Raw genomic sequence first — 43,599 nt, 5'->3', positions numbered from 1 at the left:
AGAGAAGCTGCGCTTCGCCATCCGTGAAGGCGGCCGCACCGTCGGTGCCGGCATCGTCGTCACCATCAAAGAGTAATTTGGACTTAAACCGATCTGTCGCGGGCGCTGCCCGCGCCGCGCCAGAACAAGGAAGTGACGCATGAACGGACAGAATATCCGCATCCGCCTGAAGGCGTTTGATCACCGGGTGCTTGACGCCTCGACGCGGGAAATCGTGTCGACGGCCAAGCGCACCGGCGCCAACGTCCGCGGCCCCATTCCGCTGCCGACGCGGATCGAAAAGTTCACGGTCAACCGGTCGCCTCACGTCGACAAGAAGAGCCGCGAGCAGTTCGAGATGCGCACGCACAAGCGTCTGCTCGACATCGTCGATCCGACCCCGCAGACGGTCGACGCTTTGATGAAGCTCGATCTTGCCGCCGGTGTCGACGTCGAGATCAAGCTCTAAGGGAACCAGAGCGGCGGGGCGACCCGGAACTCTGAAGGAACAAGAGGCGTGGAGGGGCGACAGCCCCGACAGGGAACTCTGAAGGAACAAGAGGCGTGGAGGGGCGAAAGCCCCGACAGGGAACTCTAAAGGAATGAACCGATGCGTTCAGGTGTGATTGCAAAGAAGGTGGGAATGACCCGCATCTACAACGATGCCGGGGAACATGTTCCCGTCACCGTTCTCCAGATGGAGAACTGTCAGGTCGTGGCGCAGCGCACGCAGGAGAAGAACGGCTATACCGCCGTCCAGCTCGGCGTTGGCCTTGCCAAGGTGAAGAACACGTCGAAGGCGATGCGCGGCCATTTCGCGACCGCTTCCGTCGAGCCGAAGGCCAAGGTTGCCGAGTTCCGCGTCTCCGCTGACAACATGATCGATGTCGGCGCCGAGATCACCGTCGATCATTTCGTCGTCGGCCAGAAGGTTGATGTGACGGGAACCACGATCGGCAAGGGTTTCCAGGGCGTCATCAAGCGGCACCACATGGGCGGCGGCCGCGCGACTCACGGCAACTCGGTCTCGCACCGTACGCACGGCTCGACCGGCCAGCGCCAGGACCCGGGCAAGGTGTTCAAGGGCAAGCATATGGCCGGCCACATGGGTGACACCCGCGTCACCACGCAGAATGTCGAGGTCGTCTCGACCGATGCCGATCGCGGTCTGATCCTGATCCGCGGCGCGGTTCCCGGTTCGAAGGGCGCCTGGATCCTGGTCCGTGACGCGGCCAAGGTTGCGCTGCCGGCCAATGCGCCGAAGCCCGCCGCAATCCGCGCCATTGCAACCAATGATGGCGCCAAGAACGATGCCCCGGCCACAGCAGATGCCCCGGCCACAGAGGGAGCGGAATAATGGACATCAAGATCACAACGCTTGGCGGCAAGGACGCCGGCAAGGTGAAACTCTCCGAGGAGATTTTCGGCCTTGATCCGCGCGAGGACATCCTGCAGCGCGTCGTGCGCTGGCAGCTTGCCAAGAAGCAGCAGGGCACGCACAAGACCAAGGGTCGCGCCGAGATCGCCCGCACCGGCGCCAAGATGTACAAGCAGAAGGGTACGGGCCGCGCCCGTCACCATTCGGCACGCGCTCCGCAGTTCCGCGGCGGCGGCAAGGCCCACGGCCCGGTCGTGCGCAGCCACGAGCACGATTTGCCGAAGAAGGTGCGCGCGCTGGGCCTCAAGCATGCGCTCTCGGCCAAGGCCAAGAGCGCCTCGCTCATCATCATTGATGAGCTGATGCTGACTGAGGCCAAGACCAAGGCGCTGATCGCGAATTTCGCGACGCTGGGCCTGTCCAACGCCCTGCTGATCGGCGGCGCCGAGCTCGACAAGAATTTCAAGCTGGCGGCGACGAACATCCCGAACATCGACGTGCTGCCCATCCAGGGCATCAACGTCTACGACATTCTGCGCCGCGGCACGCTGGTCCTATCGAAGGCCGCCGTCGAGGCTCTCGAGGAGCGCTTCAAATGACCGACCTTCGTCACTACGACGTGATCGTCTCGCCGGCGATCACCGAAAAGTCGACCATGGCTTCCGAGCAGAACCAGGTCGTCTTCAACGTCGCCAAGAAGGCGTCGAAGCCGGAAATCAAGGCTGCCGTCGAAGCGCTGTTCGGCGTCAAGGTGATGGCCGTGAACACGCTTGTCCGCAAGGGCAAGATCAAGCGCTTCCGCGGCACGATCGGCCGCCAGAGCGACGTCAAAAAGGCGATTGTGACGCTGGCCGACGGCCAGTCGATCGACGTCGCGACGGGTCTCTGAGCAAGACCGCGAGGACAACAGACATGGCACTGAAAAAATTCAACCCGATAACGCCGAGCACCCGCCAGCTGGTCATCGTCGACCGCTCGGGCCTCTACAAGGGCAAGCCCGTCAAGGGCCTGACCCAGGGCCTGACCAAATCGGGCGGCCGCAACAATTACGGCCGCATCACCGCCCGCTTCATCGGCGGCGGTCACAAGCGTACGTACCGCATCATCGACTTCAAGCGCCGCAAGTTCGACATTGTCGGCACGGTCGAGCGTATCGAATACGATCCGAACCGCAGCGCCTTCATCGCGCTGATCAAGTATGACGATGGCGAGCTGTCCTACATCATCGCTCCGCAGCGCATTGCTGCCGGCGACAAGATTGTGGCCGGCGAAGCGGTCGACGTGAAGCCGGGCAATGCAATGCCGCTGGCCTCGATGCCGGTCGGCACGATCGTCCACAACATCGAGCTGAAGCCGGGCAAGGGCGCCCAGGTTGCCCGTTCGGCTGGCGGTTATGCCCAGCTCGTCGGCCGCGACCAGGGCATGGCGATCCTGCGCCTGAACTCCGGCGAGCAGCGTGTCGTCCACGGCTCGTGCATGGCCACTGTCGGCGCCGTGTCCAACCCGGACCACGGCAACATCAATGACGGCAAGGCAGGCCGCACGGTGTGGCGGGGAAAACGTCCGCACAACCGCGGCGTGACCATGAACCCGGTCGACCATCCGCACGGCGGCGGCGAAGGCCGCACCTCGGGTGGCCGCCATCCGGTTTCGCCTTGGGGCAAGCCGACCAAGGGCAAGAAGACGCGGTCCAATAAGGCGACCGACAAGTTCATCCTGCGCTCGCGCCATCAGCGCAAGAGCTAAGAAGAGGTAACGCCAAGTGACTCGTTCGATTTGGAAAGGCCCCTTCATTGACGGCTACCTTCTCAAGAAGGTGGACAAGGTTCGTGAAGGTGGTCGCAATGAGGTGATCAAGATGTGGAGCCGTCGCTCCACCATCCTGCCGCAGTTCGTCGGCTTCACCTTCGGTGTCTACAACGGCCAGAAGCACGTTCCCGTTTCGGTGAACGAGGACATGGTCGGCCACAAGTTCGGTGAATTCGCTCCGACCCGGACCTATTACGGTCACGGCGCGGATAAGAAGGCGAAGAGGAAATAATCATGGGCAAGGCCAAAGCTCCGCGCAGGCTTGCTGACAACGAAGCGCGCGCCGTGTTGCGCACGATCCGTATCAGCCCGCAGAAGCTGAACCTGGTTGCTGCGCTGATCCGCGGCAAGAAGGTCGCGACAGCGCTCTCCGATCTCGAATTCTCGGCCAAGCGGATTTCCGGCACGGTCAAGAAGACGCTGGAATCGGCGATCGCCAACGCGGAAAACAACCACGACCTCGACGTCGATGCGCTGATCGTGGCGGAAGCCTATGTCGGCAAGTCGATCGTCATGAAGCGGTTCCATGCCCGTGGCCGTGGCCGCGCCAGCCGTATCGAGAAGCCGTTCTCGCACCTCACGATCGTCGTTCGTGAAGTCGAAGAAAAAGTGGAGGCCGCATAATGGGCCAGAAAATCAATCCGATCGGTCTGCGTCTCGGCATCAACCGCACCTGGGATTCGCGCTGGTTCGCCAACACCGGCGAGTACGGCAAGCTGCTGCACGAGGACATCAAGATCCGCAACTATCTTGAGAAGGAACTCAAGCAGGCTGCGATTTCGAAGGTCGTGATCGAGCGTCCGCACAAGAAGTGCCGCGTCACCATCCATGCGGCGCGTCCGGGCCTGATCATCGGCAAGAAGGGCGCCGACATCGAGAAGCTTCGCAGGAAGCTGATGGAAATGACGAAGTCCGAGACGCATTTGAACATCGTCGAAGTGCGCAAACCGGAGATCGACGCGACGCTGGTCGCCCAGTCGATCGCCCAGCAGCTCGAGCGCCGTATCGCGTTCCGCCGCGCCATGAAGCGCGCCGTGCAGTCGGCGATGCGCCTTGGTGCCGAAGGCATCCGCATCAACTGCGCCGGCCGTCTCGGCGGCGCCGAGATCGCGCGCATGGAATGGTATCGCGAAGGTCGCGTGCCGCTGCATACGCTGCGCGCCGATGTCGACTACGGCACGGCCGAAGCACACACCGCCTACGGCATCTGCGGCGTCAAGGTCTGGGTGTTCAAGGGCGAAATCCTCGAGCACGACCCGATGGCTTCGGAGCGCCGCGCCACCGAGGGCGATCATGCGCATGGCGGTGGTGGTGAGCGCGAACGCGGTCGCCGTCGCGAAAACGCCTGAGACAGTTGAGAATTTGGAGTTAGAACGATGCTGCAGCCAAAGCGCACAAAGTTCCGCAAGCAGTTCAAGGGTCGTATCCATGGTGCCGCCAAGGGTGGCACCAATCTGGATTTCGGCGGTTTCGGGCTGAAGGCGCTTGAGCCGAACCGCGTCACCGCGCGTGAGATCGAGGCGGCCCGCCGCGCGATCACCCGCGAGATGAAGCGCGCCGGCCGTGTCTGGATCCGTATCTTTCCGGACGTGCCGGTGACGTCGAAGCCGACCGAAGTCCGCATGGGCAAGGGCAAGGGCGCGGTCGATTACTGGGCGGCGCGCGTCAAGCCTGGCCGGATCATGTTCGAGATCGACGGCGTCAATGAGGAAACCGCCCGTGAGGCGCTGCGTCTCGGCGCGGCCAAGCTCTCGGTCAGGACGCGCTTCGTACAGCGCATCGCAGAATAAGGACGGGCTGATCATGAAAGCCGAAGACATCCGGACCAAGACCCAGGACCAGCTGACCGACGAATTGGCCAGCCTGAAGAAGGAGCAGTTCAACCTGCGCTTCCAGAAGGCCACCGGCCAGCTCGAGAAGACCGCGCGCGTGAGGCAGGTCCGCAAGGACATTGCGCGTATCAAGACCATCGCTGCGGAAAAGTCCGCGGCTAAGAAGGCTTAAGGACGAAAACCATGCCAAAGCGCATTCTGCAGGGCACCGTCGTCAGCGACAAAAACGAGAAGACGGTTGTCGTCAAGGTCGAACGGCGCTTCACGCATCCCGTGATGAAGAAGACCGTGCGCATGACCAAGAAGTACAAGGCGCACGACGAGAACAACGCCCACAAGGTCGGCGATCAGGTGTTCATCCAGGAATCGAAGCCGATTTCAAAGGACAAACGCTGGACCGTCGTGTCTTCGGACCAGGCGTAAACAACGAATTTTGGACAGACCGGGGAGGGGCTTTGCGCCCGTCCCGTTAGAAGAGAAGAAGGCGGCCAGTCATGATTCAGATGCAAACAAACCTCGACGTCGCGGATAATTCCGGCGCCCGTCGTGTCATGTGCATCAAGGTGCTGGGCGGTTCGAAGCGGAAATACGCTTCCGTGGGCGACATCATCGTGGTGTCGATCAAGGAAGCCATCCCGCGCGGCCGCGTCAAGAAGGGCGATGTGATGAAGGCGGTCGTGGTTCGCACGGCCAAGGACATCCGCCGCCCGGACGGCAGCGTGATCCGTTTCGACAAGAACGCGGCCGTTCTCGTCGACAACAAGAAAGAGCCGATCGGCACGCGTATCTTCGGACCGGTTCCGCGCGAACTCCGCGCCAAGAACCACATGAAGATCATCTCGCTCGCGCCTGAAGTGCTGTAAGGAGCCGGACCAATGCAGAAGATTAGAAAAGGCGACAAGGTCGTCGTGCTGGCCGGCAAGGACAAGGGCCGTTCGGGCGAAGTCCTCTCGGTACAGCCGAAGGAAGACACCGCGCTGGTGCGCGGCGTCAACATGATCCGTCGTCACCAGAAGCAGTCCCAGTCCCAAGAGGGCGGGATCATCACCAAGGAAGCGCCGATCCAGCTGTCGAACATCGCGCTGGCCGACCCCAAGGATGGCAAGCCGACCCGTGTCGGCTTCATCTTCCAGAAGGACGGCAAGAAGGTGCGCGTCGCCAAGCGCTCGGGAGAAGTCATCAATGGCTAAGGCTCAAACCAAGCAGGCGACTGCCCAGAACACGCCGCGCCTCAAGCAGGTCTACAACGAGATCATCCGCAAGGCGCTGCAGGAGCAGTTCGGCTACGAGAACGAGATGCAGGTTCCGCGCATCGACAAGATCGTGCTGAACATGGGCGTCGGCGAAGCGACCGGCGATTCGAAGAAGCCTTCGATCGCGGCGGAAGATCTTGCGCTGATCGCCGGCCAGAAGGCCGTCGTCACCCATGCGCGCAACTCGATCGCTGGCTTCAAGGTCCGCGAAAAGATGCCGATCGGCGCCAAGGTCACGCTGCGCAAGGAACGCATGTACGAGTTCCTCGACCGCCTCGTGAACATCGCGCTGCCGCGCGTCCGCGATTTCCGCGGACTCAATCCGAAGAGCTTCGATGGCCGTGGCAACTATGCCATGGGCATCAAGGAACACATCGTGTTCCCGGAGATCAACTACGACAAGGTTGATCAGATCTGGGGCATGGACGTCATCGTTTGTACGACTGCGAAGACGGACGACGAAGCCAGGGCATTGCTCAAGGCCTTCAACTTCCCCTTCCGCCAGTAACGGCAGCGAGAAAAGGAAAAATCTGAAATGGCAAAGACCAGCTCAGTCGAGAAGAACAACAGGCGCCGCAAGCTTGTGGACCAGTACGCTGCCAAGCGTAAGGTCCTCAAGGCGATCATCATGGATCAGTCCAAGCCGATGGAAGAACGCTTCCGCGCTCAGCTGAAGCTTGCGGCACTGCCGCGCAACTCGGCCAAGATCCGCATCCGCAACCGCTGCGAAGTCACCGGACGTCCGCGTGCCTACTATCGCAAGCTCAAAGTATCGCGCATCGCGCTTCGTGATCTCGGCAACAACGGCCAGATCCCGGGCCTGGTCAAGTCGAGCTGGTAAGGAGGACATAACATGTCATTGAGCGATCCTCTCGGCGATATGCTGACCCGCATCCGCAACGCCTATGGCCGCAAGAAGTCGAGCGTTTCGACGCCGGCCTCGCGCCTGCGCACCCGCGTCCTCGACGTGCTGAAGGCGGAAGGCTATATCCGCGACTACAGCCAGACCGACTTCGACAATGGCAAGTCCGAAATCGAGATCGAGCTGAAGTATTTCGACGGTGCGCCGGTGGTGCGCGAAATCGCCCGCGTCTCGAAGCCGGGCCGTCGCGTTTACGTTTCGGCGAAGTCGATCCCGCACGTCGCCAACGGCCTCGGCATCGCCATCCTTTCGACGCCGAAGGGCGTGATGGCCGACCACGAAGCGCGTGAACAGAATGTCGGCGGGGAAATCCTCTGCCAGATCTTCTGATCTGGAGCGCGATCCCGAACCGAACCACGCTGTGAAAAGTGGAACCCGGATTCGGACAAGATCACGCTCGAAACAGAGACCTGAAACAAGAGAAGTGACGAGGACAACAAAATGTCTCGTATTGGAAAGAAACCCGTTTCGCTGCCGCAGGGCGTGACCGCGATCGTCGACGGCCAGACCGTCACGGCGAAGGGCCCCAAGGGTGAGCTGAAGTTCGTGGTCAACGACGAAGTGCTGGTCAAGATGGAAGGCAGCGAGATCGCTGTCCAGCCACGCGACCAGACCAAGACCGCCCGTTCCAAATGGGGCATGTCGCGCACGCAGATCGTCAACATCCTGCAGGGCGTCAAGGACGGTTTCGAAAAGAAGCTCGAGATCACCGGCGTCGGCTATCGCGCCGCCATGCAGGGCAAGAACCTGCAGCTGGCGCTCGGCTTCAGCCACGACGTCGTCTACGAAACGCCGCAGGACATCACGATCACCGTGCCGAAGCCGACGGAAATCACCGTGACCGGCATCGACAAGCAGAAGGTCGGTCAGGTTGCTGCCGAGATCCGCGAATATCGCGGTCCTGAGCCGTACAAGGGCAAGGGCGTTCGTTACGCTGGCGAGAAGATCGTCCGCAAGGAAGGCAAGAAGAAGTAATTTCGTCAATGGTGAACGGTGAATGGTAAATGGCAGCACCATTTTTTCCATTCACCATTCACTGCAAATCAACGCCGCGGGGAGCGGTCGCGGGAGGCTTGTCCTGCCGCACAGGGTTGCCCCCGTTTTTTGAAGGCAAGGAACTGATATCATGGGCTCGAAAGACTCCACCCAACGCCGCGCTCAGCGCGTCCGCCGCCAGATCAAGAAGGTCGCCGGCGAGCGTCCGCGTCTGTCGGTCCACCGCACGTCGAAGAACATCTACGTCCAGGTCATCGACGACGCCAAGGGCCACACCATCGCTGCCGCCTCGACGCTGGAGAAGGACCTGAAGGGGTCGCTCAAGACCGGTGCCGACACTGCCGCCGCTGTGGCAATCGGCAAGCTGATTGCCGAGCGCGCCTCGAAGGCCGGCGTCAAGGAAGTCGTCTTCGACCGCGGACCGTACATCTATCACGGCCGCGTCAAGGCGCTGGCCGAGGCTGCCCGTGAAGGCGGCTTGAGTTTCTAAAGCATGATCCCGAACCGGAGGTTTGCGCAGCAAAAAGTTGCAGACTTTTCGGATAAGATCATGCGAAGGGAAAAATGAGTTTCGCCCCCGGCAACCCACAGAGGGAACCGGATATCATCATCAACCGTGCTTCCGGAAAAAAACAAGGAACAGGATATGGCACAGGAACGTAGGGATGGCGGCCGCGGCCGTGATCGCGAAGAGCGCGACGACGGCATGGTGGACAAGCTCGTCCACATCAACCGCGTCGCCAAGGTCGTCAAGGGCGGCCGGCGCTTCGGCTTTGCAGCACTTGTCGTCGTCGGCGACCAGAAGGGCCGCGTCGGCTTCGGTCACGGCAAGGCGCGCGAAGTGCCAGAGGCGATCCGCAAGGCGACCGAATCGGCCAAGCGCGACATGATCTTCGTGCCGCTGCGCTCGGGCCGTACGCTGCATCACGACGTCGAAGGACGCTGGGGTGCCGGACGCGTTCTGCTGCGCGCTGCCAAGCAGGGTACCGGCATCATCGCCGGCGGCCCGATGCGCGCCGTCTTCGAGACGCTCGGCATGCATGACGTGGTCGCCAAGTCGATGGGTTCGTCGAACCCCTACAACATGGTTCGCGCCACCTTCGACGCGCTGAAGAGCCAGATGCATCCCAAGGATGTGGCTGCCGCGCGTGGCATCAAGTATTCGACCCTTCAGGCCCGCCGCGGCACCGCCGTTGCGGCCGAAGAATAGTCGACGCTGACCAGGGATATTGACCATGGCCAAGAAAGCAACCAAGACCATCACCGTCGAGCAGATCGGTTCGCCGATCCGCCGGCCGAAGGAGCAGCGCGCGACGCTGGTCGGCCTCGGCCTCAACAAGATGCACAAGCAGCGCACGCTGGAGGACACCCCCTCAGTGCGCGGCATGATCGCTGCCGTCCAGCATCTCGTCCGCGTCGTGGACGAGGGCTGAACCAGAGCGCAGGAGAACTCAGATGAAACTCAACGATCTGCGTGACAAGGACGGCGCGACGCATTCCAGGAAGCGTCTCGGCCGCGGCATCGGTTCCGGCTCGGGCAAGACCGCCGGTCGCGGCGTCAAGGGCCAGAAGGCGCGCTCCGGCGTCGCCGTCAACGGCTTCGAGGGTGGCCAGATGCCGCTCTACCGGCGCTTGCCGAAGCGTGGCTTCAACAACATCTTCGCCAAGAGCTTTACCGTCGTGTCGCTGGCCCGCATTCAGGCCGCGCTCGATGCCAAGAAGCTCGACGCCAAGACGACCGTGACCGCCGAAGCGCTGGTCGCGGCCGGCGTCATCCGCCGCGTCAAGGACGGCGTGCGCATCCTCTCCGACGGCGAGATCAAGTTGAAGCTTGCCTTCGACGTGGCCGGCGCCTCCAAGGCTGCCATCGAGAAGATCGAAAAGGCCGGCGGGTCGGTGAAGCTGCCGGAAAAGGCAGCAGCCGAGTAACGGCGATTTGAAGCGCGATCGGCAAGAGTGGGACACGTTTCGCTTTTGATTGCGCTTTGATCTGCTCAATATGGCGGCCGCGTCAACGCGGCCGCTTGCATGTTTGCAGTCCGGAGCTTATCTCGTGAGCTTCGGTGACACGCGCCGCCTGAGTTGCGGGCCATCGAGCGTGACCAAGCGGAGAATCAGGCATGGCTTCGGCTGCTGAACAACTAGCCTCGAATCTGAATTTCTCGGCCTTCGCCAAGGCGGAGGATCTGAAGAAGCGCATCTGGTTCACCGTTGGCGCGCTGCTCGTCTACCGCCTCGGCACCTATATCCCGCTGCCCGGCATCAATCCCGACGCTTTCGCCCAGGCCTTCTCGTCGCAGAGCAAGGGCGTGCTTGGCATGTTCAACATGTTCGCCGGTGGCGCCGTCGAGCGCATGGCGATCTTTGCCCTCGGCATCATGCCCTATATTTCCGCTTCCATCATCATGCAGCTGATGACCTCCGTCATCCCGTCACTGGAGGCGCTGAAGAAGGAAGGCGAGCAGGGCCGCAAGGTCATCAACCAGTATACCCGCTACGGCACCGTGCTTTTGGCGCTGGTCCAGGCCTACGGCATTGCGGTCGGGCTGGAAGGCGGCAACGGCATCGTCAGCGATCCCGGCATGTTCTTCCGCATCTCGACCGTCATCACGCTGGTCGGCGGCACCATGTTCCTGATGTGGCTCGGTGAGCAGATCACCGCCCGCGGCATCGGCAACGGCATTTCGCTGATCATCTTTGCCGGCATCGTCGCCGGCCTGCCGCAAGCCATCTCCGGTACGCTGGAACTTGGCCGCACCGGCGCGCTGTCGACCGGCCTGATCCTGGCGATCATCGTTCTTGCCGTCGTCGTCATCGCGCTGATCGTGTTCTTCGAGCGCGCCCAGCGGCGCTTGCTGATCCAGTATCCAAAGCGCCAGGTCGGCAACCGCATGTTCCAGGGCGACACCTCGCACCTGCCGCTCAAGCTCAACACCGCCGGCGTCATTCCGCCGATCTTCGCCTCTTCGCTGCTGTTGCTGCCGGCGACGGTCGCCGGCTTCTCGCAGACGACCAACATGCCAGCCTGGGCCAGCACCGTCCTGGCGGCACTCGGCCATGGGCAGCCGCTCTACATGGCGTTCTATGCGGCGATGATCGTGTTTTTCGCCTTCTTCTATACGGCGATCGTCTTCAACCCGAAGGACACCGCCGACCAGCTCAAGAAGCATTCGGGTTTCATTCCGGGCTACCGTCCGGGCGAGCGCACCGCCGATTACATCGACTATGTCCTTACCCGCATAACTGTCGTCGGCGCCATTTATCTGGTGCTGGTGTGTCTGCTGCCCGAGTTCCTGATTTCAGCGACTGGCGTACCATTCTACCTCGGTGGCACATCGCTTCTGATCGTGGTCAGTGTAACGCTCGACACGGTGGCGCAGATTCAGGGTCACCTGATCGCGCACCAGTATGAGGGCCTGATCAAGAAGTCGAAGCTGCGCGGGGGGAAGAAGGCCAGATGAGGTTGATATTGCTTGGGCCGCCAGGGGCGGGCAAGGGGACACAAGCACAAAGACTGGTAGAAAAATACGGCATTCCCCAACTCTCGACGGGCGATATGCTGCGCGCTGCTGTCCAGGCCGGCACTGAAGTCGGCAAACGGGCCAAGGCGGTGATGGACGCTGGCGAACTGGTTTCCGACGCCATCGTCAACGCCATCGTCGCTGAGCGCATCGATCAGGCCGATTGTGCCGGGGGATTCATCCTTGACGGATATCCGCGAACCCTGGTGCAGGCGGACGCGGTTGAATCGATGCTCTCGGCTCGCGGCCTCACTCTCGACGCCGTCATCGAGCTTGTCGTCGACGACAAGGCGCTGGTTGGTCGAATCGGCAAGCGCGCCGAAGAGGCCAAGGCAGCGGGTCTGCCGGTGCGCAAGGACGACAATCCGGCGGTGTTCGAAGAGCGCCTGAAGGAGTACTACAAAAAAACGTCGCCGCTGATCGGCTACTACTATGCCAAGGGCAAGCTCAGAGGTGTCGACGGCATGGCCGATATCGATGCGGTGACGCGGCAGATCGAAGCGGTGCTCACGGCTGCGACCCCAGCGGCGGCCCAACGGTCTGCGAACGGAAAATAAACGATTGCGCTTGACTGGAGCGGTTCGCTGGGGTATGGCGGCCCGTCTTCCTATCAGGCATGAGGCTTGCTTGCCCGCAAGGGCAAGGCAGCCGCTTTGAACTGGAAACTCCCGCATGGGCCGGCCTCCACCGGACGCGGGGCAATTTTGATAGCGCCGGCTTGTCCGGCCCACATGGAGAAGAGAAGAACATGGCTCGTATAGCCGGCGTCAACATTCCGACCAACAAGCGCGTCGTCATTGCGCTTCAGTACATTCACGGCATTGGCAAGAGCTTCGCCCAGGAGATCGTCGACAAGGTCGGCATCCCGGCCGAGCGCCGCGTCAACCAGCTGACCGACGCGGAAGTGCTGCAGATCCGCGAGACGATCGACCGTGACTACCAGGTCGAGGGCGATCTGCGCCGCGAAGTGTCGATGAACATCAAGCGGCTCATGGACCTCGGCTGCTACCGCGGCCTGCGTCATCGCCGCTCGCTGCCGGTTCGCGGCCAGCGCACGCATACCAATGCGCGCACCCGCAAGGGTCCGGCCAAGTCGATCGCCGGCAAAAAGAAGTAATTTAGGGGAATAAGGGAGTAGGGGAGTAAGGCCAGTAGGGAACAGCCGCCAATTGGATTGCGCGTTTCCCTACTCCCTTACTGCCCTATTTCCCTACTCCCTTACGAAGGTGGAGCCGCTGGCATTACGGCGGTGTAGAGATCAACTGAAAGGACCCATCATGGCCAAGGAAGCCACACGTGTTCGCCGTCGCGAACGCAAGAATATCTCGTCGGGCGTTGCCCACGTCAACTCGACCTTCAACAACACGATGATCACCATCACCGACGCGCAGGGCAATTCGATTGCCTGGTCGTCGGCGGGAGCCCAGGGCTTCAAGGGATCTCGCAAGTCGACCCCGTTCGCTGCCCAGATGGCTGCCGAGGACGTTGCCAAGAAGGCCCAGGAACACGGCATGCGCATGCTTGAGGTCGAGGTCTGCGGACCCGGCTCCGGTCGTGAATCGGCGCTGCGCGCATTGCAGGCAGCCGGCTTCACCATCACCTCGATCCGTGATGTGACGCCGATCCCGCACAATGGGTGCCGCCCGCGCAAGAAGCGCCGCGTCTAAAGATTGTCGCCCAAGCAGTGCCTCGGGCCTGAACCGAGATCGCAGCGGTTTGGGGCAACGACAGGCATAAGAACAGAGACCTGAAGCGCTACGCGCTTTAGGGAAGAAAATTACCGAACGCCGCGCGAACGCCAGGAGCGTTCCTCCACGGCATTCCAGGTCGCCCGCCACGATTGGATGGTGGCGGGTCAACGGAAGGAAAGCATCATGATCCAGAAAAATTGGCAGGAACTGATCAAGCCGAACAAGATCGAGTTCTCTTCGAAGAAGAAGACGCTGACCACGCTGGTCGCCGAGCCGCTCGAGCGCGGCTTTGGTTTGACCCTCGGCAACGCGCTGCGTCGCGTGCTTCTGTCTTCGCTGCGTGGCGCGGCTGTGACCGCCGTGCAGATCGACGGCGTTCTGCATGAATTCTCGTCCATCGCCGGCGTGCGCGAGGACGTGACCGACATCGTCTTGAACATCAAGGAAATCGCCATCCGCATGGAAGGTGACGGCCCCAAGCGCATGGTCGTGCGCAAGCAGGGACCGGGCGCTGTTCTGGCCGGCGACATCCAGACGGTCGGCGACGTCGAGATCCTCAATCCCGACCACGTCATCTGCACGCTGGACGAGGGCGCAGAAATCCGCATGGAGTTCACCGTCGATACCGGCAAGGGCTACGTTCCGGCCGACCGCAATCGCGCCGAAGACGCGCCGATCGGCCTCATCCCGGTCGACAGCCTCTACTCGCCGGTCAAGAAGGTCTCCTACAAGGTCGAGAACACCCGCGAGGGCCAGGTTCTCGACTACGACAAGCTGACCATGACGATCGACACCGACGGTTCGATCTCGGGCGAGGACGCGGTGGCTTTCGCCGCCCGCATCCTGCAGGACCAGCTTGGCCTGTTCGTCAATTTCGACGAGCCGCAGAAGGAAGTCGCCGCCGAGCAGGTGACAGAGCTTGCCTTCAACCCGGCGCTGCTCAAGAAGGTCGACGAGCTCGAGCTTTCGGTGCGTTCGGCCAACTGCCTGAAGAACGACAACATCGTCTATATCGGCGACCTGATCCAGAAGACCGAAGCCGAGATGCTGCGCACCCCGAACTTCGGCCGCAAGTCGCTGAACGAGATCAAGGAAGTCCTGGCGGCGATGGGCCTGCACCTCGGCATGGAAGTGCCGGATTGGCCGCCGGAAAACATCGAAGACCTCGCCAAGCGCTACGAAGATCAATACTGACCGGTGAATTGAGAATGGTGAAATGGTGAATGGTCGTCGGTCGGCGACTTCGGAGAGGTAGAGCCCTTCCATTCACCATTCACTATTGACTATTCACAAAACGAAACAGCCGGGCCAACCGCCCACAACACCAGGAGAAGAGCCATGCGCCACGGATTTAAAGGCCGCCGGTTCGCCCGCAGCATAAGCCACCGCAAGTCGATGTTTGCCAATCTTGCCGTGTCGCTCATCGAGCATGAGCAGATCCTCACCACCTTGCCGAAGGCGAAGGATTTGCGTCCGATCGTCGAGAAGCTGGTGACGCTCGGCAAGCGCGGCGACCTGCACGCCCGCCGCCAGGTGATTGCCCAGATCGGCAATGAAGGCGTCGTCAAGCGCCTGTTCGACACGATCGCGCCGCGCTACGCCACCCGCAACGGCGGCTATCTGCGCATCATGAAGGCGGGCTTCCGCCACGGCGACAATGCCGCCATGGCGGTCATCGAGTTCGTCGATCGCGACACCTCGGCCAAGGGCGCCGGCGACCGTGCCCGCATCGAGGCAGAAGGCTCCGACGAGGAAGCCGCAGCCGCATAAGCTTCGGTTTTCCCTCAACGAGTTCAAAAGGGCCTGCGGGCCCTTTTGTGCGTTCTGGAAGCGGTAGGGAGCATTGCGGGGACTGTCTTGACTTAAGCCCATGTCTTTTCCTCGAGAATAATTCGATTACATCGACTTAGCCTTTCATTTTGCACAATCGTCGGGACAATGGCGCCCGACCCCGGAGGATTCGGAATGCGCGTAAAACGGATGTCCCTTGTTCTACTCTGCGCCTTGACGGCGGCGGCAGTCGTGCCGGCCGCCAGGCAGGCGCTGGCTCAGGACACCAAGGCCGATCCCGGTCTGTCCGACGTGCTGACCGACATGTTGCGCGGCGCCGAAGGCGAAAATGCCACCTCCGGTCCAGACAAGCGCGTGCCGTTCGGCCGCGAGGAGATGCAGCTGTCGTTTGCGCCGCTGGTCAAGCAGACGGCGCCGGCCGTGGTCAATGTCTATGCCTCGCAAACGGCCAGGCTGAGGTCGCCCTTCGACGGCGATCCGTTCTTCGAAGAGTTTTTTGGCCGTTCGCAGCCGCGTGCGCAGTCCTCGCTCGGCTCCGGCGTGCTGGTCGACCCGACAGGCATAGTGGTCACCAATTTCCACCTCATCAAGGACGCCGATCAGGTCAAGGTCGCCACCGCGGACGGGCGTGAATTCGACAGCAAGGTGCTGCTCAAGGACGAGACGCTTGACCTCGCCGTGCTCAAGATCTCCGCCGACAAGCCATTTCCGGTCGTCGCCATCGGCGATTCCGACGCGCTCGAGGTCGGCGACCTGTTGTTGGCCATCGGCAACCCCTTCGGTGTCGGCCAGACCACCACCAGCGGCATCGTTTCGGCGCTTGCCCGCAGCCACATCGGCGTTTCCGATTCCAGTTTCTTCATCCAGACCGACGCCGCGATCAATCCCGGCAATTCCGGCGGTGCGCTGATCAACATGGGTGGCCAACTGGTCGGCATCAACACGGCGATCTACAGCCGCAGCGGTGGCTCGATCGGCATCGGCTTTGCTATTCCCTCCAATATGGTTCGCGCGTTTGCCGATGCGGCCAAGGCCGGGCGCGACTTCTTCGAGAGGCCGTATATCGGCGCCGAATTCGAGCGCGTGACGCCGCAAATCGCCGAATCGCTCGGTCTCGAGACGCCGACCGGGGCACTGGTTTCGTCCATCGACGAAGCTGGGCCGGCGGCCAAGGCGGGGCTCAAGGCCGGTGACGTCGTGCTGTCGCTCAATGGTACGCCGGTCGAGAGCATCGAGGCGCTGGATTACCGGATGGCCACGCTGTCGATCGGCACCAATGCCAGCTTCGCCGTTCTGAGCAAAGGCCAGCAAGCGGCGATGGACATCGCGCTGGAGCGTGCGCCGGAAGGTGCGAAACTCGCGGAAGTGACGCTGCGCGGTCGCAGCCCGTTCTCCGGTGCCAAGGTTGCGGAACTGTCGCCGCGGCTCGCCCAGCGGCTCGGCATTCGCACGGACGTCAAGGGTGTTACGGTGATCGACATCAATCGCGGTTCGCCCGCAGCCGGTTTCGGCTTCCAGCCGGGCGACATCGTTCGCGAGGTCAACGGCTTGACCATCGATACCGCGGCGACCCTGGAGCAGGCAGCCATGCAGGAGACGCGCTGGTGGCGCTTTACCGTCGAGCGCGGCGGGCAGATACTGCGCCAGGTGTTGCGTTACTGAGCCCGAGCGTCGATCCTTCGGACGAGATCGCGCTCCAACGAAAAGACGTGCATGGCCGATCTGTTCAGTGTCGATGAACCGGAAAAGGCGCCGCCCGGCAGGCCGCTGGCCGACCGGCTGCGCCCGCAGAACCTCAGCGAGGTCGTCGGCCAGGAGCATCTGACCGGACCCGACGGCGCGCTGACGCGGCTGATCGGCTCCGGCTCGCTCGGCTCGATGATCTTCTGGGGGCCGCCCGGGACGGGCAAGACCACGGTCGCGCGGCTGCTTGCCGGCGAAACCAGCCTTGCGTTCCAACAGATATCGGCGGTGTTTTCCGGAGTCGCCGACCTGAAGAGAGTGTTCGAGGCGGCGAAGCTGCGCCGCACCAACGGCCGTCAGACGCTGCTCTTCGTCGACGAGATCCATCGCTTCAACCGCGCCCAGCAGGACAGTTTTCTGCCTGTGATGGAAGACGGCACCGTCGTGTTGGTTGGCGCCACCACCGAAAACCCGTCCTTCGAGCTGAATGCCGCGCTACTGTCCCGCGCGCGCGTGCTGGTCTTTCATTCGCTCGGTGAGGACAGCATCGCAAAACTGCTGGCCCGTGCCGAGGAGACCGAGGGCAGGGCGCTGCCGCTCGACGACGAGGCGAGGGCGATGCTCGTCCGCATGAGCGATGGCGATGGCCGTGCTGCCCTGACGCTGGCCGAAGAGGTCTGGCGCGCCGCCAAGTCAGGCGAGGTGTTCGGCGGCGAGGGCCTGCAGCGCATCGTCCAGCGCCGCGCGCCGATCTACGACAAGGGCCAGGACGGCCATTACAATCTGATCTCGGCGCTGCACAAATCGGTGCGCGGCTCCGACCCCGACGCCGCCCTCTATTATCTCGCCCGCATGTTCGATGCCGGCGAGGATCCGCTCTATCTCGGCCGCCGCCTGGTGCGCATGGCGATGGAGGATATCGGGCTGGCAGACCCGCAGGCGCTGGTCGTCGCCAATGCCGCCAAGGACGCCTACGACTATCTGGGCTCGCCAGAGGGCGAGCTCGCCTTCGCCGAGGCCACGGTCTATCTCGCCAGCGCGCCCAAATCCAACGCCGTCTACACCGCCTTCAAGGCCGCCACACAGGCGGCTAAGGAGTTCGGCTCATTGCTGCCGCCCAAACACATCCTCAACGCGCCGACCAAGCTGATGAAGGAAGAAGATTACGGCGCCGGCTACCGTTACGACCATGACGAGCCGGACGCTTTTTCCGGACAGGATTATTTTCCGGAAAAGATGGGCCGCCGTAAATTCTATGATCCGCCCGAGCGCGGTTTCGAACGCGATATCAGGAAACGGCTGGACTATTGGGCGAAGCTGCGCAGCGAGCGGCAAAAGTAGGCTCGCGCTACCTTCCCGCTCAGGGGCAGGGATTGACCGAGCCACCCTGTAAGGGCAGTAAACGGCGATGATCAATCTCCTCCTCGTTGCTGCGGGCGGCGCTATTGGTGCCGGGCTCCGCCACGTCGTCAATTTCGTTGCGCTGCGTCTTGTCGGCCCGAGTTTTCCCTGGGGCACGATGGCGATCAACATTGTCGGCTCCTTTGCCATGGGCCTGTTCATCACGACCCTGGCGCGGCGCTACGGCGGATCGAACGAGCTTCGGCTGTTCGTCGCCACCGGCATCCTCGGCGGCTTCACCACTTTCTCCGCCTTTTCGCTCGATTTCGCGACGCTGTGGGAGCGCGGCGCGACGCTGCCGGCGTTCGGATACGCCCTTGCCAGCCTCATTGGCGCGATCATTGCCCTGTTTCTGGGTCTTTGGCTCGCAAGAAGCCTGCCTTAATGCTATTGCCCCCGCTTGCAGCGCCGCGTGCCCCTCAGGGCGCGCCAAGGACGCTGTAGCTTTTTGATTTGCGCATGACCCTTTCCGAAGATCGATTTCAGGTCATGCGCTGGAAACGGGTAAAAACGAGACAATGGCAGGCGTAGAACAGATCACGGTGAAGGCCGGCGAGGCGGGCATGCGGCTCGACCGCTGGTTCAAGACCCATTTTCCGGGCCTTGGCTTCGGCCATCTGCAAAAACTGCTGCGCTCCGGCCAGATCCGTGTCGATGGCGGCAGGGTTAAGGCCGATACCCGCGTCGAGCCGGGCCAGACGGTTCGCATCCCACCGCTCGAAGTGGACAAGAAGGGCGAGAGCCCGCTCACCGGTCACTCGATTCGCAACCAGGGCGACGCCGACGTTTTGGCCAAGATGCTGATCCATGAAGATCCAAAAGTGTTTGTCTTCAACAAGCCGGCCGGCCTCGCCGTCCAGGGTGGCTCAGGTGTCACCCGCAATGTCGACGACATGCTGGAAGCCTGGCGCAGCCAGAAGGGCGAGAAACCGCGTCTGGTGCACCGGCTCGACCGCGACACGTCAGGCGTGCTGGTCGTCGCCCGCACCAGGCTCGCCGCCATGAAGCTTGCCGAGGCGTTCCGGGCGCGTGAGACCAAGAAGACCTATTGGGCGCTGGTCAAGGGCGTGCCGCCGAAGCGCGAGGACAAGATCTCGACTTGGCTGATCAAGGAACCGACGCCCGACGGCGACCGCGTGCGCGTCGCCAAGCATGGCGAAAAGGGCGCCGACCACGCAGTGTCTTATTACCGGATCGTCGAGCAGGCGGCGCAGACCCTGTCCTGGCTGGAGATGGAACCCTATACCGGCCGCACCCACCAGCTTCGCGTCCATGCCGCTCACATCGGCTGCCCGATCATCGGCGATCCCAAATATTTCGAGGCCGATACCAATTGGGATTTTCCCGGCGGCATGCAGAACCGCTTGCATCTGCACGCGCGCCGCATCGTCATCCCGCATCCCGACAAGGGTTTCATCGACGTCACCGCACCGATGCCGCCGCATATGCGCCAGAGCTGGAACCTGATCGGCTTCGACGACGCCAGCGCGGAGGACTAGTTCCAGTGGGCATGGCCACAGATACGCTCGACCGTCGCGACAGGGTCGACATGGCCGCCGCCGCCATCATGGTCGGGCTGACCTTTTCCTGGGGGCTGAACTACGTCGCCGCCAAGATCTCCTATGCCGGCTACGATCCCGTTTTCCTGTCGATCGCACGGTCGGTCATCGGCGGGCTGTGCGTTCTCGTCTGGTGCCGCTGGCGCGGCATTGCGCTTTTTACCCGCGACGGAACCCTTGTCGCCGGCATTCTGGCAGGCGCGCTTTTTGGTCTCGAGTTCCTGTTTCTCTATGTCGGGCTCGAACAGACGACCGTCGCGCGCAACACCTTGCTGGTCAACACCATGCCGTTCTGGGTGCTGGTCGGCGGGCATTTCCTGCTCAACGAACGCATCACCGCGCGCCGGCTCGTCGGCCTTCTGCTCGCTTTCGCCGGATTGGTCGCGGTGTTCTCCGACCAGTTGAGCGCCGATAACGGTGCGACCCTGATTGGTGATCTGCTCAGTCTCGGCGCCGGCATTCTGTGGGCTTTGACCTACATCGTCATCAAGCGCACGAAACTGGCGGAAACGAGCGCCGAGAAGTTGCTGCTCTACCAACTGGCCGGCGCTGCGATGGTCGGCGCCTTGGTGCTGCCTTTCGCCGGGCCGCCCGTCCGCGACTTCGCCGCTTTGCCGACCTTGGCCTTGCTTTTCCAGGCGGTCTACATCGTCGCCTTCACCTATGTGCTCTGGTTCTGGTTGCTGCGGCGCTATCCGGCATCGGGCCTGTCGAGCTTCACCTTTCTTTCGCCGGTGTTCGGCGTTCTGTGCGGCGCCATCTTCTTGAACGAGCCGCTGACCATCCGTATTTTCCTGGCACTCGGCCTCATCGCAGCCGGTCTGATCATTGTGAATCGGCCGGCCCGAAAACAGATCCCCGGATGAAAGGCTCCGGCATGCGCGATATTCTCAACGACCTCGAAGCGGGAAAGCAGCTTTCCGATCCGGATCCGGTACGCCGTGCCCAGATCCAGATGAAGACGCATCTGCCGAAACGCTTCTACAAAACCGTCTCGGTCGCACCGGCCGAAGCTGGTTTTGCGGTTCATCTCGATGGCAAGCCGGTCCGTACGCCGGGCAAAGCGCTTCTGATCCTGCCGACCGAAAAAGCCGCCGCTCTGGTCGCCGGCGAGTTCGCTGCGCAAGGCGAGACGATCGACCCGATGACGATGCCGGTCATGCGTCTGGTCAACACGGCTATCGACGGCGTCGCCAGCGACCCGCAGGCGGTTTTGGAAGACATCCTGCGCTTTGCCTCGTCCGACCTGCTCTGCTATCGCGCCGAAGCCCCCCAAGGGCTCGTCGATCGGCAGAACGAATATTGGGACCCCGTCATCGATTGGGCGCGGAGCGCGCTCGGCGCCCGGTTTCAACTCGCCGAAGGGGTGATCCATGTCGAGCAGCCGCGCGAGAGCATCGCGGTGCTCGGCGTTCATCTTGCCCAGCGTGCCGACGCGCTCCGGCTTGCCGCCATCCACGTCATGACGTCGCTGACGGGATCGGCACTGCTGGCGCTGGCCGTCGATTTCGGCGAGATCGACGGCGAGGCAGCATGGGCCGCCGGCCATGTCGACGAGGACTGGCAGGCCGAGCACTGGGGCCATGACGCGGAAGCCGTCGCCCGCCGTGCCCACCGCAAGCGCGACATGATGGCCGCCGTCGGTCTCCTCGAGGCGCTCAAGGGCTGACGGCAATCGCCCCCCTCAATTCGTTTCGTCTTGCTCATCAGAGCGACGTGCGTCCAGTTGGGCGCACTATGCATCGTGCTTTCCGAACATCGATTCCGATGTTCGGGCCGATCCATTGGACCAAAGTCATAATCCCAAAGACGGGCTGCCTCTGGGCGGCGCTTTCTGTCACTTCTCGCGGCGATAGCTGCCCGAGTTCGTGTCCAGAGGCGACACCGCGCAGCATCAAGCACAGCGAGATGTCACGGGAGGACGAATTCATGGCAATGGCAGCGACCGCCGGCAGAGCAAGCCGCGGAATGACGCGGGAAGAGAAGAAAGTCATCTTCGCTTCCTCGCTCGGCACCGTTTTCGAATGGTACGATTTCTATCTCTACGGCGCATTGGCGGCAGCGATCGGCTCGACATTCTTCAACTCGTATCCGGAAGCGACGCGCAACATCTTTACGCTGCTGGTTTTCGCCGCTGGCTTCCTCGTGCGCCCGTTCGGCGCGCTGGTGTTTGGCCGCATCGGTGATCTCGTAGGTCGCAAATACACCTTTCTCGTCACCATCATGATCATGGGCCTGTCGACCTTCCTGGTCGGCCTGCTGCCTGGTTCGGCAAGCTGGGGCATTGCAGCGCCTATTATCCTGATTGCGCTGCGAATGCTGCAGGGCCTGGCGCTCGGTGGTGAATATGGCGGTGCGGCGACCTATGTGGCCGAGCATGCGCCCGACGACCGTCGCGGCTTCTACACATCGTGGATCCAGACGACGGCGACGCTCGGCTTGTTCCTGTCGCTGGTCGTCATCCTTATCGTGCAAAATTCGCTGAGCAAGGAGGATTTCGAGGCCTGGGGCTGGCGTGTTCCATTCCTGCTCTCAGCCATTCTGCTCGGCATATCGGTCTGGATTCGCCTGTCGCTTGCCGAATCGCCGACCTTCCAGCGGATGAAGGACGAGGGTAAGGGCTCCAAGGCGCCGCTGACGGAAGCCTTCGGACAGTGGAAAAATGCCAAGATCGCCATTTTGGCGCTTTTCGGCCTTACTGCCGGCCAGGCCGTGGTTTGGTACAACGGCCAATTCTACGCGCTGTTTTTCCTGCAGAACGTGCTCAAGGTCGACGGCCAGTCGGTCAACATCATGATCGCCATCGCGCTGGCGCTCGGCACGATCTTCTTTGTCGTGTTCGGCTGGCTCTCCGACAAGATCGGCCGCAAGCCGATCATCATGGCGGGCCTGGCGCTGGCGATCGTCACCACCTTCCCGCTGTTCAAGGCGCTGACCTGGGCAGCCAATCCGGCGCTCGCCACCGCACAGCAAAACACCCGTGCCACGATTACCGCCGCGCCTGGCGACTGCAAGTTCCAGTTCAATCCGACCGGAACGCGCAAGCCTTTGACGTCGTGCGATATTGCGACGGACTTCCTTGCCAAGAGCTCGGTGCCCTATGACATTGTCACGACAGCGGCACCGGGGACCGCGGCCAGTGTCAAGATCGGCACCGCAACGGTGACGTCCTACGATGCCGTGGCAGCCGCAGACAAGGCCACTTCAAGCGACGCCGCGTTCAAGAAGGCAATCAACATTGCATTGCGGGACGGCGGCTATCCGCTGAAGCGTGGTGCGGCCAAGGTCGCCGACCAGAAGCTCGACGCCTTCGTAGCGGCCAATCCGGAACTGAAGCTCGACGCCGCCGCAATCCGCGCCGGCGACAAGACGACGGTTGCGGCCGACCGGGCGGTCAAGGACAAGCTGCTGACGGCCGATGAGGCCGCGACGGTGCCCGAGATCACCGTCTACAACGTCCCGGCGGCAGGCGCCTTTGCGATGTTTGCCGACCCTGAACAGGTCAACTGGGCAAAGGTCATCGTCGTCCTGTTCATCCTGGTCGTTTACGTGACCATGGTCTACGGACCGATCGCCGCGATCCTGGTAGAAATGTTCCCGACCCGCATCCGCTATACCGGCATGTCGTTGCCCTATCACATCGGCAATGGCTGGTTCGGCGGCCTGCTGCCGGCGACGGTGTTCGCGCTCAGCGCCTACAGCGGCGATATCTATTACGGCCTCTGGTATCCGGTGGTGATCGCGGCGATGTCGCTGATCATCGGTACGATCTTTGTTAGGGATACGCTGGGAACGGACTTGCACGCCAAGACCTGATCCTCGCCTGACAGCAAAAATGAAAAGCCCGGCGCGAGCGATCGCGCCGGGCTTTGCTTTGCAATTCGTCAAAAGCGATGCGGAGGAATGGTTTAGCTGTTCCGGTCCTGTTTTTCTTCCTCGATGGCCGCTTCGTGATACCAGCCACTTCCGAAATCCGTACGGTTGCGCAATGAAGCAAGTTCTGCCGCGAACTTAGCCTTTCCGCTTAAATTTGAGGCAGAAGCGCGCGCTGCCACCGGAAACATCAGGATTTTGGCCGACTGACGGGTAGGAGTGATTTCCATTGTCGGTCTCCCTTCTTGTGCAGAGCCTTGCCGATTCAATCTTTCCCGAAGATAGGTTCTGCAATCCAGTTAGGCAATATGATTATAAAAAGATCAGTATCTGCCTGTTATTTATGCAGAAAATGCTTGTGATTGATCCGGACGCATTGCGATTACGCGGCAGCGGATTTGTCGGGATGCGGCGTCAGTTTTGTCGCATCCTTGGCCGGCGAGAATGGCACACGAATTGCTTTTTAATAATCTGGCAGGTCGGCTGCAGGGTGGCTGGCATGCCGGCGCCGTCCAAGGTTCGGTGATCAAAGCAACGAGAGGCTAGAATGACGAAATACAAGCTCGAGTACATTTGGCTCGATGGATACACCCCGGTTCCCAACCTTCGTGGAAAGACGCAGATCAAGGAATATGCCGAATTCCCGACGCTCGACCAGCTTCCGTTGTGGGGCTTCGACGGTTCCTCGACCATGCAGGCCGAAGGCCACTCGTCCGACTGCGTGCTGAAGCCGGTCGCCATCTATCCGGATCCCGCGCGCAGCAATGGCGTGCTCGTCATGTGCGAAGTCATGATGCCGGACGGCGTGACGCCGCATGCATCCAACAAGCGCGCCACCATCCTCGACGACGAGGGCGCCTGGTTCGGCTTCGAGCAGGAGTATTTCTTCTACAAGGATGGCCGCCCGCTCGGCTTCCCCGAGAGCGGCTACCCCGCGCCGCAAGGCCCGTACTACACCGGCGTCGGCTACAGCAACGTCGGCAACGTCGCCAGGCAGATCGTCGAGGAGCATCTCGACCTTTGCCTTGCCGCCGGCATCAACCATGAAGGCATCAACGCCGAGGTGGCCAAGGGCCAGTGGGAATTCCAGATTTTTGGCAAGGGCTCCAAGAAGGCCGCCGATCAGATGTGGATGGCCCGCTACCTGATGCAGCGCCTCACCGAGAAATACGGCATCGATATCGAATACCACTGCAAGCCGCTCGGCGACACCGACTGGAATGGTTCCGGCATGCACGCCAACTTCTCGACCGCTTATATGCGCGAAGTCGGCGGCAAGGACTATTTCGAGGCGCTGATGGCAGCCTTCGACAAGAACCTGATGGATCACATCGCCGTCTACGGCCCGGACAACGACAAGCGTCTGACCGGCAAGCATGAGACCGCGCCATGGAACAGGTTTAGCTATGGCATCGCCGATCGCGGCGCCTCGATCCGCGTGCCGCATTCGTTCATCAACAACGGCTACAAGGGCTATCTCGAGGATCGCCGCCCGAACTCGCAGGGCGACCCCTACCAGATCGCTTCGCAGATCCTGAAGACGATCGCCTCCGTCCCGACCAGCGCCGAGGTTTCGGCCGCCGCTTGAGCGCTCGTCACGGCGCGGAACTGAGTGTCTGCGCCGTGACTGCTCTCCGTCGCGTCGGCCTTTTGTCAGTGAGTGTTCGCCATCCCCAACAAAAACCCCGCCGGACCGCTCCGGCGGGGTTTAGTTTGTCGCTTAGCTCGTCCGCTCAGACCGAATAATACATGTCATACTCGACCGGGTGCGGGGTCATTTCGAAGCGCATCACTTCGGCCATCTTGAGCTCGATGTAGCTGTCGATCTGGTCGTCGTCGAAGACGCCGCCGGCCTTCAGGAAGCCGCGGTCCTTGTCGAGGCTCTGCAGCGCTTCGCGCAGCGAACCACAGACGGTCGGGATCTTCTTCAGTTCCTTAGGCGGCAGGTCGTAGAGATCCTTGTCCATCGGCTGTCCCGGGTGGATCCTGTTCTTGATGCCGTCGAGCCCGGCCATCAGCATGGCGGCAAAGGCGAGGTAGGGGTTGGCGCCCGGATCGGGGAAGCGGACCTCGACGCGCTTGGACTTCGGTGACGAGCCGAATGGAATGCGGCAGGAGGCAGAGCGGTTGCGGGCCGAATAGGCGAGCAGCACCGGCGCTTCATAGCCCGGCACCAGGCGCTTGTAGGAGTTGGTTAGCGGGTTGGTGAAGGCGTTGATGGCCTTGGCATGCTTGATGATGCCTCCGATGTAGAACAGGCAGCTCTCCGAGAGGCCGGCATATTCATTGCCGGCGAAGGTCGGCTTGCCGCCCTTCCAGATCGACTGGTGGACGTGCATGCCCGAGCCGTTGTCGCCGAAGACCGGCTTCGGCATGAAGGTGGCCGTCTTGCCGTAGGCGTTGGCGACCTGGTGCACGACATACTTGTAGATCAGCATCTTGTCGGCGTTGCGGACCAGCGTGTCGAACTTGATGCCGAGCTCGTGCTGGGCAGCGGCCACTTCGTGGTGGTGCTTTTCGACACGCACGCCCATTTCGGCGAGCACGGTCAGCATTTCGGAGCGCATGTCCTGCGCCGAGTCGATCGGCGGCACCGGGAAATAGCCGCCTTTGATGCGCGGGCGGTGGCCCAGATTGCCGGTCTCGTAGTCAGTGTCGTCGTTGGACGGCAATTCGGTGGAGTCGAGCTTGAAGCCGGTGTTGTACGGATCGGCCTTGTACTTGACGTCGTCGAACACGAAGAACTCGGCTTCCGGGCCGACGAAGATCTGATCGCCGATGCCTTCCGCCTTCATATAGGCTTCAGCCTTCTTGGCGGTGCCGCGCGGGTCGCGGTTGTAGGATTCTCCGGAGATCGGATCGAGGATATCGCACAGGATGACCATGGTCGACTGCGCGAAGAACGGGTCCATATGCACCGTCTCGGTGTCGGGCATCAGCACCATGTCGGACTCGTTGATCGCCTTCCAGCCGGCGATGGAGGACCCGTCGAACATGACGCCGTCGGCAAACATGTCTTCCTCGACCTCAACGACATCCATCGTCACGTGCTGCAGCTTGCCCTTCGGATCTGTGAAGCGCAGGTCAACGAATTTCACGTCGTTGTCCTTGATCTGCTTCATGATGTCTTTGGCTGTCGTCATGTCATGTTTCCCTGTCTGATGACGTTTCGAGGAGATGATCTGAAATCAGAATCCTCAGACCGCGTCCATCCCTGTTTCGCCGGTGCGGATGCGCACGACTTCCTCGATGTTGGAGACGAAGATCTTGCCGTCGCCGATGCGGCCGGTCTGGGCCGCCTTGCGAATGGCTTCGATCGCGCCTTCGACCGCGTCGTCGCCGAGCACGACCTCGATCTTCACCTTGGGCAGAAAATCCACGACATATTCAGCGCCGCGATAGAGTTCGGTATGGCCCTTCTGCCGGCCAAAACCCTTGGCCTCCGTTACGGTGATGCCCTGCAGCCCGGCCTCCTGAAGCGCTTCCTTCACTTCGTCTAGCTTGAACGGCTTGATAATCGCTTCGATCTTTTTCATGTAAAAAGTGGCCTCCACTGTCAAAAAAGACGGGTTGTGAGCCCCGCTTGCGCCTCTTTCAAGCACGAACTGTGCCAATTTGAGGGGATTCGAAGCGGTATCACGCGATTTCGATGCCATGCCGCGTTGAGGGCTAAATTCGCGTCATTCGCTGCATTGGCTGCGTCATGGATACTGGGAACCTACACATTGTCGACGCTACCGTCCGCACAATAATTGGGCAGATAGAGCATTTCGCGGGCAATTGTGCTTCGAGGACGCCATTGTCCCTAACGATGTGCTTACAGATCGTGCCATTTCATCGCCGTTTGCTTCGAACCGAAAACTGGACAATGTTTGGCCACAGGGATCGGGGTTTGACCACAGGGATCGGGGTTTGACCACAAGGAACGGAGTTTGACCACAGGATCGGCTTGAGCCAATGCGGATCGGCATCCATGAGCAATGAAATTCTGTCTCCGGCCGAAATGGCTGAGGCCGACCGGCTGACGATTTCCGCCGGATCATTCGACGGCATTGTCCTGATGCGCAATGCAGGTGGCGCAGTCGCTGCGGTGGTGCTCGCCCATTTTCCGGCTGCCAGGCGCGTCCACGTGCTGTGCGGGCCTGGCAACAATGGCGGCGATGGCTATGTCGTCGCCCGCATTCTAAGGGACAGCGCCGTCGACGTGTTGCTGTGGGCATCCGGCTCGCCCAAAGCCGACAGCGACGCGGCGCTCGCCGCGTCGGAATGCCGGGTCAGTCCACGGCCGCTGTCGGAATTTGCTGCCGATAAAGGTTCGATCCTGGTCGATGCGCTTTATGGGGCGGGGCTGTCCAAGCCGCTGTCCGGTGATGCCGCCAGGGCGGTCGAGGTTGCGACAGAACTGAACCTGCCTGTCGTCGCGGTCGATCTGCCCTCAGGCGTGTCAGGCGACAGTGGCCAGATTCTCGGCCAGGCATTCCGCGCCCAATTCACGGTAACATTCGCGCGAAAAAAGCCCGGCCATCTGCTGTTGCCGGGGCGCGGGATGTGCGGCGAGCTGGTGCTTGCCGATATCGGCATTAGCGACGATATCGTTGCTCAGCTTGAACCGCTCACCTTCGAGAACATCCCGCCGATTTGGCTCGAAAATTTCCCGGTCCCAGCAGTCGACGCGCATAAATACAGGCGCGGCCATGTCGGCGTCTTTTCCGGCGGGCCATCGGCGACGGGTGCCGCACGGCTGTCGGCGCTTGCCGCGGCCAGAAGCGGGGCAGGGGCGGTGACCGTGCTGTCGCCGGCGAATGCCGTGCAGGTGAATGCCGCGCATCTGACTTCGATCATGCTGAAAAAGGCCGACAGCATCGCGGACGTGCAGGAATTCATCGAGGGCCGCCGGCCATCGGCATTTGTCCTCGGACCCGGATTTGGCGTTGGCGAGAAAACACGCGATTTTGCCCTTGGCGTACTGGCCACCGGGGGGCGGCAAGACGGCAAGGTCGACGGGCTGGTGCTCGATGCCGATGGCATCACTTCGTTTCGCGATACGCCCGACGTTCTGTTCGAAGCCGCCCGTCGTCTGAACGCGCCAGCGCTGGTGCTGACGCCGCATGAGGGCGAATTCGCCAGGCTGTTTGCGGACATCGCCGCAGACAAGACCCTGTCCAAGCTGGCCAAGGCGCGCACTGCCGCCGCGCGTGTCGGCGCCATCGTCGTCTACAAGGGCGCGGACACGGTGATCGCGGCGCCCGATGGCAGGGCGGCGATCAACGGCAACGGCGCGCCATGGCTGGCCACCGCCGGTTCGGGCGACGTGCTGTCGGGCATCATCGCCGGCCTCCTGGCACAAGGCATGCCGGCTTTCGAAGCCGCCTGCGCGGCGGTCTGGATTCATGCTGAGGCCGGCAGCCGTTTCGGACCTGGGCTGATCGCTGAAGACTTGCCGCTGGCGCTGGTGCCGGTGCTGCGCGAGCTTGCCGAAAATCGCAACGGGATAACCGCTGAATGAACCGTCGGCTCGCCCTGATCGCCGTGATTCTCGCCAATTTTTTCTTGGCCAGCCTGGCGCGCGCCGAAGGTCCGGTGATGATCGTCGACGATCCGGCCGTGCTGGCCGCTCTCGACGCCAGGGGTTTTGATTTCGCCGGCATTTTCGATGTCGACGGCAAGGGCGACCTGAAGACGCTCTACGACAGGGCGCCGGCCTATCATCGGATCATCGAAACGATTGCCGGCGATGTCGCCGCGCTGCGCGCCGAGATGAAGGCTGGCGGGCGGTCGCTCTACGAAGTCACCGACGGCAATGTCGGCCGCATCATCGACATGCGCTGGCTGAAGACCGACGCCGCGCGCTTTCGGCTGGTCGGTGTCGTCAACCGGCTCGATCGGCGTGATTTCGCCGAAATAGGAGGCGATGGGGGCTGCGGCGAGGTCCGTTTCATCTACCGCCTTGCCTACAGCTTCAAGAAAAACGGCAAGGTTCTGGCCTCGCGCTTGCCGTTCAATTTCAATGCCATCTATAGCGCCGCGCCGGACGCCGATGGCGGCTGCGTCGGCGTTGCCGGACGCTGGACGCCGCAGCTCGATGAGACCATCGATATCGGCTGGCTCATCGGCGGGCCGCTTGAAAGGGCCGGGCTGAGCTTCAAGCAGCTCGAGCTCAACGCCCAGATTGTGCGCTTTCCCTCCGGCCAGGAGACCGAATTTGGCGGCCAGGCTGCCTACCTCATGCGGATTTTTGGCGTCGGTGGAGAGACGGTCAGCGAAAAGCCGCTGGAAAACACGCCCGACTTGGCGCGGCTTGCCGACGACGCCGCGCTGAAAGCAAAACTTTCCGACTATATCAGCGCCAATGTCGCGGCGGTCGATCTCGGCGTCTACGAAATCCCGGATGAATTCCTGGCCAAGAAAGTCGTCTCGTGGTCGACTTTCGGCAGCGCAAGGCAGGCCAATCACCCGTTCACGCCGCTGTTCCAGCCCGCGGATTTTTCCGGGCTGGACTATTCCGCGCTGAAGCTGCTGCGCACGCCGGAAGCGCTGTTCGAGCGGCTCGACAATGGCGCCTGCCAGGGTTGTCATCAGGCTGGTTCGACCGCCGGTTTCCATTTCATCGGCCTCGACGACAAGACGACATCGCCGCTGAACCGCATCGAGGTCGGCATCTCGCCGCATCTTCATGCCGAGATGCCGCGGCGCGAAGCCTGGCTGCGTGCGACCGCCGACGGCAAGGAGCCGAACCGCCTCCGCCCGCTGTCCTTCGCGCCGCCGGCCGCATGGAAAGACGCCCGCGAGGTCGCTTACGCACCGGCCGGGAAGGCGATGCCGTGTTTGATGCCGGAGGATGCGGCCCGCTTCGGCGCGACCTGGCAATGCGGCGGCGGCACCGTCTGCACGGCGCTGGCGACGGCATCGGGGGTGCGGACGAAACTGGCGCAATGCCTGCTGCCCAAGGACAGCGAAAAGATGTTTTCCGGCCATCCATGCCTGACCGGCTCGATCGCCAGCAACGGCACGCAGCCTTTCAATGACCGCTACAGCATTACCGGCCAGTTCTCTGCCTTCGCCACCGACATGTCGCGCACCGCCTACACCTGCCGGCCGCCGAAGATCGGTGTGCCGGCCGGCATCGCCTATCGCGGATGCAATGACAAGGACCGTGCCTTTGCCGGCTTCAAGCCGGGCAAGCCGATGCCGAACGAGATCTGCGGCCTGGTCGGCGGCAAGAAATTCGACATCTGCGTGGCGACCAATAATTTCGACCAGTGCTTGGGCGGCGCCGTTAACCGCGGCAACCGGCCGGCTTGCTCGGCCGACCATTTCTGCCGCGAAGATTACATGTGCCAATCGCTGCCGCCCGATACGCCCGGTATCGGCAAGGTGAAAGGTGTCGGTTTCTGCTCGCCAACCTATTTTATCTTCCAGATGCGCATCGACAATCATGCCACGCCGTGGTCTGGAGCCGTCCGCGCGACGATGGGCGCTGGGTTCGGCGCCGCGGAAGCGGAGTGAGCTTTTGCGGTGGTCGCTTTCGCGACATCAGCGCCTCACAACGGAATGTTGTCGTGCTTCTTCCAGGGGTTCTGCATATCCTTGTTGCGCAGCATGCGCAGCGCACGCGCAATGCGGCGGCGGGTCGAATGCGGCATGATCACCTCGTCAACATAGCCGCGCTCGGCGGCGACGAAGGGCGACAGGAAGCGATCCTCGTAAGCCTTTGTATGAGCTGCGATCTTCTCCGCATCGCCGATGTCCTTGCGATAGATGATCTCGACCGCGCCCCTGGCGCCCATCACTGCGATCTGCGCCGTCGGCCAGGCATAGTTCATGTCGCCGCGCAGATGCTTCGACGCCATCACGTCATAAGCGCCGCCATAGGCTTTTCGGGTGATCACGGTGATCTTCGGGACGGTCGCTTCGGCATAGGCGAACAAGAGCTTGGCGCCGTGCTTGATCAGGCCGCCATATTCCTGTGCGGTGCCGGGCAGGAAGCCTGGCACGTCGACGAAGGTGACGATCGGAATCGAGAAACAGTCGCAGAAGCGCACGAACCGCGCCGCCTTGCGACTGGCGTCCGAATCGAGCACGCCGGCCAGCACCATCGGCTGGTTGGCGACGAAGCCAACCGTGCGCCCTTCGACGCGCCCGAAACCGGTGACGATGTTTTTCGCAAAATCCTGCTGGATCTCGAAGAAATCACCCTCATCGGCAACTTTAAGGATCAACTCCTTGATGTCGTAGGGTTTATTGGCATTGTCGGGGATCAGTCGGTCGAGCGACAGATCGTCATCGATGACCGACTGATAACATTCGATCTCGGGGATTTCAGCCGTGTTGGAGGCAGGCAGCAGATCGACCAGTCGGCGCATCTGCAGCAGCGCCTCGACGTCATTGTCGTAAGCGCCATCGGCAATCGACGACTTCGTCGTGTGAACCAAGGCGCCGCCGAGGCTCTCGGCGGTTACCGTCTCGTTGGTGACGGTCTTCACCACGTCCGGGCCGGTGACGAACATATAAGAGGTTCCGCGCACCATGAAGATGAAGTCGGTCATTGCCGGCGAATAGACGTCGCCGCCGGCGCAGGGGCCCATAATCACTGAAATCTGCGGGATGACGCCGGAGGCGAGCACATTGCGCTGGAAGATCTCGGCATAGCCGCCAAGTGCTGCCACGCCTTCCTGGATGCGGGCCCCGCCGGCGTCGTAGAGGCCGATGATCGGCGCGCGGTTGCGCAGCGCCATCTCCTGCACCTTGACCACCTTTTCGGCGTGGGCTTCGGACAGCGAGCCGCCGAACACGGTAAAGTCCTTGGCGAAGACATAGACCGGCCGGCCGTTGACGGTACCCCAGCCGGTGACGACGCCGTCGCCGGCGATCTTGGTTTTTTCCATGCCGAAATCGGTCGAGCGATGCTCGACATACATGTCGAACTCCTCGAACGAGCCTTCGTCGAGAAAGACGTCGATGCGTTCGCGCGCGGTGAGTTTGCCCTTCTTGTGCTGAGCGTCGATACGGGCCTTGCCGCCGCCCATGCGCGCCATGGCGCGGCGGCGCTCGAGTTCCTTCAGCACGTCCTTCATCGCTCGGTCCCCAAAACGGAAAGCTGATTTGTGGTAATCATGGCGGCAAGGGAGCGCAAGCGCGGCTTTTCGGCCTGCTTTGTTTTCGCAACGCTGGCGTGCTTTCGCCGCCGATCTCGATACGCTGGCGGGCATAGCTGGCCGTCTGTTAGGTGCGGCTTACCAAGCGCCCCCCGCTACCTCAACATGGATCATCTGCGCGAGCACAAGAAGGAGAACCTGAGGGTACTGGCCGCCTGAGACGCGGCCCGCCATGTCCGCCGCTCCGCTAAACACGGGGGCTGCGCGGCGGACACGCAAACGTCACCGCTGAATGCCACGCCATTTTTTGCAGAACTTGACGCACACAACTAACTTCTTGGCAGGCATTCGCCGGATATGGCAAACTGAACTCATGAAAAACAGCATAGAAATATCCGAGGATTTGAACCGCCGGATCGACATATTGGCCTCGCGCTCAACCCTGACTCGCGATCAGATCATTGAGGACGCGTTGTCCCATGGCCGTTCTCTGGCGTGGCAGGAAAAGTGGGTCGCCGGTGTTCAGGCGGGGATCGAGGCCGCCGACCGTGGAGACTTCGCAAACGAAGAAGAGATTGCGGCGGTTCTCAACAAATATGGTCAGGCATAGCGGTCGGTGCGAATTGTCTGGACTCGACACTATCTGATCGAGCTTGCATCAATCGGCGACTACATCGGCCAGCGTAACCCGCGTGCTGCCGCCCGCCTCGTCAATGACATTCATTCAAAAACTGCTCGGCTGTTGTCTGCCAATCCGTTTATCGGACGTGTCGGCGAGATTAAAGGCACTCGTGAACTGGTGATTTCCGGCACTCCCTACGCGTGGCGTATCGGGTGAAAGACACTCAAATAGAAGTTCTGTTCGTCCAGCATGGGGCGAGGGAATGGCCGGGTTAAGTTTGAGCAGACGTTCACGGCTGCTCTTCTTGACTGGTTCGCTGCGCTGCAACATGACGGCCCTTGCATTTCGCGGCGAACTGGGCCATATGCGGCGGCATAGGCGCTTGGGCCGGACTATCCGGCCTTCTCGACGAATGAGACTGGTTGCGTCTGTTTTCCCTCTTTCCGACATATCGGCAAGGCGGCGAAAAAGCCCCGTGGCATGATGCCTGCGGGCACGACAGCGCAGCCGTGCGGACGATAACGTCCGCCCGCCTTGTCGTTTTCATGACAGTTTTTTCGACGGCAGGTTGCGCCCTGCCGCCATCGATGTTTGCGGCCAGGAGCCGCGTGAAAGAAGAATATTTTGACCAACGAAAACACTCTGACCGGCAAGAACACTCTGCCCGGTAAAGACACTGGGGAACTTTCGGGTTTCGCAGCACTTGGCATTACGGGCGCGCTGCTCAAGGCTACCCATGGCGCAGGCTTCACCGAGCCGAAGCCGATCCAGGCCCAGGCGATCCCGCCGCAGCTGGAAGGCCGTGACATTTTCGGCATCGCCCAGACCGGTTCGGGCAAGACCGCGGCGTTCGCGCTGCCGATCCTGTCGAAGATCATCGCGCTCGGCACCAAGCGCCGGCCGAAGACCGCTCGTGCGCTGATCCTGGCGCCGACGCGTGAGCTCGCCGTGCAGATCGAAGAGATGATCAAGCTGCTCGCCAAGGGCGCGCATGTCTCGACAGCACTCGTGCTTGGCGGCGTCTCGCGCTTCAGCCAGGTGAAGAAGATCGCTCCCGGCGTCGACATTTTGATTGCCACGCCCGGCCGGCTGACCGATCTGGTGCGCGAGGGCGACCTCGTGCTTGCCGACACCAAATGGCTGGTGCTCGACGAAGGCGACCGCATGCTCGACATGGGCTTCATCAACGACGTCAAGCGCATCGCCAGGGCGACCGCGCCGGACCGTCAGACGGTGCTGTTCTCGGCGACCATGCCGGCCGAAATCGCCGAGCTGGCGAAAGGCCTGCTGAAGAACCCGATCCGCGTCGAAGTAGCGCCGCACAGCACTGCGGCGGCCGAGATTGTGCAGGGCGTCGTCTTTGCCCGCACCAAGCAAAAGCGCCAGGTTCTGGCGACGATGCTCGCCGACCAGGCGATGAAGTCGGTCATCATCTTTTCGCGCACCAAGCATGGCGCCGACAGGGTGACCAAGGATCTCGATCGCGATGGCTTCAAGGCCGCCGTCATCCACGGCAACAAGTCGCAGAACGCCCGCCAGAAGGCGCTGAACGATTTCCGCGACGGTTCGGTGCGCATTCTTGTGGCAACCGATATCGCCGCGCGCGGCATCGACGTGCCCGGCATCAGCCACGTGGTGAATTTCGACCTGCCGGACGAGGCCGAGAGCTATGTCCACCGCATCGGCCGCACCGGTCGTAACGGCATGGACGGCATCGCCATCACGCTTTGCGACCCGTCCGAGAACAGCAAGCTGCGCCAGGTCGAGCGCATCATCCGCACCAAGCTGCCGATCGTTGCCGACCATCTCGGCAGTCCCGACCCGCAGCGCAATCCTGCCGAAAAGAACGAGCGCAGCTTCGAGCCGGCCAATGACCGCAACGGTCGTCGCGACGGCAGGCGGCCGGGCGGCCACAACAACGGCAACAAGCGCTTCGGCGACAAGCCGGCCTTCGCCGGCGAGCGCAAGGCGGAAGGGGCCAAGGCGTTCAAGGGCAACAACAAGCGTCGTTTCGGCGGCAAGCGGCCAGCAGCGCGGGCTGCGTAACCGGATAGTGCATCCGGCCCGCGCCGGTCGGCTCGGCCCGGCTGCTCACAATTGAAAAAGGCGATCGGAGCGATGCTTCGGTCGCCTTTTTCGCCTGAGACCTACTTCACCACCGCCTGTACCCACACGAGAATGCGCTGGGCGAGGAAAGCTGTGGTTGCTGGCGACAGCGCGTCTCCGGCAATGACATGATTGTCCCGATCGCCGGTATCGTCGACCGGCACCAGTTCGTGCGCCGCGCCCCAGCGCCCGGCGATGTCGCGGGTGCGGTCCGGCCGCACGATCTTGTCCGAATCGGAAAAGATGAACAGGGCAGGGATGGTCGCCTTCTCCACCGGCGCGCCATAGGCTAGCTCGGTCAGCGCCACCATCGGCAGCGTCGCCGCGATCGGATAGCGCCAGGTCCAGAATTTCTCGTGCAGCGCATTGCGCGGCGCGAAGCTGCGCTCCTTGCCGGCGACCAGCTCGGCGATCTCTCGGCCCCACGGCATGATCAGAAGTTCGGCGCCGGAAGCCTTGACGCCGAAATTCGGCGAGATGAACGCTATGGCCGCCACCCCGTCCGATGCGCCCGGCTGCGTCGCAGCCCAGGCTGCCAGCGAGCCGCCGGTCGAGGTGGCGATGACGATCACCTTGTCGCCGATCGCTCGGCCGATGGCGAGCGCTTCCTCATAGTCGTTGATCCAGGCGTTGACGCTGCCGTCCGCCATCGCGGCACCGCCCTGTCCGTGACCGGTGAGACGGGTGTAGTAAAGATTGGCGTCGAGCTGGTCGGCCACCTCGTCGGGAAGCGGACGAACCTCGCCCTTCGACGCCGAAAAGCCGTGGATATAGACGATCGACAGCGGCGTCCTGGCGTGAACCATCGGATTGACCCAGATGATTTCCTTTTCCAGCCCGTCGTGGATATCAGGTACGGCCGCCTCCTTGCGTGCCAGATAGGCTTGCGGGTCATCGCCGATCACGGAAGGATCGAAGCGGATCGTGGTGTCGGCTGGGACGCGCGGGCCGAAGACGTAGGCAAGGACGAGAATGACGGCGAGACCCAATACCGCAAGCACGATCCGTCGCCCCATCGCAGACTCCATGCAATTAATCTCAACCTATGGCCACGAAGGCAAACAGGCAACGACGTCCCGCCGGCGGCGGGAGCGCCAACTTGATGGCCGGTTTATTCGCTCGGCGGCTTGCGGTCGAACTTCAGCGGACGCGCCTTCCAGCGGGTCGCGGTGCTGATGACCCATCGCCAGAACGGTCTCGGCAGGATTCTGAGCAGCTTCAGGCCCCAGCACAAGCGCCACGGGAAGGTGACTTCGAAGCCGCCGGATTTGATGCCGCGCGCCATGCGGCGCGAGGCGCGATTGACGGGCATCAGCCCGGGCATCGGCAACAAATTCTTCTCGGTCAGCGGGGTGTCGACGAAGCCCGGGTTTATCACCTGGATGCGGACGTTCATCTTGTCGAAATCGTACTTCAGCGACTCGGCGAGGATATTGATCGCCGCCTTGGTGCCGCCATAGGCGGCCGTGGTCGGCCAGCCGAAATAGGCAGTGACCGAACCGACATATGGCCGCGCGCGCGGACGCGCATGCGCTCGATGACCGGCACCAGGCCATTGATGATGCCGAAATAATTGACATCGAAGGACTGGCGAAATCCACCGACAGTGAGGTCTTCGCCGACGGTCGCAATATAGCTCCCGGCATTGAACACGGCCAAGACGATCGGGCCGAGATCCTTCTCGATCGCCGCGACCGTCCTTGCCATGCGTTCTTCGTCGGTGACGTCGCAAGGATAGGCCGTGACGTGGCCCGGCATCTGCGCCGTCTCGACAACAAGCGTGTCGATCGGATCGTCGTCGAGCGCCGTCACCGCGACGACATGGCCTTGCGCCGCAAGGTCCTTGGCCAGTGAACGGCCGATGCCGCTGCTGCCGCCGGTAATCCAGGCGACGCCGTGCTTCGGGTCGGCCCGATAGAGTGTCATGCTATGCGCTGCGACTTTTTCTTAGCCTGTGCTCTAGCGGTGAAGAAATCGGATGAAAAGAGCGCTTTTCAATGGTGAGCGTCAATGATTGGCTCAACGCAACATCTGTTTTAGGAAATTGCAGCCCGGAAATGCCGCTGGACCAGGCAAATTCTTGCCTTGAAACCCAAGCTTCGGGTTTCTAGGGTTCGGCCGCAAGCATAAAGGAATCTCCATGCCCCGTTCTGTGATCGAAGCGATCGGCAATACGCCTCTGATCCGCCTCAACAAAGCCTCGGAAGAAACCGGCTGCGAGATCCTGGGCAAGGCCGAATTCATGAATCCGGGCCAGTCGGTCAAGGACCGTGCCGCGCTGTTCATCATCCGCGACGCCGAGCAGCGCGGACTTTTGAGGCCGGGCGGGGTGATTGTCGAGGGGACGGCCGGCAACACCGGCATCGGATTGACGCTGGTTGCCAAGGCGCTTGGCTACCGCACCGTAATCGTCATCCCGGAGACGCAAAGCCAGGAGAAGAAGGACACGATCAGATTGCTCGGCGCCGAGCTGATCGAGGTGCCTGCCGTTCCCTACAAGAACCCCAACAATTATGTGAAACTGTCGGGCCGTCTGGCCGAGCAGATGGCCCGGTCCGAGCCGAACGGCGCGATCTGGGCCAATCAGTTCGACAACGTCGCCAACCGTGATGGCCATACCCGCACCACGGCGGAAGAAATCTGGGCCCAGACCGGCGGCAAGGTCGACGGTTTCGTCTCGGCGGTCGGCTCCGGCGGAACGCTGGCCGGCGTCGCCTTCGGGCTCAAGGCCAGGAGCAAGGACGTCAAGATCGCACTCGCCGATCCGCTCGGTGCGGCGCTCTACAGTTTTTACACCAGCGGTGAGCTGAAATCCGAAGGCAGCTCGATCACCGAAGGCATCGGCCAGGGGCGGGTCACCGCCAATCTGGAAGGGTTCACGCCGGATTTCTCCTTCCAGATTCCGGACGAGGATGCACTGCCGATCGTCTTCGACCTGATCCAGGAGGAAGGCCTGTGCGTCGGCGGCTCGACCGGCATCAACATTGCCGGCGCGATCCGGCTGGCACGTGAGATGGGTCCCGGCCATACCATTGTGACTGTGCTTTGCGACTACGGCACGCGCTATCAGTCGAAATTGTTCAACCCGGAATTCCTGCGTCAAAAGCAGCTGCCGGTGCCGGGCTGGATGGAACAGCCGAGCACAATCTCGGTGCCGTTCGAAAAGGTTGCGTGATGGCTTACAGGACGGATGCCCTGTTTCGCGACGACCCCTATCTCAGGACGGCTGATGCCGTGGTTGTCGCCGTCAACGACCGTGGCGGCATCATTCTGGACCGGACGATCTTCTATGCCACGTCGGGCGGGCAGCCTGGCGATACGGGCACCCTCGAACGCGCCGACGGCAGCCTGATCGCTGTTGCCGCCACCATCACCGGTGAGACCAAGGATGACATCATCCATGTGCCGCCGCCTGAGCAGGCGGTGCCTGAGGTCGGCGAGCCGGTAAAGCTTGCCCTCAATTGGGAGAGGCGGCATCTGCTGATGCGCATGCACACAGCCTGCCACTTGCTTACCGTCGTCTGCCCGTTCCCGATCACCGGCGCCTCGGTTTCCGAGGACGACAGCCGTATCGATTTCGATATTCCGGATGCCGGCTTCACCAGGGAAGACGGGACGGCCCGGCTGATGGAATTGGTGCGGGCCGACCACCCGGTCTTTGTCAGGCTGATCACCGACGAGGAACTGGCGGCCAATCCGGGACTGGTGAAATCGAAGAATGTTCGGCCGCCGGTCGGCATGGGCAAGATCCGCTTGGTCTGCATTGGCGAGAACGCCTCGATCGACAGCCAGCCTTGCGGCGGCACTCATGTGAAGAGCACTGGAGAAGTCGGCGAGATACATATCGGCAAGATCGAGAAGAAGGGTCGCGAGAACCGGCGCTTCCGAATACGCTTTGGACCAATGCCGCCGGCCTGATAAACAGCCGGCCTGATAAACAGATTGTCGAAGGCGGGCAGGAGAAGAACAATGGCCGAAGACAGCCCTTTCACCGTCGATGCGGACTGGTTGCAGAAGCGCCTCGGCGAGCCTGGCCTGACCATCGTCGACGCGTCCTGGTATTTGCCGGCGCAGAAACGCGACGCGCGCGCCGAATATGACGCAGCGCACATTCCGGGCGCCCGTTTCCTGGATCACGATGCGATCTCGGATCCTGATTCCCTACTGCCGCACACACTGCCGTCGCCGCAGCATTTCGCCCAATATGTCGGCGCCATGGGCATTTCGGCCGACGACACCATCGTTGTCTATGACGGCCCGGGCTTCTTCTCGGCGCCGCGCGCCTGGTGGATGTTCCGTGTCATGGGGGTGTTCCAGGTCTACATATTGGACGGCGGCTTCGATCGCTGGAAAGCCGAGGGACGGCCGGTGACGGCGGAGCCGACGAAGATCGCGCCTTGCGTGTTCCATGCCGACTTCGATGCCGCTCGCGTCGCCAGCCTGGCCGACATGCGCCGGATCGTCGAGACCGGAGAAAGCCAGATCGCCGACGCGCGTTCGCCTGGCCGGTTTGCCGGTACCGAGCCGGAGCCTCGCGCCGGCGTCCGCTCGGGCCATATGCCCGGCGCGCGCAATGCGCCGTTTTCGGCGCTTGCCAAGGATGGCGAGCTGCTGTCGAAAGACCGGTTGCGCAAGGTGATCGAGGACGCCGGCATCGACCTGTCAAAGCCGGTCGTCACCTCTTGCGGCTCAGGCGTTACGGCGGCGGCGATCACGCTGGCGCTCGAGACGCTAGGCCACACTGACAACAGGCTCTACGACGGTTCATGGACCGAATGGGGTGGGCTTGTCGATACGCCCGTCGTGACGGGCAAGGACTGACTGTGATGGAAAACGGCGCGCTTGAAGACATCGAGGTCACGGTGACGTTTCTCGAAATGCATGCGCCGCCGGCCTATTCGCCGCCGCTGCCGTACAACCGCCAGATCGCATTGCTGAAAACCAAGGACATTCCGCTGCATTTCTACCGCTATTTGATGGATCGGGTGGGCCGCAAATGGCACTGGGTCAACGTGCTGAGGCTGAGCGACGAGGAGCTTTCTGCCGGGATCCACCGCGAGGACCGGGACATCAGGGTGCTGTATCTCGACGGCTCGCCGGCCGGCTTTTTCGACCTGAAGCCGCATCTGCCGGGAGAAGTGGAACTTGCCTATTTTGGCATGATGGAGCACGCCACCGGCCAGGGCATCGGCCGCTGGTTCCTGGGTGCGGCGATCGACGCCGCCTGGTCGCACGGACCAAGGCGGGTGACGGTGCAGACCTGCACGCTCGACCATCCAGCGGCATTGCCGCTCTATCAGAAGCTCGGCTTTGAACCAGTCGCGCAAAAGAAGGAGATGGTGCATCCAATGACCTTCGCCGAACGTGCGGCCAGCGTCATGCGGCCATGATTTTCTCCGCAGACTGAATTTCATTGATGCTTCAGCCTGGAGGTAAACTGTTGGAGCGTTCGCCACGCATCCAAGGGAACGCGTAGCGCTCGAAATGGCGATGGGAGGATCAATGACGATTCGGGTGGTGATGGCCGGTGCGACCGGCTGGGTCGGCAAGGCACTGGTTCCGGCGATCGGGGCGCAAGGCGACATGGCGCTGGCCGGTGCCGTTTCACGCAGCGGCGCTGGGCAGGATTCCGGCCTGCTGGTCGGCCTACCGGCAAACGGCATCATCGTTGCCGCCTCGCTGGCCGAGGCAATGGAGGTGCCGTCGGACGTGCTGGTCGACTACACCAAACCGCATGTGGTGAAGGACCATGCGCTGCTGGCCATCGAAAACGGACGGCACGTGGTGATCGGCACCTCGGGGCTGGGTTCGACCGATTTCGCCGAAATCGATGCTGCAGCCCGCGCCAATCGTGTCGGCGTCATTGCCGCCGGCAATTTTTCGATCACCGCCACGCTGATGAAGCGGTTTGCCCTGATGGCGGCGAAATACGTGCCGGATGTCGAGGTCATCGACTATGCCAGCGCCAGTAAACCCGACGCGCCGTCCGGCACGGCGCGCGAGCTTGCCGAAGCGCTGGCCGATGTCCGCAGGGCTTCGACCGCGCGGCCGGTCTCGGAAGTCTCCGGTGTGCCGGGAACGCGCGGTGCTGCGGTTGGCACGGGCGAGGGGGTGCAGGTGCACGCGCTTCGCCTGCCTTCCTACATCCTGTCCTGCGAAGCGCTGTTCGGCCTGCCCGACGAGCGGCTGACCATCCGCCACGACGCCGGCTCGTCCGCTGCCCCTTATGTGGCCGGCACGCTGCTCGCCATCCGGCGGGTACAGGAGATCAAAGGGCTGGTGCGCGGTCTCGACGCGCTGATGGACTGATCCAAATTGGCAGGAATCGGGTGGGAAACACTGGCGCAGCGACGTAATTTCCGGTCGACGACATCGGAGATTTCACCATGACCATTCAGTTCAAGGCCTTGCCCACGGAAGGTGTCAGAGCCTTGCAGCGCGGCGGGCCGGACGCCTATGGCCTGATACCAGAGCGGAGAACATCCGACGGCGACGGCGTGCCTTGCCGCCACTGCCTGAAGAACGTCGCCGCTGGAGAAGCCTACCTTGTCCTGGCTTATCGGCCATTCCCGCAATTGCAGCCATACGCCGAGACCGGTCCGATCTTCCTGCATGCCGAGCACTGCGAGCGCGCTGCCGAAGCCGAGGCGCTTCCCGAAATTCTCGAAGGCAGCGACTACATCGTGCGCGGTTACGGCAGCGACGATCGCATCGTCTACGGCAGCGGCGGCGTCATCCTAACGGCCGCTATTGCGGCACGGGCCGAGAGTTTGTTCGAGCGCGACGACATCGCCTATGTGCATGTTCGCTCGGCACGCAACAACTGCTATCAGTGCCGGATCGAGCGCGCGTGACCGGATCGGTCGCAGCTGTCGTACGCCTGTCGCAATGTCGCGTTATGGAATGATTGTCGATCGATTTGCCGACCGCGGATGAACCGGCGGGAGATCTCGATATCAGAGGAAGCGGGGCTTTGGCTCCGCTTTTTTGCTGCCTGCATTATATTTCATTTACCCAAAGAAAAAGCCCGCCGGAATGACCGACGGGCTTTGACTGTTGTCTGGACGGCTCGAAAATTAGTTGAACTTGTACTTCGCACCAATGCGGACGGTATGGAACGAAGGCGTGGAGGTGAGAGTGTCGTCCGGCAGCCCAAGTTCCGACGAGAAATCCTCCTCGGAGAACTGCGAATAGCGGTACTCGAGGCCGACGGTCACGTTGCTGGACATGGCCGTTTCCAGACCACCACCCACCGAGAAGCCGCTGGAGTCCCAATCGAGGATATCGCCGATCGGCGAAGACGCGTTCAGATCGAAGTGCTGCCAACTGTAACCACCGAGCACGTAGGCGAGGGTTGATTCGTTGACTTTCATACCGACGCGGGCAAGCACATCGAAGCCGTAATCGGTATCCAGATTGATCGATCCGCCTGGAACTTCCAACTCGGAAGTCATGCCGGAGTAGCGGGCATCCACCATGACACCTGCGACCCAGCTGCCGAAATCATGGTCATAGCCGACGTTCAATTCGCCGAACACACCTTCGCCGCCGAGCCCGTTGAACTCGAGCCCGCCAAGCGGCGGGACCTCGATCTGATGCACCGACGCACCCGCGCCGGCGGCGCCGCCGACGTAGAAGCCGGTCCAGTTGTAGGCAGGCGCTTCAAAAGCGGCCACGCCGCCATTCTGGGCGCCAAAGCGATAGTTGGCCCCAACCTGGAACGTATGCCGCGACGTGTCGAGATTGAGGGTGCCATCCGGCGCACCGAGATCGGAAAGCAGATCATCATTGGTGCCGAAGCGGGTATAGCGATATTCTGTCTTGATGGTCCAGTTGCTGTTGATGGCCGTTTCAACCCCGGCTCCGACGAAGTAGCCGCTCTGGTCCCAATCCAGGTCAAAACCAGCGTTGGTGTCGAGTTCGTATTTCTGCCACGAATAGCCGCCGAGCACGTAGCCCAAAGTGTTCGGCGTGAAGAGGTAACCAGCCCGCAGACCAGCGTCGAAGCCGTAGGTCTCTTGGACCGAAGCCTCTAGTCCAGCTACATCGAGCGTGGTTTCAATGTTGCCGATATGGGCGTCCAAGAGT

Annotated in this window: 52 protein-coding genes and 2 pseudogenes (1 of these 54 cut by a window edge); 47 read left to right on the top strand and 7 right to left on the bottom strand. The window is 62.1% G+C overall.

The window, feature by feature from the left end:
* The 35 genes from AC0L15_RS19380 to AC0L15_RS19210 all read left to right on the top strand — a co-directional run.
* Positions 1-76, top strand: a 76-nt coding sequence (locus AC0L15_RS19380) for an EF-Tu C-terminal domain-related protein (protein ID WP_454589835.1), incomplete at its 5' end; no start/stop codon positions are given.
* A gap of 63 nt (positions 77-139) precedes the next feature.
* Complete coding sequence (rpsJ, locus tag AC0L15_RS19375) at positions 140-448, top strand: 30S ribosomal protein S10 (protein WP_006205468.1); 309 nt, start codon at positions 140-142, stop codon at positions 446-448.
* 141 nt (positions 449-589) lie between these two features.
* The gene (gene rplC, locus AC0L15_RS19370; RefSeq protein ID WP_287248043.1) at positions 590-1,336 is read left to right on the top strand and encodes a 50S ribosomal protein L3; all 747 of its coding nucleotides are present in this window, start codon (positions 590-592) and stop codon (positions 1,334-1,336) included.
* Positions 1,336-1,956 (top strand): 50S ribosomal protein L4, encoded by a 621-nt coding sequence (gene rplD / locus AC0L15_RS19365; RefSeq protein ID WP_123151506.1) that lies wholly within the window; start codon positions 1,336-1,338, stop codon positions 1,954-1,956. Before rplC ends, rplD begins: the two co-directional genes overlap by 1 nt.
* A complete protein-coding gene (locus AC0L15_RS19360) occupies positions 1,953-2,246 on the top strand; it encodes a 50S ribosomal protein L23 (protein ID WP_010909275.1) in 294 nt (97 codons plus the stop codon). The genes rplD and AC0L15_RS19360 overlap by 4 nt, the downstream gene beginning before the upstream one ends.
* Before the next feature lie 23 nt (positions 2,247-2,269).
* Complete coding sequence (gene rplB / locus AC0L15_RS19355; RefSeq protein ID WP_128177330.1) at positions 2,270-3,103, top strand: 50S ribosomal protein L2; 834 nt, start codon at positions 2,270-2,272, stop codon at positions 3,101-3,103.
* Positions 3,104-3,119: 16 nt separating this feature from the next.
* Positions 3,120-3,398: a 30S ribosomal protein S19 gene (rpsS, locus tag AC0L15_RS19350; RefSeq protein WP_006205463.1), complete on the top strand. Its 279-nt coding sequence runs from the start codon at positions 3,120-3,122 to the stop codon at positions 3,396-3,398.
* A gap of 2 nt (positions 3,399-3,400) precedes the next feature.
* Positions 3,401-3,790: a 50S ribosomal protein L22 gene (rplV, locus tag AC0L15_RS19345; protein ID WP_023799292.1), complete on the top strand. Its 390-nt coding sequence runs from the start codon at positions 3,401-3,403 to the stop codon at positions 3,788-3,790.
* The gene (gene rpsC / locus AC0L15_RS19340) at positions 3,790-4,515 is read left to right on the top strand and encodes a 30S ribosomal protein S3 (protein ID WP_091591196.1); all 726 of its coding nucleotides are present in this window, start codon (positions 3,790-3,792) and stop codon (positions 4,513-4,515) included. The genes rplV and rpsC overlap by 1 nt, the downstream gene beginning before the upstream one ends.
* Before the next feature lie 27 nt (positions 4,516-4,542).
* On the top strand, positions 4,543-4,956 hold the full coding sequence (gene rplP / locus AC0L15_RS19335) for a 50S ribosomal protein L16 (RefSeq protein WP_023799290.1): 414 nt from the start codon (positions 4,543-4,545) through the stop codon (positions 4,954-4,956).
* 13 nt (positions 4,957-4,969) lie between these two features.
* The gene (gene rpmC / locus AC0L15_RS19330) at positions 4,970-5,170 is read left to right on the top strand and encodes a 50S ribosomal protein L29 (protein ID WP_023799289.1); all 201 of its coding nucleotides are present in this window, start codon (positions 4,970-4,972) and stop codon (positions 5,168-5,170) included.
* Between the two features lie 11 nt (positions 5,171-5,181).
* On the top strand, positions 5,182-5,421 hold the full coding sequence (rpsQ, locus tag AC0L15_RS19325; RefSeq protein ID WP_023799288.1) for a 30S ribosomal protein S17: 240 nt from the start codon (positions 5,182-5,184) through the stop codon (positions 5,419-5,421).
* Positions 5,422-5,492: 71 nt separating this feature from the next.
* Positions 5,493-5,861 (top strand): 50S ribosomal protein L14, encoded by a 369-nt coding sequence (gene rplN / locus AC0L15_RS19320; RefSeq protein ID WP_006205457.1) that lies wholly within the window; start codon positions 5,493-5,495, stop codon positions 5,859-5,861.
* Positions 5,862-5,873: 12 nt separating this feature from the next.
* Positions 5,874-6,188 carry a 50S ribosomal protein L24 gene (rplX, locus tag AC0L15_RS19315; RefSeq protein WP_013531428.1) on the top strand — a complete coding sequence of 105 codons (315 nt, stop codon included), beginning with the start codon at positions 5,874-5,876 and terminating at the stop codon, positions 6,186-6,188.
* Entirely contained in the window at positions 6,181-6,759 is a 579-nt protein-coding gene (gene rplE, locus AC0L15_RS19310; RefSeq protein WP_287248039.1) for a 50S ribosomal protein L5, read from the top strand. The genes rplX and rplE overlap by 8 nt, the downstream gene beginning before the upstream one ends.
* Positions 6,760-6,786: 27 nt before the next feature.
* Positions 6,787-7,092, top strand: a complete 306-nt coding sequence (rpsN, locus tag AC0L15_RS19305; protein ID WP_023799286.1) for a 30S ribosomal protein S14 — start codon at positions 6,787-6,789, stop codon at positions 7,090-7,092.
* 12 nt (positions 7,093-7,104) lie between these two features.
* Positions 7,105-7,503: a 30S ribosomal protein S8 gene (gene rpsH, locus AC0L15_RS19300; RefSeq protein ID WP_006205453.1), complete on the top strand. Its 399-nt coding sequence runs from the start codon at positions 7,105-7,107 to the stop codon at positions 7,501-7,503.
* A gap of 111 nt (positions 7,504-7,614) precedes the next feature.
* Positions 7,615-8,148: a 50S ribosomal protein L6 gene (gene rplF / locus AC0L15_RS19295; protein ID WP_287248038.1), complete on the top strand. Its 534-nt coding sequence runs from the start codon at positions 7,615-7,617 to the stop codon at positions 8,146-8,148.
* 151 nt (positions 8,149-8,299) lie between these two features.
* Positions 8,300-8,659, top strand: coding sequence for a 50S ribosomal protein L18 (gene rplR / locus AC0L15_RS19290; protein ID WP_023799284.1), 360 nt, complete (start codon positions 8,300-8,302; stop codon positions 8,657-8,659).
* A 156-nt stretch (positions 8,660-8,815) separates the two neighbouring features.
* Complete coding sequence (gene rpsE, locus AC0L15_RS19285; RefSeq protein WP_006333394.1) at positions 8,816-9,379, top strand: 30S ribosomal protein S5; 564 nt, start codon at positions 8,816-8,818, stop codon at positions 9,377-9,379.
* Between the two features lie 25 nt (positions 9,380-9,404).
* Positions 9,405-9,602, top strand: a complete 198-nt coding sequence (gene rpmD, locus AC0L15_RS19280; protein ID WP_006205449.1) for a 50S ribosomal protein L30 — start codon at positions 9,405-9,407, stop codon at positions 9,600-9,602.
* A 22-nt stretch (positions 9,603-9,624) separates the two neighbouring features.
* Positions 9,625-10,098 carry a 50S ribosomal protein L15 gene (rplO, locus tag AC0L15_RS19275; RefSeq protein ID WP_287248037.1) on the top strand — a complete coding sequence of 158 codons (474 nt, stop codon included), beginning with the start codon at positions 9,625-9,627 and terminating at the stop codon, positions 10,096-10,098.
* Between the two features lie 191 nt (positions 10,099-10,289).
* On the top strand, positions 10,290-11,630 hold the full coding sequence (gene secY, locus AC0L15_RS19270) for a preprotein translocase subunit SecY (RefSeq protein ID WP_287067821.1): 1,341 nt from the start codon (positions 10,290-10,292) through the stop codon (positions 11,628-11,630).
* Positions 11,627-12,247: an adenylate kinase gene (locus tag AC0L15_RS19265; RefSeq protein ID WP_128169097.1), complete on the top strand. Its 621-nt coding sequence runs from the start codon at positions 11,627-11,629 to the stop codon at positions 12,245-12,247. Before secY ends, AC0L15_RS19265 begins: the two co-directional genes overlap by 4 nt.
* Positions 12,248-12,438: 191 nt before the next feature.
* Entirely contained in the window at positions 12,439-12,807 is a 369-nt protein-coding gene (gene rpsM / locus AC0L15_RS19260) for a 30S ribosomal protein S13 (RefSeq protein WP_023799280.1), read from the top strand.
* A gap of 160 nt (positions 12,808-12,967) precedes the next feature.
* Positions 12,968-13,357 (top strand): 30S ribosomal protein S11, encoded by a 390-nt coding sequence (gene rpsK / locus AC0L15_RS19255; RefSeq protein WP_023799279.1) that lies wholly within the window; start codon positions 12,968-12,970, stop codon positions 13,355-13,357.
* 207 nt (positions 13,358-13,564) lie between these two features.
* Positions 13,565-14,575 carry a DNA-directed RNA polymerase subunit alpha gene (locus tag AC0L15_RS19250; protein ID WP_023799278.1) on the top strand — a complete coding sequence of 337 codons (1,011 nt, stop codon included), beginning with the start codon at positions 13,565-13,567 and terminating at the stop codon, positions 14,573-14,575.
* 144 nt (positions 14,576-14,719) lie between these two features.
* The gene (gene rplQ, locus AC0L15_RS19245; protein ID WP_287248035.1) at positions 14,720-15,151 is read left to right on the top strand and encodes a 50S ribosomal protein L17; all 432 of its coding nucleotides are present in this window, start codon (positions 14,720-14,722) and stop codon (positions 15,149-15,151) included.
* A 195-nt stretch (positions 15,152-15,346) separates the two neighbouring features.
* Positions 15,347-16,834, top strand: coding sequence for a DegQ family serine endoprotease (locus AC0L15_RS19240; RefSeq protein ID WP_287248034.1), 1,488 nt, complete (start codon positions 15,347-15,349; stop codon positions 16,832-16,834).
* A 51-nt stretch (positions 16,835-16,885) separates the two neighbouring features.
* The gene (locus AC0L15_RS19235; protein WP_287248033.1) at positions 16,886-18,196 is read left to right on the top strand and encodes a replication-associated recombination protein A; all 1,311 of its coding nucleotides are present in this window, start codon (positions 16,886-16,888) and stop codon (positions 18,194-18,196) included.
* Between the two features lie 67 nt (positions 18,197-18,263).
* On the top strand, positions 18,264-18,641 hold the full coding sequence (crcB, locus tag AC0L15_RS19230) for a fluoride efflux transporter CrcB (RefSeq protein WP_128169094.1): 378 nt from the start codon (positions 18,264-18,266) through the stop codon (positions 18,639-18,641).
* Between the two features lie 133 nt (positions 18,642-18,774).
* Complete coding sequence (locus AC0L15_RS19225; RefSeq protein WP_287248032.1) at positions 18,775-19,755, top strand: RluA family pseudouridine synthase; 981 nt, start codon at positions 18,775-18,777, stop codon at positions 19,753-19,755.
* A gap of 11 nt (positions 19,756-19,766) precedes the next feature.
* Positions 19,767-20,681 (top strand): DMT family transporter, encoded by a 915-nt coding sequence (locus AC0L15_RS19220; RefSeq protein WP_287067831.1) that lies wholly within the window; start codon positions 19,767-19,769, stop codon positions 20,679-20,681.
* Between the two features lie 11 nt (positions 20,682-20,692).
* Positions 20,693-21,484, top strand: coding sequence for an ATP12 family chaperone protein (locus AC0L15_RS19215; protein WP_287248030.1), 792 nt, complete (start codon positions 20,693-20,695; stop codon positions 21,482-21,484).
* 260 nt (positions 21,485-21,744) lie between these two features.
* Positions 21,745-23,631 (top strand): MFS transporter, encoded by a 1,887-nt coding sequence (locus AC0L15_RS19210; RefSeq protein WP_287248029.1) that lies wholly within the window; start codon positions 21,745-21,747, stop codon positions 23,629-23,631.
* 92 nt (positions 23,632-23,723) lie between these two features.
* Here AC0L15_RS19210 and AC0L15_RS19205 read toward each other — a convergent pair whose 3' ends face one another.
* Positions 23,724-23,918 (bottom strand): DUF2735 domain-containing protein, encoded by a 195-nt coding sequence (locus AC0L15_RS19205; protein WP_027154025.1) that lies wholly within the window; start codon positions 23,916-23,918, stop codon positions 23,724-23,726.
* Between the two features lie 317 nt (positions 23,919-24,235).
* Here AC0L15_RS19205 and AC0L15_RS19200 point away from each other — a divergent pair, with 317 nt between their 5' ends.
* Positions 24,236-25,276, top strand: a complete 1,041-nt coding sequence (locus AC0L15_RS19200) for a glutamine synthetase beta-grasp domain-containing protein (RefSeq protein ID WP_023799266.1) — start codon at positions 24,236-24,238, stop codon at positions 25,274-25,276.
* 145 nt (positions 25,277-25,421) lie between these two features.
* Here the strand turns inward: AC0L15_RS19200 and glnA are convergent, their stop codons facing one another.
* Complete coding sequence (gene glnA, locus AC0L15_RS19195) at positions 25,422-26,831, bottom strand: type I glutamate--ammonia ligase (RefSeq protein ID WP_287248022.1); 1,410 nt, start codon at positions 26,829-26,831, stop codon at positions 25,422-25,424.
* 54 nt (positions 26,832-26,885) lie between these two features.
* Positions 26,886-27,224 (bottom strand): P-II family nitrogen regulator, encoded by a 339-nt coding sequence (locus tag AC0L15_RS19190; RefSeq protein ID WP_006205430.1) that lies wholly within the window; start codon positions 27,222-27,224, stop codon positions 26,886-26,888.
* 437 nt (positions 27,225-27,661) lie between these two features.
* On the opposite strand from AC0L15_RS19190, the gene AC0L15_RS19185 reads away from it, so the two are divergent.
* Together AC0L15_RS19185 and AC0L15_RS19180 are read left to right on the top strand one after the other, a co-directional pair.
* The gene (locus tag AC0L15_RS19185; RefSeq protein WP_287248021.1) at positions 27,662-29,194 is read left to right on the top strand and encodes an NAD(P)H-hydrate dehydratase; all 1,533 of its coding nucleotides are present in this window, start codon (positions 27,662-27,664) and stop codon (positions 29,192-29,194) included.
* Positions 29,191-31,194, top strand: a complete 2,004-nt coding sequence (locus AC0L15_RS19180) for a hypothetical protein (protein WP_473496770.1) — start codon at positions 29,191-29,193, stop codon at positions 31,192-31,194. The genes AC0L15_RS19185 and AC0L15_RS19180 overlap by 4 nt, the downstream gene beginning before the upstream one ends.
* A gap of 35 nt (positions 31,195-31,229) precedes the next feature.
* Here AC0L15_RS19180 and AC0L15_RS19175 read toward each other — a convergent pair whose 3' ends face one another.
* On the bottom strand, positions 31,230-32,762 hold the full coding sequence (locus AC0L15_RS19175) for an acyl-CoA carboxylase subunit beta (protein WP_287248017.1): 1,533 nt from the start codon (positions 32,760-32,762) through the stop codon (positions 31,230-31,232).
* A 394-nt stretch (positions 32,763-33,156) separates the two neighbouring features.
* On the opposite strand from AC0L15_RS19175, the gene AC0L15_RS19170 reads away from it, so the two are divergent.
* From AC0L15_RS19170 to AC0L15_RS19160, 3 genes and pseudogenes are all read left to right on the top strand, one after another.
* The gene (locus AC0L15_RS19170) at positions 33,157-33,393 is read left to right on the top strand and encodes a transcriptional regulator (RefSeq protein WP_287282700.1); all 237 of its coding nucleotides are present in this window, start codon (positions 33,157-33,159) and stop codon (positions 33,391-33,393) included.
* Between the two features lie 6 nt (positions 33,394-33,399).
* Positions 33,400-33,680: pseudogene (locus AC0L15_RS19165) on the top strand (type II toxin-antitoxin system RelE/ParE family toxin).
* 349 nt (positions 33,681-34,029) lie between these two features.
* Positions 34,030-35,451 (top strand): DEAD/DEAH box helicase, encoded by a 1,422-nt coding sequence (locus AC0L15_RS19160; RefSeq protein ID WP_287248015.1) that lies wholly within the window; start codon positions 34,030-34,032, stop codon positions 35,449-35,451.
* A 101-nt stretch (positions 35,452-35,552) separates the two neighbouring features.
* Here AC0L15_RS19160 and AC0L15_RS19155 read toward each other — a convergent pair whose 3' ends face one another.
* A complete protein-coding gene (locus AC0L15_RS19155; RefSeq protein WP_287248014.1) occupies positions 35,553-36,527 on the bottom strand; it encodes an alpha/beta hydrolase in 975 nt (324 codons plus the stop codon).
* A 95-nt stretch (positions 36,528-36,622) separates the two neighbouring features.
* A pseudogene (locus AC0L15_RS19150) lies at positions 36,623-37,437 on the bottom strand (SDR family oxidoreductase).
* A gap of 214 nt (positions 37,438-37,651) precedes the next feature.
* Here AC0L15_RS19150 and AC0L15_RS19145 point away from each other — a divergent pair.
* From AC0L15_RS19145 to AC0L15_RS19120, 6 genes are all read left to right on the top strand, one after another.
* Complete coding sequence (locus tag AC0L15_RS19145; RefSeq protein ID WP_287067797.1) at positions 37,652-38,686, top strand: cysteine synthase A; 1,035 nt, start codon at positions 37,652-37,654, stop codon at positions 38,684-38,686.
* Complete coding sequence (locus AC0L15_RS19140; protein WP_287248013.1) at positions 38,686-39,429, top strand: alanyl-tRNA editing protein; 744 nt, start codon at positions 38,686-38,688, stop codon at positions 39,427-39,429. The genes AC0L15_RS19145 and AC0L15_RS19140 overlap by 1 nt, the downstream gene beginning before the upstream one ends.
* Positions 39,430-39,480: 51 nt before the next feature.
* The gene (sseA, locus tag AC0L15_RS19135) at positions 39,481-40,332 is read left to right on the top strand and encodes a 3-mercaptopyruvate sulfurtransferase (protein WP_287248011.1); all 852 of its coding nucleotides are present in this window, start codon (positions 39,481-39,483) and stop codon (positions 40,330-40,332) included.
* Between the two features lie 5 nt (positions 40,333-40,337).
* The gene (locus tag AC0L15_RS19130) at positions 40,338-40,901 is read left to right on the top strand and encodes a GNAT family N-acetyltransferase (protein WP_027154015.1); all 564 of its coding nucleotides are present in this window, start codon (positions 40,338-40,340) and stop codon (positions 40,899-40,901) included.
* A 112-nt stretch (positions 40,902-41,013) separates the two neighbouring features.
* Positions 41,014-41,820: a 4-hydroxy-tetrahydrodipicolinate reductase gene (gene dapB / locus AC0L15_RS19125; protein ID WP_287248009.1), complete on the top strand. Its 807-nt coding sequence runs from the start codon at positions 41,014-41,016 to the stop codon at positions 41,818-41,820.
* A 77-nt stretch (positions 41,821-41,897) separates the two neighbouring features.
* The gene (locus AC0L15_RS19120) at positions 41,898-42,365 is read left to right on the top strand and encodes a DUF1203 domain-containing protein (RefSeq protein ID WP_287248007.1); all 468 of its coding nucleotides are present in this window, start codon (positions 41,898-41,900) and stop codon (positions 42,363-42,365) included.
* Between the two features lie 222 nt (positions 42,366-42,587).
* Here AC0L15_RS19120 and AC0L15_RS19115 read toward each other — a convergent pair whose 3' ends face one another.
* On the bottom strand, positions 42,588-43,599 hold the 3' portion of the coding sequence (locus tag AC0L15_RS19115; protein WP_287248006.1) for an outer membrane protein. Its footprint extends 290 nt past the window's final position; the window shows 1,012 of its 1,302 coding nt (coding positions 291-1,302); the start codon falls outside the window, past its right edge — the gene reads right to left on this strand; the stop codon is at positions 42,588-42,590.

It is taken from the genome of Mesorhizobium sp. WSM4846, assembly GCF_055811415.1.
This window is presented reverse-complemented; position numbering and strand designations above follow the sequence as displayed.

Bases quoted from the DNA above. Each gene is read 5' to 3' on its own strand.
- rpsJ (WP_006205468.1), top strand. From the start codon at position 140: ATGAACGGACAGAATATCCGCATCCGCCTGAAGGCGTTTGATCACCGG.
- rplC (WP_287248043.1), top strand. From the start codon at position 590: ATGCGTTCAGGTGTGATTGCAAAGAAGGTGGGAATGACCCGCATCTAC.
- rplD (WP_123151506.1), top strand. From the start codon at position 1,336: ATGGACATCAAGATCACAACGCTTGGCGGCAAGGACGCCGGCAAGGTG.
- AC0L15_RS19360 (WP_010909275.1), top strand. From the start codon at position 1,953: ATGACCGACCTTCGTCACTACGACGTGATCGTCTCGCCGGCGATCACC.
- rplB (WP_128177330.1), top strand. From the start codon at position 2,270: ATGGCACTGAAAAAATTCAACCCGATAACGCCGAGCACCCGCCAGCTG.
- rplV (WP_023799292.1), top strand. From the start codon at position 3,401: ATGGGCAAGGCCAAAGCTCCGCGCAGGCTTGCTGACAACGAAGCGCGC.
- rpsC (WP_091591196.1), top strand. From the start codon at position 3,790: ATGGGCCAGAAAATCAATCCGATCGGTCTGCGTCTCGGCATCAACCGC.
- rplP (WP_023799290.1), top strand. From the start codon at position 4,543: ATGCTGCAGCCAAAGCGCACAAAGTTCCGCAAGCAGTTCAAGGGTCGT.
- rpmC (WP_023799289.1), top strand. From the start codon at position 4,970: ATGAAAGCCGAAGACATCCGGACCAAGACCCAGGACCAGCTGACCGAC.
- rpsQ (WP_023799288.1), top strand. From the start codon at position 5,182: ATGCCAAAGCGCATTCTGCAGGGCACCGTCGTCAGCGACAAAAACGAG.
- rplN (WP_006205457.1), top strand. From the start codon at position 5,493: ATGATTCAGATGCAAACAAACCTCGACGTCGCGGATAATTCCGGCGCC.
- rplX (WP_013531428.1), top strand. From the start codon at position 5,874: ATGCAGAAGATTAGAAAAGGCGACAAGGTCGTCGTGCTGGCCGGCAAG.
- rplE (WP_287248039.1), top strand. From the start codon at position 6,181: ATGGCTAAGGCTCAAACCAAGCAGGCGACTGCCCAGAACACGCCGCGC.
- rpsN (WP_023799286.1), top strand. From the start codon at position 6,787: ATGGCAAAGACCAGCTCAGTCGAGAAGAACAACAGGCGCCGCAAGCTT.
- rpsH (WP_006205453.1), top strand. From the start codon at position 7,105: ATGTCATTGAGCGATCCTCTCGGCGATATGCTGACCCGCATCCGCAAC.
- rplF (WP_287248038.1), top strand. From the start codon at position 7,615: ATGTCTCGTATTGGAAAGAAACCCGTTTCGCTGCCGCAGGGCGTGACC.
- rplR (WP_023799284.1), top strand. From the start codon at position 8,300: ATGGGCTCGAAAGACTCCACCCAACGCCGCGCTCAGCGCGTCCGCCGC.
- rpsE (WP_006333394.1), top strand. From the start codon at position 8,816: ATGGCACAGGAACGTAGGGATGGCGGCCGCGGCCGTGATCGCGAAGAG.
- rpmD (WP_006205449.1), top strand. From the start codon at position 9,405: ATGGCCAAGAAAGCAACCAAGACCATCACCGTCGAGCAGATCGGTTCG.
- rplO (WP_287248037.1), top strand. From the start codon at position 9,625: ATGAAACTCAACGATCTGCGTGACAAGGACGGCGCGACGCATTCCAGG.
- secY (WP_287067821.1), top strand. From the start codon at position 10,290: ATGGCTTCGGCTGCTGAACAACTAGCCTCGAATCTGAATTTCTCGGCC.
- AC0L15_RS19265 (WP_128169097.1), top strand. From the start codon at position 11,627: ATGAGGTTGATATTGCTTGGGCCGCCAGGGGCGGGCAAGGGGACACAA.
- rpsM (WP_023799280.1), top strand. From the start codon at position 12,439: ATGGCTCGTATAGCCGGCGTCAACATTCCGACCAACAAGCGCGTCGTC.
- rpsK (WP_023799279.1), top strand. From the start codon at position 12,968: ATGGCCAAGGAAGCCACACGTGTTCGCCGTCGCGAACGCAAGAATATC.
- AC0L15_RS19250 (WP_023799278.1), top strand. From the start codon at position 13,565: ATGATCCAGAAAAATTGGCAGGAACTGATCAAGCCGAACAAGATCGAG.
- rplQ (WP_287248035.1), top strand. From the start codon at position 14,720: ATGCGCCACGGATTTAAAGGCCGCCGGTTCGCCCGCAGCATAAGCCAC.
- AC0L15_RS19240 (WP_287248034.1), top strand. From the start codon at position 15,347: ATGCGCGTAAAACGGATGTCCCTTGTTCTACTCTGCGCCTTGACGGCG.
- AC0L15_RS19235 (WP_287248033.1), top strand. From the start codon at position 16,886: ATGGCCGATCTGTTCAGTGTCGATGAACCGGAAAAGGCGCCGCCCGGC.
- crcB (WP_128169094.1), top strand. From the start codon at position 18,264: ATGATCAATCTCCTCCTCGTTGCTGCGGGCGGCGCTATTGGTGCCGGG.
- AC0L15_RS19225 (WP_287248032.1), top strand. From the start codon at position 18,775: ATGGCAGGCGTAGAACAGATCACGGTGAAGGCCGGCGAGGCGGGCATG.
- AC0L15_RS19220 (WP_287067831.1), top strand. From the start codon at position 19,767: ATGGCCACAGATACGCTCGACCGTCGCGACAGGGTCGACATGGCCGCC.
- AC0L15_RS19215 (WP_287248030.1), top strand. From the start codon at position 20,693: ATGCGCGATATTCTCAACGACCTCGAAGCGGGAAAGCAGCTTTCCGAT.
- AC0L15_RS19210 (WP_287248029.1), top strand. From the start codon at position 21,745: ATGGCAATGGCAGCGACCGCCGGCAGAGCAAGCCGCGGAATGACGCGG.
- AC0L15_RS19205 (WP_027154025.1), bottom strand. From the start codon at position 23,918: ATGGAAATCACTCCTACCCGTCAGTCGGCCAAAATCCTGATGTTTCCG.
- AC0L15_RS19200 (WP_023799266.1), top strand. From the start codon at position 24,236: ATGACGAAATACAAGCTCGAGTACATTTGGCTCGATGGATACACCCCG.
- glnA (WP_287248022.1), bottom strand. From the start codon at position 26,831: ATGACGACAGCCAAAGACATCATGAAGCAGATCAAGGACAACGACGTG.
- AC0L15_RS19190 (WP_006205430.1), bottom strand. From the start codon at position 27,224: ATGAAAAAGATCGAAGCGATTATCAAGCCGTTCAAGCTAGACGAAGTG.
- AC0L15_RS19185 (WP_287248021.1), top strand. From the start codon at position 27,662: ATGAGCAATGAAATTCTGTCTCCGGCCGAAATGGCTGAGGCCGACCGG.
- AC0L15_RS19180 (WP_473496770.1), top strand. From the start codon at position 29,191: ATGAACCGTCGGCTCGCCCTGATCGCCGTGATTCTCGCCAATTTTTTC.
- AC0L15_RS19175 (WP_287248017.1), bottom strand. From the start codon at position 32,762: ATGAAGGACGTGCTGAAGGAACTCGAGCGCCGCCGCGCCATGGCGCGC.
- AC0L15_RS19170 (WP_287282700.1), top strand. From the start codon at position 33,157: ATGAAAAACAGCATAGAAATATCCGAGGATTTGAACCGCCGGATCGAC.
- AC0L15_RS19155 (WP_287248014.1), bottom strand. From the start codon at position 36,527: ATGGGGCGACGGATCGTGCTTGCGGTATTGGGTCTCGCCGTCATTCTC.
- AC0L15_RS19145 (WP_287067797.1), top strand. From the start codon at position 37,652: ATGCCCCGTTCTGTGATCGAAGCGATCGGCAATACGCCTCTGATCCGC.
- AC0L15_RS19140 (WP_287248013.1), top strand. From the start codon at position 38,686: ATGGCTTACAGGACGGATGCCCTGTTTCGCGACGACCCCTATCTCAGG.
- sseA (WP_287248011.1), top strand. From the start codon at position 39,481: ATGGCCGAAGACAGCCCTTTCACCGTCGATGCGGACTGGTTGCAGAAG.
- AC0L15_RS19130 (WP_027154015.1), top strand. From the start codon at position 40,338: ATGGAAAACGGCGCGCTTGAAGACATCGAGGTCACGGTGACGTTTCTC.
- dapB (WP_287248009.1), top strand. From the start codon at position 41,014: ATGACGATTCGGGTGGTGATGGCCGGTGCGACCGGCTGGGTCGGCAAG.
- AC0L15_RS19120 (WP_287248007.1), top strand. From the start codon at position 41,898: ATGACCATTCAGTTCAAGGCCTTGCCCACGGAAGGTGTCAGAGCCTTG.